Annotated in this window: 52 protein-coding genes (1 of these 52 running past the window's edge); 15 read left to right on the forward strand and 37 right to left on the reverse strand. The window is 67.3% G+C overall.

The features are described from left to right. Positions 1-83: 83 nt before the first annotated feature. Positions 84-608, forward strand: a complete 525-nt coding sequence (locus tag ABL838_RS23335; protein WP_418122136.1) for an NAD(P)-dependent oxidoreductase — start codon at positions 84-86, stop codon at positions 606-608. 64 nt (positions 609-672) lie between these two features. Here ABL838_RS23335 and ABL838_RS23340 read toward each other — a convergent pair whose 3' ends face one another. From ABL838_RS23340 to ABL838_RS23465, 26 genes are all read right to left on the reverse strand, one after another. Further along, positions 673-1461: a phytanoyl-CoA dioxygenase family protein gene (locus tag ABL838_RS23340; protein ID WP_418122138.1), complete on the reverse strand. Its 789-nt coding sequence runs from the start codon at positions 1459-1461 to the stop codon at positions 673-675. A gap of 122 nt (positions 1462-1583) precedes the next feature. Next, on the reverse strand, positions 1584-2171 hold the full coding sequence (locus tag ABL838_RS23345) for a Swt1 family HEPN domain-containing protein (RefSeq protein WP_418122139.1): 588 nt from the start codon (positions 2169-2171) through the stop codon (positions 1584-1586). Then, positions 2164-2796 carry a DUF5343 domain-containing protein gene (locus tag ABL838_RS23350; RefSeq protein WP_418122141.1) on the reverse strand — a complete coding sequence of 211 codons (633 nt, stop codon included), beginning with the start codon at positions 2794-2796 and terminating at the stop codon, positions 2164-2166. The genes ABL838_RS23345 and ABL838_RS23350 overlap by 8 nt, the downstream gene beginning before the upstream one ends. 508 nt (positions 2797-3304) lie before the next feature. Next, the gene (locus ABL838_RS23355; RefSeq protein ID WP_418122142.1) at positions 3305-3928 is read right to left on the reverse strand and encodes a hypothetical protein; all 624 of its coding nucleotides are present in this window, start codon (positions 3926-3928) and stop codon (positions 3305-3307) included. Positions 3929-3973: 45 nt separating this feature from the next. Then, complete coding sequence (locus ABL838_RS23360) at positions 3974-4225, reverse strand: hypothetical protein (RefSeq protein ID WP_369661155.1); 252 nt, start codon at positions 4223-4225, stop codon at positions 3974-3976. A gap of 369 nt (positions 4226-4594) precedes the next feature. Next, the gene (locus ABL838_RS23365) at positions 4595-5272 is read right to left on the reverse strand and encodes a response regulator (RefSeq protein ID WP_418122143.1); all 678 of its coding nucleotides are present in this window, start codon (positions 5270-5272) and stop codon (positions 4595-4597) included. Next, positions 5269-6651 carry a cache domain-containing protein gene (locus ABL838_RS23370; protein ID WP_418122144.1) on the reverse strand — a complete coding sequence of 461 codons (1383 nt, stop codon included), beginning with the start codon at positions 6649-6651 and terminating at the stop codon, positions 5269-5271. Before ABL838_RS23370 ends, ABL838_RS23365 begins: the two co-directional genes overlap by 4 nt. Positions 6652-6688: 37 nt before the next feature. Beyond that, positions 6689-7936, reverse strand: coding sequence for an MFS transporter (locus ABL838_RS23375; RefSeq protein ID WP_418122145.1), 1248 nt, complete (start codon positions 7934-7936; stop codon positions 6689-6691). 225 nt (positions 7937-8161) lie between these two features. After that, entirely contained in the window at positions 8162-9535 is a 1374-nt protein-coding gene (locus ABL838_RS23380; protein WP_418122146.1) for a HipA domain-containing protein, read from the reverse strand. Positions 9536-9926: 391 nt separating this feature from the next. Further along, positions 9927-10865: a DedA family protein/thiosulfate sulfurtransferase GlpE gene (locus ABL838_RS23385; RefSeq protein ID WP_418122147.1), complete on the reverse strand. Its 939-nt coding sequence runs from the start codon at positions 10863-10865 to the stop codon at positions 9927-9929. Positions 10866-11065: 200 nt separating this feature from the next. Next, the gene (locus ABL838_RS23390) at positions 11066-12442 is read right to left on the reverse strand and encodes a heavy metal sensor histidine kinase (protein WP_418122148.1); all 1377 of its coding nucleotides are present in this window, start codon (positions 12440-12442) and stop codon (positions 11066-11068) included. Continuing rightward, the gene (locus ABL838_RS23395) at positions 12439-13134 is read right to left on the reverse strand and encodes a heavy metal response regulator transcription factor (RefSeq protein ID WP_418122149.1); all 696 of its coding nucleotides are present in this window, start codon (positions 13132-13134) and stop codon (positions 12439-12441) included. The genes ABL838_RS23390 and ABL838_RS23395 overlap by 4 nt, the downstream gene beginning before the upstream one ends. 33 nt (positions 13135-13167) lie before the next feature. Then, the gene (locus ABL838_RS23400) at positions 13168-16335 is read right to left on the reverse strand and encodes an efflux RND transporter permease subunit (RefSeq protein WP_418122150.1); all 3168 of its coding nucleotides are present in this window, start codon (positions 16333-16335) and stop codon (positions 13168-13170) included. Beyond that, entirely contained in the window at positions 16332-17570 is a 1239-nt protein-coding gene (locus ABL838_RS23405; RefSeq protein WP_418122151.1) for an efflux RND transporter periplasmic adaptor subunit, read from the reverse strand. Before ABL838_RS23405 ends, ABL838_RS23400 begins: the two co-directional genes overlap by 4 nt. Positions 17571-17574: 4 nt before the next feature. Next, positions 17575-19050, reverse strand: a complete 1476-nt coding sequence (locus ABL838_RS23410) for an efflux transporter outer membrane subunit (protein ID WP_418122152.1) — start codon at positions 19048-19050, stop codon at positions 17575-17577. A 197-nt stretch (positions 19051-19247) separates the two neighbouring features. Continuing rightward, a complete protein-coding gene (locus tag ABL838_RS23415; RefSeq protein ID WP_418122154.1) occupies positions 19248-20258 on the reverse strand; it encodes an aldo/keto reductase in 1011 nt (336 codons plus the stop codon). 101 nt (positions 20259-20359) lie between these two features. Next, complete coding sequence (locus ABL838_RS23420; protein WP_418122155.1) at positions 20360-21934, reverse strand: alkaline phosphatase D family protein; 1575 nt, start codon at positions 21932-21934, stop codon at positions 20360-20362. Between the two features lie 102 nt (positions 21935-22036). Further along, positions 22037-23287: an MFS transporter gene (locus ABL838_RS23425; RefSeq protein ID WP_418122157.1), complete on the reverse strand. Its 1251-nt coding sequence runs from the start codon at positions 23285-23287 to the stop codon at positions 22037-22039. 132 nt (positions 23288-23419) lie between these two features. Next, entirely contained in the window at positions 23420-24112 is a 693-nt protein-coding gene (urtE, locus tag ABL838_RS23430; RefSeq protein ID WP_093197661.1) for an urea ABC transporter ATP-binding subunit UrtE, read from the reverse strand. Between the two features lie 13 nt (positions 24113-24125). Next, positions 24126-25004: an urea ABC transporter ATP-binding protein UrtD gene (gene urtD / locus ABL838_RS23435; RefSeq protein WP_184641126.1), complete on the reverse strand. Its 879-nt coding sequence runs from the start codon at positions 25002-25004 to the stop codon at positions 24126-24128. Next, complete coding sequence (urtC, locus tag ABL838_RS23440) at positions 25001-26221, reverse strand: urea ABC transporter permease subunit UrtC (protein ID WP_418122158.1); 1221 nt, start codon at positions 26219-26221, stop codon at positions 25001-25003. Before urtC ends, urtD begins: the two co-directional genes overlap by 4 nt. After that, positions 26218-27765: an urea ABC transporter permease subunit UrtB gene (gene urtB / locus ABL838_RS23445; protein WP_418122159.1), complete on the reverse strand. Its 1548-nt coding sequence runs from the start codon at positions 27763-27765 to the stop codon at positions 26218-26220. Before urtB ends, urtC begins: the two co-directional genes overlap by 4 nt. Before the next feature lie 193 nt (positions 27766-27958). Then, a complete protein-coding gene (urtA, locus tag ABL838_RS23450; RefSeq protein WP_019657838.1) occupies positions 27959-29227 on the reverse strand; it encodes an urea ABC transporter substrate-binding protein in 1269 nt (422 codons plus the stop codon). Positions 29228-29343: 116 nt separating this feature from the next. Then, a complete protein-coding gene (locus ABL838_RS23455; RefSeq protein ID WP_418122161.1) occupies positions 29344-29664 on the reverse strand; it encodes a nucleotide pyrophosphohydrolase in 321 nt (106 codons plus the stop codon). 88 nt (positions 29665-29752) lie between these two features. Next, positions 29753-31225 carry an MFS transporter gene (locus tag ABL838_RS23460; protein WP_418122162.1) on the reverse strand — a complete coding sequence of 491 codons (1473 nt, stop codon included), beginning with the start codon at positions 31223-31225 and terminating at the stop codon, positions 29753-29755. Positions 31226-31289: 64 nt separating this feature from the next. Continuing rightward, on the reverse strand, positions 31290-31685 hold the full coding sequence (locus tag ABL838_RS23465; RefSeq protein WP_184641119.1) for a nuclear transport factor 2 family protein: 396 nt from the start codon (positions 31683-31685) through the stop codon (positions 31290-31292). Positions 31686-31805: 120 nt separating this feature from the next. On the opposite strand from ABL838_RS23465, the gene ABL838_RS23470 reads away from it, so the two are divergent. Continuing rightward, complete coding sequence (locus ABL838_RS23470) at positions 31806-32735, forward strand: AraC family transcriptional regulator (RefSeq protein WP_126023367.1); 930 nt, start codon at positions 31806-31808, stop codon at positions 32733-32735. A 12-nt stretch (positions 32736-32747) separates the two neighbouring features. On the opposite strand, the gene ABL838_RS23475 is transcribed toward ABL838_RS23470, so the two are convergent. Further along, a complete protein-coding gene (locus ABL838_RS23475) occupies positions 32748-33800 on the reverse strand; it encodes an alpha/beta hydrolase family esterase (protein WP_418122163.1) in 1053 nt (350 codons plus the stop codon). A 67-nt stretch (positions 33801-33867) separates the two neighbouring features. Beyond that, on the reverse strand, positions 33868-34797 hold the full coding sequence (ppk2, locus tag ABL838_RS23480) for a polyphosphate kinase 2 (RefSeq protein WP_418122164.1): 930 nt from the start codon (positions 34795-34797) through the stop codon (positions 33868-33870). Between the two features lie 152 nt (positions 34798-34949). Here ppk2 and ABL838_RS23485 point away from each other — a divergent pair, with 152 nt between their 5' ends. The 8 genes from ABL838_RS23485 to ABL838_RS23520 all read left to right on the forward strand — a co-directional run bounded on the left by ABL838_RS23485 (position 34950) and on the right by ABL838_RS23520 (position 43018). Then, a complete protein-coding gene (locus tag ABL838_RS23485; RefSeq protein WP_418122165.1) occupies positions 34950-36581 on the forward strand; it encodes an inorganic phosphate transporter in 1632 nt (543 codons plus the stop codon). 18 nt (positions 36582-36599) lie between these two features. After that, entirely contained in the window at positions 36600-37676 is a 1077-nt protein-coding gene (locus tag ABL838_RS23490; protein ID WP_418122166.1) for a transporter, read from the forward strand. 97 nt (positions 37677-37773) lie between these two features. Beyond that, complete coding sequence (locus ABL838_RS23495) at positions 37774-38631, forward strand: 3',5'-nucleoside bisphosphate phosphatase (protein WP_019657848.1); 858 nt, start codon at positions 37774-37776, stop codon at positions 38629-38631. Then, positions 38628-39605 (forward strand): DMT family transporter, encoded by a 978-nt coding sequence (locus ABL838_RS23500; protein WP_126023362.1) that lies wholly within the window; start codon positions 38628-38630, stop codon positions 39603-39605. Before ABL838_RS23495 ends, ABL838_RS23500 begins: the two co-directional genes overlap by 4 nt. Before the next feature lie 19 nt (positions 39606-39624). Further along, positions 39625-40260 carry an L-threonylcarbamoyladenylate synthase gene (locus tag ABL838_RS23505; protein WP_126023361.1) on the forward strand — a complete coding sequence of 212 codons (636 nt, stop codon included), beginning with the start codon at positions 39625-39627 and terminating at the stop codon, positions 40258-40260. A gap of 41 nt (positions 40261-40301) precedes the next feature. Next, on the forward strand, positions 40302-40973 hold the full coding sequence (locus tag ABL838_RS23510) for a site-2 protease family protein (protein ID WP_418122168.1): 672 nt from the start codon (positions 40302-40304) through the stop codon (positions 40971-40973). 33 nt (positions 40974-41006) lie between these two features. Next, positions 41007-42341: a tryptophan--tRNA ligase gene (locus tag ABL838_RS23515; RefSeq protein ID WP_184641112.1), complete on the forward strand. Its 1335-nt coding sequence runs from the start codon at positions 41007-41009 to the stop codon at positions 42339-42341. Between the two features lie 74 nt (positions 42342-42415). Continuing rightward, positions 42416-43018, forward strand: coding sequence for a LuxR C-terminal-related transcriptional regulator (locus tag ABL838_RS23520; protein ID WP_007837193.1), 603 nt, complete (start codon positions 42416-42418; stop codon positions 43016-43018). Positions 43019-43173: 155 nt separating this feature from the next. On the opposite strand, the gene shkS is transcribed toward ABL838_RS23520, so the two are convergent. Continuing rightward, positions 43174-44589 carry a surface-behavior sensor histidine kinase ShkS gene (shkS, locus tag ABL838_RS23525; RefSeq protein WP_126023358.1) on the reverse strand — a complete coding sequence of 472 codons (1416 nt, stop codon included), beginning with the start codon at positions 44587-44589 and terminating at the stop codon, positions 43174-43176. A gap of 96 nt (positions 44590-44685) precedes the next feature. Here shkS and ABL838_RS23530 point away from each other — a divergent pair, with 96 nt between their 5' ends. After that, entirely contained in the window at positions 44686-45087 is a 402-nt protein-coding gene (locus ABL838_RS23530) for a phage holin family protein (protein WP_184641111.1), read from the forward strand. Positions 45088-45091: 4 nt separating this feature from the next. Here the strand turns inward: ABL838_RS23530 and ABL838_RS23535 are convergent, their stop codons facing one another. Then, complete coding sequence (locus ABL838_RS23535) at positions 45092-46408, reverse strand: FAD-dependent oxidoreductase (protein WP_418122170.1); 1317 nt, start codon at positions 46406-46408, stop codon at positions 45092-45094. Between the two features lies 1 nt (position 46409). Continuing rightward, entirely contained in the window at positions 46410-47420 is a 1011-nt protein-coding gene (locus ABL838_RS23540) for a Bug family tripartite tricarboxylate transporter substrate binding protein (protein WP_418122171.1), read from the reverse strand. A 138-nt stretch (positions 47421-47558) separates the two neighbouring features. On the opposite strand from ABL838_RS23540, the gene ABL838_RS23545 reads away from it, so the two are divergent. Together ABL838_RS23545 and ABL838_RS23550 are read left to right on the forward strand one after the other, a co-directional pair. Continuing rightward, positions 47559-48458 carry a LysR family transcriptional regulator gene (locus ABL838_RS23545; protein WP_418122172.1) on the forward strand — a complete coding sequence of 300 codons (900 nt, stop codon included), beginning with the start codon at positions 47559-47561 and terminating at the stop codon, positions 48456-48458. 99 nt (positions 48459-48557) lie between these two features. After that, positions 48558-49502, forward strand: coding sequence for an alkaline phosphatase D family protein (locus ABL838_RS23550; RefSeq protein ID WP_369661127.1), 945 nt, complete (start codon positions 48558-48560; stop codon positions 49500-49502). Positions 49503-49524: 22 nt separating this feature from the next. Here the strand turns inward: ABL838_RS23550 and ABL838_RS23555 are convergent, their stop codons facing one another. The 4 genes from ABL838_RS23555 to ABL838_RS23570 are packed head-to-tail and all read right to left on the reverse strand — an operon-like array spanning position 49525 to position 54188. Further along, positions 49525-50640, reverse strand: coding sequence for a substrate-binding domain-containing protein (locus tag ABL838_RS23555; RefSeq protein ID WP_418122173.1), 1116 nt, complete (start codon positions 50638-50640; stop codon positions 49525-49527). Between the two features lie 28 nt (positions 50641-50668). After that, positions 50669-51757, reverse strand: coding sequence for an ABC transporter permease (locus ABL838_RS23560; protein WP_126023351.1), 1089 nt, complete (start codon positions 51755-51757; stop codon positions 50669-50671). Next, positions 51754-53268 carry a sugar ABC transporter ATP-binding protein gene (locus ABL838_RS23565; protein ID WP_418122176.1) on the reverse strand — a complete coding sequence of 505 codons (1515 nt, stop codon included), beginning with the start codon at positions 53266-53268 and terminating at the stop codon, positions 51754-51756. The genes ABL838_RS23560 and ABL838_RS23565 overlap by 4 nt, the downstream gene beginning before the upstream one ends. Beyond that, entirely contained in the window at positions 53265-54188 is a 924-nt protein-coding gene (locus ABL838_RS23570; protein ID WP_418122177.1) for an SMP-30/gluconolactonase/LRE family protein, read from the reverse strand. The genes ABL838_RS23565 and ABL838_RS23570 overlap by 4 nt, the downstream gene beginning before the upstream one ends. Positions 54189-54480: 292 nt before the next feature. Between ABL838_RS23570 and ABL838_RS23575 the strand changes: the two genes are divergently transcribed. Both ABL838_RS23575 and ABL838_RS23580 read left to right on the forward strand, forming a co-directional pair. Further along, positions 54481-55491: a LacI family DNA-binding transcriptional regulator gene (locus tag ABL838_RS23575; RefSeq protein ID WP_126023530.1), complete on the forward strand. Its 1011-nt coding sequence runs from the start codon at positions 54481-54483 to the stop codon at positions 55489-55491. A 159-nt stretch (positions 55492-55650) separates the two neighbouring features. Then, positions 55651-56241 carry a winged helix-turn-helix transcriptional regulator gene (locus tag ABL838_RS23580; protein WP_418122178.1) on the forward strand — a complete coding sequence of 197 codons (591 nt, stop codon included), beginning with the start codon at positions 55651-55653 and terminating at the stop codon, positions 56239-56241. 39 nt (positions 56242-56280) lie between these two features. On the opposite strand, the gene ABL838_RS23585 is transcribed toward ABL838_RS23580, so the two are convergent. Next, positions 56281-56739 carry a thioesterase family protein gene (locus ABL838_RS23585; protein ID WP_418122179.1) on the reverse strand — a complete coding sequence of 153 codons (459 nt, stop codon included), beginning with the start codon at positions 56737-56739 and terminating at the stop codon, positions 56281-56283. Positions 56740-57086: 347 nt separating this feature from the next. Beyond that, positions 57087-57148 carry the 3' end of an IclR family transcriptional regulator gene (locus tag ABL838_RS23590; protein WP_418125900.1) on the reverse strand. 691 nt of this gene lie beyond the right edge of the window, so 62 of the gene's 753 nt are visible here — the last part of the coding sequence; the start codon falls outside the window, past its right edge — the gene reads right to left on this strand; its stop codon occupies positions 57087-57089.

Genomic DNA, 57148 nt, shown 5'->3' on the forward strand with positions numbered 1-57148 from the left:
GCGATGGTGGCCCTCTCTGAAGGCCTCGTCAACGGCGCGGCAAATGGGCCTACCGCCACCCGCGCTCGCCCGAAGAGACCACGGTGGCCGTGCTCGGCCTGGGCCACCTCGGCGCCATGGCCGCGACCGAAGTGCAGCGCCAGGGCTTCAGAACGCTGGGCTGGTCGCGCAGCCATCGGCTGATCGAAGGCGTGGAATGCTTCTCGGGCATGGAGACGCTGGACACCGTGCTCTGCCAGGCCGACATCGTCGTGCTGATGCTGCCGCTCACGCCGCACACCAAAAGCCTTTTCGACCGAGCACGGCTGGAGCGCCTGCGGCCCGGCGCCGCCTTCGTGAACGTGGCCCGCGGGGCGCTGGTCGATCAGGCGGCGCTCACTGCGCTGCTACAGAGCGGGCATATCGGCAGTGCGACGCTCGATGTGTTCGAGCGGGAGCCGCTGCCTTCCGATGATCCGCTGTGGGGCATGCCGCAGGTGCTGATCACGCCGCATCTGGCTTCGGTTGCGATTCCCTCCTCTTCTGCGCGGCAGGTTGCGGCGAACATCTTGCGTGTGGCGGAGGGGGAAGAGTCAATGGATGTGGTTGATCCGGGGCGGGGGTATTGAGGGTTTGCGTCGAGAGGGCCAGCAGAGTGGGCGTGCCCTGTTCAACGTCGCGATGCGGAAGGGCTTAGCGCGAAGGCCCGTCGAAGAAGAAGCGCGTCGTGGCCATCATCCGCACGTTCTTCGTCGAGTTGACCGATGGCGTGTGCAGCACGCGCAAGTCCATCAGGAACACGTCGCCTGCGCGGCCGGACATTTCGATGATCTCGATACCTAGCCGATGCAGGTTGCCCCTCAGGTCGCCGGGGGTCTTCAGCACTTCGCGCAGTCGTGAGGACGTGGGCATGCCCTGTGTGTCGACGCGATGCGAGCCGGCCAGTGCCAGCGTTGCGCCGCCTCCTGGGGCTACGTCGTCGATGAGGAAGAAGGCCTGGATTCCGGGTAACGGGCCTTTGGGGTTTGCGGCGATGTCGACGTGCCAGTTCAGGTTTTCGAGGGTCGAAGCGCCTTGGTTGGGTGGGGACAGGAGCAGTTGGGTTTCTTGAATCGCTGACGGAGGGCGCCCGCCTAGACGAGTGATGCAGTCGATCAGCTCGGGCGTGGACAGCGCTTCGTGCAAGCCTGGAACTTTGACGAGCGCCGACAGCTTTCCGATCTGTTGGAAGACAGGGAGCTTTTGCAAAGAGCTCGCCGAACCTTGTCCTCCTCGCCGCGAACTCAGTCGATTCACCTCATCGTGCAACTGCCCCCTGATAGCCGTAATCTGCTTCTTTAGATGGAAGCCTTCCAACGGCAGATACCCGTTCCCGAAGAGGAAGTTGGCTTGAACTAGGTTCATTGCTTTTCCACTGGAGAAGCCATCAGTGAACTCGATCCGGAGAAGACCAAGATCCGGCGCGGCTGGGGTCTTTGCCAAGGTGAATGATGTTCTCGATTGCAGTCAGATAGCAGTAGCAACTCCTCGCTAGCTAATGGATAGATCCCATAGAGAGCAGCCTTTTCTGCCGGAAGGCAAATGCCCAACATCGAAGCCAGAACTCACAGGCCCACGACCCTATTCCAGTCCGCTATGTACATGTAAATGCGATGAAACTCACTCGGAAGGAGCATCCGATTATGAGCAATGAAGTGCCGACACTTTTCTAACTCATCCATTCGCTGCTTCAACCAATGCTGACTCGGGAAAATGCCTTCGAAACAAGTCCACTTCTCCACGATGATTGTGGAAAGATGACCAAAGTCCATGTATCCAAGGATGTCGCCCTTTTCCCCTTCCAACCAAGAATCTCCTTGAGAGTCCCTTTGCCGGTCTTCGGAGTACTTCTTGGCTCGCTGAGGGAGCTTACTGGCCCACTCGGGCCCTTCCTTTTCTTCTAACGTTTCACGAATTAAGGCTCGAACCGAGTTCTCAAAGCAGTGCAGGACCACATAAAGTCGCCCCATCTCAATAGCTCGGTTTCGGATCGCCAACCCAAAAGGTGCGATCGCTTCCGAGAGTAGGCGCTCCTCCGCCTGCCCGATCTCTGCTCCGATCTGAATACCCGCTGCCTGAAACTGTGTGGCTTCAGACTCAAGCATTAGCCCGCGAAACAAGAAATCCCTGAGGTCTTTCAGATCCTTACTCAAGGAGATGCTCCTTCAAAGATCGAAAGATAGCGTTGTACACCTCTATGTCTTTGGTAGCTGGAAGGTGAATCTGAATGTTGTAGTGCAGGCTCGTGCCTGTGCGACGTGCTGACTCCTTCCTAGCCTCGGTCTGAACCTCGAGCTTTTCCTCCTCAAGCGGGGACGATCGCTCATTTCTTGGGGGAGGAGCTGGGGTCGCAACGTCATCGAGGTCAGCCAGCGGCAAGAGCGAGAAGAATGTGCTCGCCATCAGTTTGGCCATTCTGTCCGTCGTGTTGTGCGCACTCTTGAATTTGCCCTCAAACAGTACCTTATCGTTCTCTGTTGGCTTCGCCCGAAGCACAAAGAGATCGCGATACGCTTCTTTCATTCCTTGGCCTAGAACGCGCCGAGCGGTCTGATCGTCACTCCTGTAATCGTGATACCTTGGAGTAGGCTTCCCATCCGCCGTTAAAAATCCCAGTGCTTTCAACAATGGCAGGAACAGCCGGTGATTAGAAGAAGTAAACCCTAGGTCTTTCAGGTGTTGAGTCGTAAATTGACTTGGTGCCTGACCCTGTTTGATTTCTCTGAACAGATCCTTAATCTGCCCTAGGGTTTGTACATATACGTCCGTCAGTGCCATGAATCCTCACCTCCGAGAAGTTTTTTAGCTAATAGGCCGATTGTTCAAACGGGAAGCGTACAGGTATAGCAGATCTGTAAACCTTGACCAAGCTCGAAACCCGCTATTGGAGATAGCTCGCAGACCGGCAAACAGCTTATCAGTCCTATCCCAGCACACGCCTTTGAGACGGAAGACGGCCATCCGAGCGACGACGGACCAGAAACGCTGCAAAGCGAAGACTCGCAGGGGGCACCAAGGACCGCAGTGAGGGCCAAGCGAGCTTGAGGAACGTGACGGCCTCAACCCTCAACTAACCAGACTTTTCCCGAAAGGTCTTGTAGCCTCCTGCATCAATCAGGAGCACTCCAACGCAGTTCCTCCCGACCCGTCTCCCACTACTTCCTGGAACCATCCGTCCCCAGCTCCGTAGAAGCACCAGAGCAGCGAGTTCAACTTCTCCAGCTTGTTCTCTAGAAGGCCGAACGGGACCAAGTCATGGTCCCGTCCGCAACTGCTTTGAGGCCCCTCAGAGCCGTTGATCGCTCGCAATAGTCAGAAGACAAGTCCTCGCCCAGTCTGCGTGATCGGGGTCTGGTGTCATCTCGGGATTGAAGTACCACTCATAGAAGTCAGCGGCTATGGCCGGAAATCGGTCGTAGTCCCATGCCGAGTCGTCCGAATAGATGATTCCGTCAGTCAATTCAGCCAGCGAGGCGGCGATGATTCCGTAGGCGAGATTGATGATTGCAGGCTGGCCAACGCTGCGTCGAAAGGACCAGTAGTGCCCTTTGGCCAAGCAAGATTCGATGCGAGATCGTTCGGTCCTTGCTCGCTCATTCGTTTCGAGCAATTCGCGCCACATCGTCCAGTCAATCTCTTCGACTTTCCTGTAGCTGACGTCGGTCCCACCCAGCACCCCTGGAACATGAAACCAGCCGTACTGGCCTCTTTGCCAGATCATCTCGTCGTCGGGCGTGATTGGTACCTCCTCGTGGCTTCTGTGATGTCTCACCTCGACTCTCAGTTCAGGACGTACATCAATGCCATGACGGCGGAGTCGCTCCGCAAGTCGCGTCGAAGCCAGTTCGATCAGCTCGCCAAATTTCGGAGTTTCCGCAGTTCCGGAATAGACATCAAACGTGGTCGACATAGATGCCCTCGCGCAGTTGTCTTCCTATCTTCCCCAAGTCCAATTTCATCTCGCTCCTCCGTTCTCCTGAAACAACTCCACAGCCTCCCGCGCCAAATCCGAAGCAATCCAAAGCAGATTCTCCCGATGCGCCTCCCCCGCATCCTGGAACCATCCGTCCCCGGCGCCGTAGAAGCACCAGAGCAGCGAGTTCAGCTGCTCCAGCTTGTTCTCCAGTAGACCGGCCGGGTCCCGTGTCGTGGTGGTCGCGTCCGCAGATGCCGGCTTTCCTGCGCCGGCCATAATTCGTTTAGCCATTTGGTGTGCTCGCTTTCCAAAGTTTGTGCACGTCATGTGGTTAGACGGTCAAGGTGTTCGCGCACCTTGGCCGTCGCCTTTTGCGCCTCACGTTCGCGTCGATGCAAGTCGCACCGACAGCCCGCCGCAAGGCAATGCGGTTTCACTCAAGAGAGGTCTTCGTGTGCTCTGCCCTCCATGCCCACTTGGTGGGTCGTTCAACCACAGGGGCATTCACTGTATAGAAGACCAGGCTGCGCAGAAGTGACTTTCTGCCCAGAACCTGTCGATTCCTTCGCTTGATCGCGAGGCGGCGGCGCCAGTCCACAAAGCGCTGACAGTCGCGGCGTCGATCAGCGAAAAAGAGGCTGCAGAAGCGGCTGCGTCAGCTCAGGAATCGCGCCCGAATTCGCGCGCATGTTCCACCGCGTACTTGATGAGCTCGGCCTGCCCCTCGATGCCCAGGCGGCGCTTGATGCTCTGCCGGTGCGCCTCCACGGTGCGCACGCTCAGGCCCAGATCGCGGGCGATCTGCTTGCTCGATTCGCCTCGGCCCAGCGCCGAAAGAATCTCGCTCTCGCGCGGGGTGAGCAAGGGCCTGGGCTCCTGCGTGCGGAAGAGTTTTTTCGACACGGCCGGGCTCAGGAATGTGCCGCCGGCCGACACGGCCTCGATGGCCGCGACGATCTCGGCCGCGGGCGCGTCTTTCAGCACGTAGCCGCGTGCGCCCACCTGCAGGGCCTTCTGCACGTACTCGGGGTTGTCGTACATGCTGAGCATCACGATGTGCGGCGCGCCCTGGCGTTGCAGCAGCAGCGCCGCGAGCTCGATGCCGTTCATGTCCTTCATGCCGACGTCCATCAGCATGAGGTCGGGCCGCACGCTTTCCACCAGCTCCAGCGCTTCGGCGGCGCTGCCGGCTTCGCCGACGATCTCCAGGTTGGGCATGGAGCCGAGCCTTGCGCGCAGGCCGTCGCGCACCAGCGGGTGGTCGTCCACCAGGAAGAGGCGGACCGTTGTCGTTGCGGGTGTCGAAGGGGGCGTCGTGGGCTTGGGTGCGGTCGTCATGCTGCTGCTGTCTGCGCCTTCGCGCTGCGGGCCGGCACTTCGGCTTCGATGGATGTGCGCCCGGCGTTGCTGCACATGGTGAGCCGCCCGCCGATAGCCTCCATGCGCTCGCGCATGTTGCGCAGGCCGATGCCGCGCCGGGGGTCGAGCTGCACGGCCTGAATGTCGAAGCCGGTGCCGTCGTCGCTCACTTCGAGGCGCACGCCTTCCTCTTCGTCGAAGCTCAGCGCAATGTGCACGTGCTGTGCCCTGGCGTGCTTGCGCACGTTGGTCAGCGCCTCTTGCGTGAGGCGGAAGAGCGCGGTCTTCACCTCGGGCTGCAGCTCGAAGGATTCGCCGCCCACCATCATCGATGCATCGACGCCGCCGCCCTCTTCCCTGAACTCGTCGACCAGCCGTTCCAGCGCGGCGGGCAGGCCCAGGGTGTCGAGCAGTGCGGGGCGCAGGCGGTGCGATATGCGGCGCACTTCTATCAGCGAATCGTTGAGCCGCTGCAGCGCCTTCACCAGCGCGGGCGGCGTGGGCTGCTGCTTGCGTTCGAGCGACTCGACGGCCGATTCGATCAGCAGTTTGGCCGACACCAGCGTCTGGCTGGTGCCGTCGTGCAGCTCGCGCGCGAGATGGCCGCGCTCTTCTTCCTGCGACTGCACCACGCGGCGCGCGAGCAGCCGCAGCTTGGCCTCTGCCGTGCGGTGCTCGCTCAGGTTCAGCAGCAGGCCGGCAGCACTGACCACGCCGAGGCACAGCGCGGCAATACCGGCAATCCACAGCAGCGTGGCCGTGACGTTGGCGTTCATCTGCCGGTCGAGGGTGTCCATGGTCGACTGGATGTCGTCGAGGTACAGGCCGGTGCCGACCATCCAGTTCCATCGCGGCAGCGCGGTCACGTAGCCGAGCTTGGGCGCCATCTGCGCGCTCGAAGGCTTGCGCCATTCGTATTCGACGTAGCCGCCGCCTTTTTCTTTCGCGCCCTTGATCAGCTCCTGGATGGTGTAGCGCCCGTGCGAATCGCGCAGCTCCCAGAGGTTCTGCCCCACCAGCTCGGGCTGGCGCGAATGCATGAGGGAGTTGCCCTCCAGGTCGTAGACGAAGAAGTAGCCGTCGTCGCCGTAGTTGAGCGCGGCCAGCCGGCGCAGCGCCTCGTTGCGGGTGGCCTCGTCGTCCTGGCCTGACTCGTACAGCGGCAGCAGGTTGCTCACCGCCAGGTCGACGTAGCTGCGCAGCTCGCTGCGGCGCTGGGCCATGTAGCTGCGCTCGATGAGAGCACGCTCGCGCGCGGCCAAGTCGTGCTCCTGGTGGCGCACCGCCAGCGCCACCAGCACCAGTGCGATGAGCAAGGGTGCGACGGCCAGGGCGACGATCTTGGTGCGGAGGTTCATCGGGTGGCAAGGCTACCACCGCGCCTCCGGGGTCGGATCAGCTGCCTACGGCTGCCGGAGCGGCTACCCGCTTGAACCCCGTTGCGTAGTAAAGCAGCGCCAGCACCACATACCCGCCACCCAGCAGGCACAGCCCGCTCCACCCGTGAAAGGCATACACCGCCGCCGCGATGCCCGATGCCACCGCCGCGCAGATGAAGATGAAGGTCATGAACAGGCCGTTGAGCCGGCCGCGCAGTTCGGGCGCGAGCATGAAGAGGCTGCGGAAGTTGAGCACCTGGCACAGCTGCACCGCGCCATCGAGCAGGATGCCGGCCGCGACCAGGCCGGCCAGCGAGCGGTAGTGCATGGAGACGGCGCCCAGCACGAAGGAGAAGAGCGCGACCGCGATGGCTCCGCCGGTGGCGGGGCGCGTCCATCCCCGGTCGGCCAGCCGGCCTGCCACCGGTGCCAGCAGCGCGCCCGCCGCGCCGGCCAGCGCGAAGAGCGCGATGCCGCGCTGGCCCATACCGAACTCGTGCACCAGCGCGAGCGGCACGGCCGTCCAGAAGGCCTGGAAGGCGGAGAACATCATTCCCTGGTAGAAGCCGCGGCGGCGCAGCAGCGGCGTGTTCATCACGATGCCGGGCAGCGAGGCCATGGTGCGCGCATAGCCCACCGAAGCATGCGGGTGGCGCTGCGGCAGCGCGCGCCACAGCACGGCGATAAGGGTGGCCATCAGCACTGCCGACACCCAGAACACCGCGCGCCAGCCCAGCGCGGAAGCCACCACGCTGGCGAAAGGCCGCGCCAGCATGATCCCGCCCAGCAGGCCGGCCATGATGTTGCCGACCACCTTGCCGCGCGTGGCCTCGGGCGCGAGGTGCGAGGCGAAGGGCAGCAGCACCTGGGCCGCGACCGCGCAGGTGCCCACCACGAAGGAAGCCGCCAGGAAGGTGACGGCCGAGTTCGACAGCGCAATGCCCACCAGCCCGATCACCGCGCCGAAGAGCGCACCCACGATGAGCCGGCGGTTCTCGACCACGTCGGCCAGCGGCACCAGCAGCAGCAGGCCGGCGCCGTAGCCGAGCTGGGTGAGCGTCATGATGAGCCCGGCCAGGCCGGCGTGAAGCTGCAGCGTGTCGGAGATGGGGCCGATGAGCGGCTGGGCGTAGTAGATGTTGGCCACGCACAGGCCGCAGGCGACGGCGAAGACCAGCGTGAGGGCCGGGCTGAGGCCGGGTGCGGCGGGGTGGGCGGAATGAGCGGAGTCAGCGGCTTGCGCCGTCGAGGATGGAGAAGACACGGAGGGATCCCGGTTTGCGAGAGGGCTTGCTTCAGGGTTAACCCGAAGGCCGGGCACCATAGCACGCGGGGCGGGTTTCTGCAGGCGCGGGCCTTGTGCGGTAGGCGCGCGGTGATCCCGTCTTGAGCCGGCCCCAGAGTCCATGACGGTGGTGTCCGCCAAGAGTCAGGATTGCATGGAACTCAACGACCCGCGGCCACTGTGCAGCCGCAGTCCCTTGTGCGTTCAGCGCGGGTGGTCCATGGAGCCCGATGAATCCTCGTGGGTGGAGGGCTCGAGCGCAGGCAGCAGGGGCGTCACTATCTCAGCAACCCGCCGGGCGTTGCCGATGCCGATCTCGCGCATCGGGCCGGACAGCCGCGTGTCTGCGGCGGCTGACAACCAGAAGGCGTGCGAGGCACGGAACGCCTGCTCCCACACGTCGGACCTGGCTCCCAGGGATTGGAACGACGGGGTGACCAGCCTCAACTCCGGCTCGATGCCGCCGCCTACGGGCGCATACATCATCGGGAGCATGTCATAGGCCGGAGACACGTCACGGGGCTGGCCGTGCGCATCGGTCATGAGGGAGAGATTTTCGAAATGGCGATCGCCGTTGCCAATCAACTCCGAGAAGGCTGTCAGGACGAGGACCTTGCGTACGGAATCCGCCCCGAGAATCGCCGCCTCTTCGCATCGCTGAGCGAATGCCGGCCAGTTGTCCCTCATGCCGAACAGTTCGTCGTCGATCGCGCCGGCGGAAATCATGCCCCGTCGTCCAAAGCGGCCCACTCGATCAAAACGCTCGACTTCGAGAAACCCATACCCGTCGCTTTCAAAATAGTGCGCTGACGCGGCCTCGATGCCGGCCTCTTGCAGCGCACGCAACGCCAGCTCCTCCAGGACAAGCATCTCCGATGATCTGGTCCCGACGCGGGCGAACTTCACAATGAGATGGCCGCGCGTTTCGGTTTCGCATGTGAACTTGGGTTGCTCGCCGCCTGCGCTGCTGCCAGCGCCTGTTTGGGTCGTGGAAGTCGCAAGTTGTGGATAGACCCGGGCAATGTCTGCGCTCGCGATCGGCGCGACCTGTCGGGATGCCATGTGCGTGGCGAACGAATTGGCTCCCCACATGAGAGATCCCGGTACGTCCGAGCCCATGGAGCAAAGAAACTTCACGCGGTGATCGTCGGACCAGTCCCGCAAGGATGCAGGCACCCCCAGCTCCGCGGCAACCACCTTTGCGATCCGCGCGCCCAGGTAGCCCGATGGCGCCGCGAACGCCATGGCAGGCGGCAGCCCTTCGTGGAGGCGACTGTCCGGACCATCCAGGTCAACCCAGGCACCGCCTCCACAAAGAAAATTGACCTTTCCCAATTCCGTCACCCGGCCCTCTTCGTCCACCCGAAATACCGGTTGGGGCGAAGGAACCGGGTCACTGCGGACAAGCGCGTAGCGTGGGGTTCGCACACCCGGTTCTCTGAAACGGATGACTTCGCGTCCCAGTTCCTGAATAGTTCGAGACAGGGTCGGCTGGCTTGTACCGAGAAGCGCCAAAAGATCGTTAGTTGGCCTCGCCCCCTGAGCCAACGCCTGTCGAACAATGGAGGTACGGTTCATCTCATTGCCTGCTTCCAGGTTGGTATGGCGTTGAATGAATTATTGGCTGAATAGTTCAAAGAATTGATGAAATTATGCCTGGATGCGCGTCTTTTAGCTAGGAAACGATGTGTCGTGCGCGTCATCGTCGGCGGGCGCCGAGGAGGAAGGCGCGCGGTGATCCCGTCTTGAAGACGGTCCTTCGATCAGCGCACTGCGGTTGGCTGGCAGCGATGCGGCAGTAACTCTCCGACGCGACCGGCCGACCGCAGGGCCTGGCGCCAACGTGAGCGAGACGAACTCGGCTTGCGGGTGGCCGGCCTTCGAGGTGATGCCTCTCGCGTCGACCATGCGGCGCCACCTGAGAACGACGTCGGCGTTGAGGCCATGGGCCAGCGCCACTTGGAGACGTTCAGTCGACCGTGGTCGGCCGGCCCGAGGCCACCCAGGCGTCGAGCCCGCCCGTCAGCGGCAGCGCCCGCCGCGCACCGCGCGCCAGCAGCACGCGCGCGGCCTGCGCGGCCGACACCTCGTTGGGGCAGTTGCAGTACAGAACCACGTCGCGCCCCGCCGCGTGCGACAGGTCGAGGCTGCGCTGCTGCAGCGCCTTGAGGGTGTACGACTGCGCGCCCGGAATGCGGCGCGGATCGACCTGCACGCCGGCCTTGCCGCGCACGTCGATCACCAGCGGAGGCTCCTCGCCGCTGAGCAGTTCGTGCAGCTCTTCCACCGAGATGCGCGGCATGCCCGTGAGCCGCATGAAGGCGCGGCGGCGCCAGTAGCGCACCGCGAGAATCACCGCCAGCAGCACGGCCACCGCCGCCGTGGCGATGCCGCCGGCCTGCGCGAGGATGGCCAGCACTTCCTGGATCTGGTTGCGGAACACCCAGCCCAGCCCGAGGAAGAGCCCTGTCCAGACCAGTGCGGCCCCGACGTCGAAGCCGATGAAGCGCCGCACCGACATGCCCAGCGCCCCGGCCATCGGCGGCGCCACCACCGACACGCCCGGCACGAACTTGGCGGCGACCAGCGAAAGGCCGCCCCAGTCGGAGATGAGGGATTCGCCGCGCCGCACGCACGAATCCGGCGACAGCGAGATGCGACACAGCATGCGCATGAAGCGGTAGCCGAAGCGTCGCCCCGCATAGAACCACGCCCCGTCGCCCAGCAGGTTGGCGATGACTGCAGCCACCACCACGCCGGCCACCGAGACGTCGCCCGCGGCCAGCAGCGCGCCCGTGAGCACCAGCACCGCCGCAGCCGGCACGGGCAGCCCGAGGCGCGCGGCAAAACTGGCGGCGAACACCACCAGGATCGCGTTCTGCACGAGCAGGGACATCAGCTGCGCCATGGCTGCCCTTGTCCGGATGCCGGAAGAATTTGCGGAGGTTGCGTGCTGTTCATGCCGGCAGCGATTCTCCGGCATGGCCCAAGAACGTACTGCCCTGCGGACATTCGCGGGATGCCGCGGAACCGGCTTTGCCGGGCCGCAGGCATCGCCCCCGGTGAGGGGGTTGGCGGCCACACGAAGTGGGCAAGCCTGGGGGAGAGCTAATTCCCTACGCTGAAGCCGAAGGTATTCCAGCCTTCGTCGCTTGATGCAGAGACCTGCCCGCCATGCATGCTCGCCACCGCTTTCACGATGGCCAGGCCCAGCCCATGGCCGTGGTGCTCGCCGCCGTCGTTGCGGGCCTCGTCGACGCGGTAGAACCGGTCGAACAGGTGCTGCAGGTGCTGCGCGTCGATGGGCTCGCCGGGGTTCGACACGGTGATCCAGGTGGCTGCAGCCTCTTCGCGCAGCCTCACGGCGATCTGTGCGCCGGGCTTCGAATGCTCGATGGCGTTCTGCAGCAGGTTCGACATCGCGCGGCGGAAAAGCGCGCTCTCCAGCCGCGCCTCGGCCTGCACATCGCCCTCGATGACGACCTGCGCACGCGTCTCGTCGAGCACGAACTCGAAGAACTCGATGGTCTTGCGCACCTCCTGCGCCACGGGGGTGAGCACCAGCCCGGTGGCCACCTCGCCGCGGTCGGCGCGCGCGAGAAAAAGCATGTCGTTGACGATGGAGCGCACCCGTTCCAGGTCTTCGAGGTTGGCCTGCAGCACCTCCTGGAACTCGCTGGCGCTGCGCTGGCGCGAGAGAGCCACCTGCGTGCTGCCGATGAGGTTGGCAAGCGGCGTGCGCAGCTCGTGCGCCACGTCGGCATTGAAGGCTTCGAGCTGGCCGTAGGCTTCTTCGAGCCGGCTCAGCGCGCCGTTGAATGCTTCGGCCAGCGCCGAGAGTTCCACGGGCAGCGGCTCCGCGCGCAGCCGCTGCGACAGCGTCTTGGGCCGCAGCGCCTGCGCCTCCTTCGACAGCCGCTCCAGCGGCCGCAACCCCACGCGGGCGATCCAGTAGCCCGAGAAGGCCACCACCAGCACCGCGCCCAGCCCGAGCGCGACCAGCGCACTCAGGAAAGCCTGGCGCGTGCGCGCATAGGGCTCGGTGTTGCGCCCGACGATCAGCCGCACCGCCGGCCGCTGCTCGAAGGGATCGATGTGCACCGACAGGGTACGGAACGGCCGCTCCTGCCCCGGCAGCTCGATCACGCTGGTGTGGCCGTTGGCCTCGCGAGTGAGCCCGTCGATCTCGGCCAGGCCCTTGCCGTACTGGAAGCGCGGGTCGTCGCTGAGCACCCAGAAGCGCACGCTGCCATCTTCGGGGGTAAGCGCGTCCATGCGCGCCTGCACGCGCGACCAGCGCTCGGGGCTGCCGATGGCCTTGATCCAGAACTGCAGGCTCTTGAGTGTGGTGTCGAGCTCCTCGTACTGGTGCCGCTCCAGCTCTCGCGCCAGCACGTTGTGCAGCGCGAAGCCGGCCAGCGCGAAGGTGGCGAGCGCCACGGCCGCGAACATCAGCACCAGCCGCGCGGTGATGGAGCGCTTCACGGGGCGGCGCCCTCTCCTCCAGCATCACGCAGCTCCATCACGTAGCCCATGCCGCGGATGGTGTGCAGCAGCTTCGGGCTGAAGGGCACGTCGATCTTGTCGCGCAGCCGCTTGATGGCCACTTCCACCACGTTGGTGTTGCTGTCGAAGTTCATGTCCCACACCAGCTCGGCGATGGCGGTCTTCGAAAGGATCTCGCCCTGGCGGCGCGCCAGCACGGCCAGCAGCGCGAACTCCTTGGCGGTGAGGTCGATGCGGGTGCTGCCACGGAATGCCTTGCGCGCCAGCAGATCGATCTGCAGGTCGGCAATGCGCAGCTGCATCGGCTCCTGCTTGCGGCCGCGGCGGTTCAGCGCCTGCAGCCGCGCCAGCAGTTCGAGAAAGGAGAAGGGCTTGACAAGGTAATCGTCGGCCCCTTCGTGCAGGCCCTTGATGCGGTCTTCCACGCGGTCGCGCGCGGTGAGCATGATGACCGGCGTCTGCTTCACGGCGCGCAGGGCGCGCAACACCGAGAAGCCGTCCTGGCCCGGCAGCATCACGTCGAGCACGATCACGTCGTACTCGTGGGTGAGCGCGAGGTGCTGGCCGTCGATGCCGTTGTGCGCCATGTCGACCGCGCAGCCCTGCTCGGTCAGCCCCTTGGAGAGGTAGTCCGCGGTTCTCAGTTCGTCTTCGACAATCAGGATCTTCATGGCATGGGCTTGCGCTGCGTCAACCGGTGGCGCTCATCCGTGCTGCACCTCGGCGGCTACCTCGGCCCTGCCGGCCTTCCTGGCCTTGCGCGCTTCCTTGCGGCGCATGTACCAGTAGTGGGCGCGGTCGAGGTACAGGTAGACCACCGGCGTCGTGAACAGCGTGAGCGCCTGCGAGAGTATCAGCCCGCCGACCATCGCGTAGCCCAGCGGCCGCCGCAGCTCCGAACCCGAGCCGTGGCCCAGCATCAGCGGCAGGCCCGAGAGCAGCGCGCACATGGTGGTCATCATGATCGGGCGGAAGCGCAGCAGGCAGGCCTGGTAGATGGCTTCTTGCGGCGTCATGCCCTGCTCGCGCTCGGCCTTGAGTGCGAAGTCGATCATCATGATGCCGTTCTTCTTCACGATGCCGATGAGCAGGATGATGCCGATCAGCGCGATCACGCTCAGGTCGTAGCCGCCCGCCATCAATATCAGCAGCGCGCCCACGCCGGCCGAGGGCAGCGTCGAGAGAATGGTCAGCGGGTGGATGTAGCTCTCGTACAGCAGGCCCAGCACGATGTACACCGCCACCAGCGCCGCGGCGATCAGGTAGGGCTGCGAGGCCAGCGAGTCCTGGAAGGCTTGCGCCGTGCCCTGGAACGAGCCGGTGAGCGACTGCGGCAGCCCCATGTCGGCCTGCGCCTTGTTGATGGCGTTCACCGCGTCGCCCAGCGCATGGCCCGGCGCGAGGTTGAACGAGATGGTCACGGCCGGGAACTGGCCCTGGTGGCTGATCGAGAGGTAGGCCGTCTTGCTGGTGTCCACCTTCACGAAGGTCGACAGCGGCACCTGCTGGCCGGTAATGGGCGAGTTGAGGTACAGCTTGCTGAAGAGCGCCGGGTCCTGCTGCAGCGCAGGCGTCACCTCCAGCACCACGTGGTAGCTGTTGAGCTGGGTGAAGTACTGCGCCACCTGCCGCTGGCCGATGGCGTCGTACAGCGTGGCGTCGATGGTGGCCGGAGAGATGCCGAAGCTCGACGCGCGGTCGCGGTCGATGGTGAGCACGGCCGAGGCGGCGGCGTTCTGCTGGTCGGTGGCCAGGTCGGTGATCTCGGGCAGCTGCTTGAAGCGCTCCAGCAGCTTGGGCGCCCAGGTGTTGAGCTCGTCGAGGTTGGCGTCGGTCACCGTGTACTGGTACTGCGTGCGCGAGGCCCGGCCGCCCACGCGGATGTCCTGGCCGGCCTGCAGGAACAGGTTCACGCCCTGCACCTTGGCAAGCTGCGGACGCAGCCGCGCGATGACCTCGTCGGCGCTGGCGGTGCGGCCCTCGTCCTTGGGCTTCAGGCTGATGTAGAAGTTGCCGGTGTTGTAGGTGGACGAACTGCCGTTCATGCCGAAGCCGGTCACGTCCGGGTCCTTGCGCACCACGTCGGCCAGCTCGACCATGCGGGCGTTCATCGACGCGAAGGAAGCGTCCTGCGCCGACTCTGCAAAGCCCGAGATGAAGCCCGTGTCCTGCTGCGGGAAGAAGCCCTTGGGAATGAACACGAACAGCACGCCCGTGGCCGCCACCGTGGCGATGAAGGTCATGAGCGTGATGAACTGGTGGTCGAGCACCACGTGCAGCCCGCGCTTGTAGGCGCCGAGCATGGCGTCGAAGCCGCGCTCGAAGAGCTGGTAGAGCCGCCCGTGCTGGCTGCCGTGCTCGTTCTTCAGGAAGCGCGAGCACAGCATGGGCGTGAGCGTGAGCGAGATCACCACGCTGACCACGATGGTGAGCGTGACCGTCACCGCGAACTCGCGGAACAGCCGCCCCACGATGCCGCCCATGAGCAGCAGCGGAATGAACACCGCCACCAGCGACACCGAGATCGAGATGATGGTGAAGCCGATCTCGCCCGCGCCCTTGTACGCGGCCTCCACGGCCGACATGCCTTCTTCGACGTAGCGGTAGATGTTTTCCAGCATGACGATGGCGTCGTCCACCACGAAGCCGACCGCGATGGTCAGCGCCATGAGCGAGAGGTTGTCGAGGCTGTAGCCCAGCAGGTACATCACCGCCACCGTGCCCAGCAGTGCCAGCGGCACCGTCACGCTGGGAATGAGCGTGGCCGGCACGTTGCGCAGGAACACGAAGATCACGGCCACCACCAGCGCGATGGTCAGCAGCAGCGTGAACTCCACGTCCTTCACCGAGGCGCGGATGGTCTGCGTGCGGTCGATGATGGCGTTGACTTCCACCGTCGGCGGAATCGACGCCTTCAGCCTCGGCAGCGCGGCGTTGATGCGGTCCACCGTCTCGATGACGTTGGCGCCCGGCTGCTTGGTGATGGCCAGCACGATGGAGCGGCCGTTCTGCACGTTGCTGCCCTCGGGCGCGGCGGCGCCCGCGTAGGCCCAGCCGGCGATCTTGGCGTTCTCGGGCCCGTCCACCGCCACGCCGAGGTCGCTCACGCGGATGGGCGCGCCGTTGCGGTAGGCCAGCACCACGTCGTTCCAAGGCTTGGCCTTCAGCAGCTGGTCGTTCGTGTAGACGGTGAAGCTCTGGTTGGGTCCGTCGATGGTGCCCTTGGGCGCGTTGACGGTGGCCGAGGCGAGCACGGTGCGCACGTCCTCCAGGCTCAGGCCCAGCGCGGCGAGCTTGGCCGGGTCGACCTGCACCCGCACCGCCGGCTTCTGCACGCCGCCGATGTTGACCAGGCCCACGCCGGAGATCTGCGAGATCTGCTGCGCGAGGATGTTGTCGGCGTAGTCGTTCACCTCGGTCAGCGGCAGCGTCTTCGACTGCACAGAGAGGATGAGGATGGGCGCGTCGGCCGGGTTCACCTTGCGGAAGGTGGGCGGGCTCGGCAGGTTGGCGGGCAGCTGGCCGGTGGATGCGTTGATGGCGGCCTGCACGTCGAGCGCGGCGGCGTCGATGCTGCGGTCGAGGTCGAACTGCAGCGTGATCTGGGTGGAGCCCAGGCCGCTGGTCGAGGTCATCTGCGAGAGCCCCGCGATCAGCGAGAACTGCCGCTCCAGCGGCTGCGCCACGTTCGACGCCATGGTCTCGGGGCTGGCGCCCGGCAGGTTGGCCGAGACCTGGATGGTCGGAAAGTCGACCTGCGGCAGCGGCGCCACCGGCAGCAGCGGAAACACCGCCGCGCCGACCAGCAGGATGGCCAGCGCCAGCAGCGTGGTGCCGATGGGGCGCTTGATGAATGCGGCGGAGATGCTCAATTGCTGCTCCCGCTGCTGCTGGCGACCTTGGCCGCGTCCTTCACGGCGTCCTTCACTGCATTCTTTGCGGCGGGCGGCGGCTCGACGATGGTGGCGCCGGGCTTGAGCTTGTACTGGCCGTCGACCACCACGCGCTGGCCGGCCTCCAGGCCCTTGTCGATCACGGCCGTGCCGTCGGCGATCTGCACCACGTGCACCGGTACGTTGGCGACCTTGTTCTCTGCATCGACGGCCCAGACGTAGGTGCTGTCCTGGCCGCGCTGCACCGCGGCGGCGGGCAGCGTGAGCGAGTCGGCCCGGCGGTCGAGCTGCAGCCGCACGTTGACGAACTGGCCCGGCCACAGCGTGTGCTGCGGGTTGGCGAAGCTGCCCTTGAGCTGCACCGTGCCGCTGGTGGTGTCGATCTGGTTGTTCAGCAATATCAGCTTGCCGGTGCCCAGCATCTGCGTGCCGCTGCGGTCATAGGCCACCACCGAGAGAGGCTGGCTGCTCTGCTGCTGCACGCGGTTGATGTCCTGCACGGCCTCTTCCGGCAGCGTGAACTGCACGGCGATCGGGTCGATCTGGTTGATGACGACCAGGCCGTTGGCATCGGCCGCATGGACGATGTTGCCCGGGTCCACCAGCCGCGCGCCCACCCGACCGTTCATGGGCGAGGAAATGCGCGTGAAGCTCAGTTGCACCTCGGCGTACTGCACCTGGGCGGCGTCGTTCTGCACCGCCGCTTCGAGCTGGTTGACGAGGGCCTTCTGCGTGTCGACCTGCTGCTGCGTGGCGGCGTCCTGCGACAGCAGCGTGGTGTAGCGCTTGAGGTCGGCACGGGCATTCGCCAGCGTGGTCTGGTCCTTGGCCTTGGTGGCCTGCGCCTGCGCGAGCTGGGCCTGCAGCGTGCGCGGGTCGAGCTGGGCCAGCAGCTGGCCGGCCTTCACGTCCTGCCCCTCGACGAAGCCGACCTTGTCGAGCTGGCCGTCGATGCGCGCCTTGACCGTCACGGTGGCCATCGAGGCGACGGTGCCGATGCCCGAGCGGTAGACCTGCACGGTCTGGGTCGCGACGCGCGCGGTGGTCACCTGCACGGGCGGGCTCTTCGGCGCATCGGGCTTGGCGGCGTTGGCCGCGTGATGGGTGAGCGCCCAAGCGCCGCCGCCGAGCACGAGCACCAGGGTGGCGGTCGCGAGCCAGGTGGAGCGGCGCTGGAACAGGGGGAGCGTGGTGATTTCTGCGGTCGTCGTCATGGCATCAATTCCCGGAAGTCGTTTCTGCGGCGTTCCAGCCGCCGCCCGTGGCTGCAATCAGCGAGACGCTGGCGGCCAGCTGGCGGCCGAGCACCTGCGCGGCCGTGCGCTGGTTGGTGAGCGAAAGCGTCTGCGCCGTCACCACGCTGAGGTAGGTGGCGGTGCCCGCGCGGTACTGGCTCAGCGCCATGCGCTCGGCGAGCTGGGCGGCGCGCACCGCGTCGGCCTGCAGTGCCGATTCGTTGTCGAGCACGCGCAGGGTGGCGAGGTTGTCTTCCACCTGCTGGAAGCCGGCGAGCACGGTCTGCTTGTATTGCGCGACGGAGGCGTCGTAGGCGGCCACGGCCTGGTCGGTGTGAGCCTTGCGCAGGCCGCCGTCGAACACGGTCTGCGCCAGCGCCGCACCCAGCGACCACACGCGGCTGGGCGTGTTGAACAGCGTGCCCAGCGTGGCGGCGCTGAAGCCGCCGCCGGCGCTGAGCACGATCTGCGGGTAGTAGGCGGCCTTGGCGACGCCAATGTTGGCGTTGGCGGCCTGCACGCGGCGCTCTGCGCCCGCGATGTCGGGGCGGCGCTCCAGCAGTTCCGAGGGCAGGCCGGCAGGCGTCACAGGAAGTTGCAGGCGCAGCGCGGCGGCTGACGAAAGCGATTCGGCGGTCGGCGGGTTCGAAGAGGTCTCGAGCGGCGGCAGCGTGAACGACGCAGGCGCCTGCCCGGTCAGCACCGCGATGGCGTGTTCGAGCTGGCTGCGCTGGGCTTCGAGATCGACCGCCTGCGCCTGCGCGGTCTTCAGCTGGCTTTCGGCCAGCGCCACGTCGGAGCGCAGCACGGTGCCGGCCGCGTACTGGTGCTGCGTGAGCTCGAGCGCCTTGGCATAGGCGGCGGTGGTGCTCGCGTAGAGGTTGCGCTGCAGGTCGATCACGCGCACCTGCAGGTAGTCCTGAGCCAGCGTGGTCTGGATGCTGAGCCGCGCGCCGGCCAGGTCGTCGGCGCTGGCCTGCGCGCCGGCATTGCCGGCCTCGACCGAGCGGCGCACGGCGCCCCAGATGTCGGGCTCCCAGCTCGCGCCGAGGCCCAGGGTGTCGGTGGTGCCGAGCTTGACGGTGCCGGTGCTGTTGGTCTGGGCGCGCGTGGCGCCGGCGTTGAGGCCCACTGTGGGGAAGAAGCCCGCACGCGCCGCGGCGGCCAGCGCCTGCGCCTGGCGGTACTGCGCCTCGGCCACGCGGATGTTCTGGTTGGCCGCGTTGGCCTGCACGATCAGCGCGCTGAGCGTGCTGTCGCCGAAGGCGTCCCACCAGGGATGGTCGGCGTCGATGGTCTGCGGGGCGGCGGTCTTCCAGGGGCCGCCGGTTTCCTTGAAGGCGGCGGGCACGTCCAGCTGCGGGCGGACGTAGTCGGGGCCGACGGCGCAGCCCGCGAGGAGCAAGGCGGCCAGCGCGAGGGCTGCGCGCGGGAGGGATGGGGCGTCGGAGAGAACCATGATGCGGGCACTCTAGGAGCCGGCATCAAACCCCTCGCTGTCGACTAACTGACAGTTTTGACAGTTTTCGGTCTTCCTCCCTCCCCCGCTCGGGGAGGGTCGGGGTGGGGGCACGGCAGCGCTCAAGAAAGCGCGGCGACTGTTCGGAGGCCTGCCCCATCCCGGCCTTCCCCCAGCGGGGGAAGGAGAAAAACCGCTCAGCGCGGGGCGTCGCCCTTGCGGTACTCGGCGGTCAACTCGTCCAGCTTTTGCTTGAGGGCCGGGTCGAGCTTGTATTCCGCCGCCGCGATGGTCGCGTCGAGCTGGTCGGGGCGGCTCGCACCGAGCAGCGGCGCGGTGATGAGCGGGTTGGCCATCACCCAGGCCACGGCCAGGGTGGCCAGCGGCACGCCGGCTTCATCGGCGAGCTTGTGCAGCTGCGTCACGGTGTTGAAGCTGCGTTCGTTCCAGTAGCGGTCCTGGTACATGCCGCCGGCGGTGCCGAGGGTGAAGCGGGTGTTCTCCTCGGGCTTGCTGCGGGGCTTGTACTTGCCGGTGAGAAGGCCGCCGGCCAGCGGGTTGTAGGGGATCACGCCAAGGCCCTCTTCGCTCGCCAGCGGCAGCAGCTCGCGCTCGATCTCGCGGAACAGCAGGCTGTAGCGCGGCTGCACCGACACATAGCGCGTGAGCCGGAGCAGTTCGGCCTTGCCCAGCGCGCGGGCCAGGCGGTAGGCCAGGAAGTTGGACACGCCGATGTAGCGCGCGCGGCCCGACTTCACGATGGTGTCGAGCGCCTCCAGGCTCTCTTCAAGCGGCGTCTCGCGGTCGTCCATGTGCAGCTGGTAGAGGTCGACGTGGTCGGTCTTCAGCCGCTTGAGCGAGGCATCGATGGCGTCGAGCAGGTGCTTGCGCGATGCGCCCTGGTCCCAGCTGTTGGGGCCGACCTTGTTGACCGCCTTGGTCGCCAGCACGAAGCGGCGGCGGCCCGCGGGGCCCTGCTTCTCGAGCCAGTTGCCGATGATTTCCTCGGTGCGGCCGGCCGTCTCGATGGTGCCGCCGAGCGGGTAGACGTCGGCGGTGTCGAGGAAGTTGATGCCGCCTTCGGCCGCCTTGTCGAGGATCTGGTGCGACACGGCCTCGTCGGTCTGCAGGCCGAAGGTCATGGTGCCGAGGGCGAGGCGGGAGACGGTGAGGCCGGTGCGGCCGAGACGGGTGGAGGGAATGCTCATGGTGTTCGGTTCTCGCTCTGGAGGGAAGGAGATGAGATGGAAGGAAGGGAGCGGCGGCCATCATAGGCACGGCCGCGCGACCCTGCAGGCGGGCGGGCGTTTCAGCTGGCCTCGGCGTGCACGCCGGGCGCGCCGGGCTCGACCGAGAAGCGCGCCATGGTGCCGACCGGCGAATCGGCCGTCTTCTCGTCTTCCACCGCGCGGAACTCGACCGTGCAGCCGCGCGTGTCGAGCGTGGCGAGCGCATAGCCGCGCCTGTCGGCCCGGCCGTAGCGCAGTTGCGGGTTCTTCGCGAGCATGTTCGCCACGCTGGCGGCGCTCGGCCCTTCGGAGGTGATGGCGCCGCCGACGAACTCGGTCGCGACCAGCGGGCCCTGCTGCGCATCGCCGCGCCGCAGGTCGGCGGCCCAGAAGGCGTGCACGTCGCCGCTGGCGACCAGCGCATTGCCGCCGCGCGACCTGTGCTCGGCCAGCGCGTCGAGCAGGCGTGCGCGGGCGGCGGCATAGCCGTCCCAGCCGTCCATCCAATAGCCGTGTTCTGCGCCGCGCTTGCGGTCGGCCTCGGCCAGCAGCGTGGGCTGGGCGAGCACGGTCCAGCGCGCGGACGGCGCGGCGAGTTCGCGGGCCAGCCAGGCCTCCTGCTGCGCGCCGAAGAAGCTGCGCCCGGGCGCGAGCCGGTCGGCGCAATCGGCCAGCGGCGAGGCGCTGCGACCCGAAAGGCAGGCGTGGTGCGAGCGGTACTGGCGCCCGTCGGTCAGCAGCAGGTCGAGCATGCGGCCGAAACGGTGGCGGCCGTAGATGAGCGCATCGGGGCCGCGCGGGCGCATGCTGGCGGGCACGGGCATGTGCTCGTACCAGGCCTGGTAGGCGGCCGCGCGGATCTCAAGGAACTGCGCGGGGTCGGCCGTGCGCGGCGATTCGTCGTTCGTGTAGTCGTTGGCCACCTCGTGGTCGTCCCAGGTCACGAGCCACGGGAAGGCGGCGTGTGCGGCCTGCAACTGCGCATCGGCCTTGTAGAGCGCGTAGCGGTCGCGGAACTCGGCGAGCTGCGTGGGGATGCCGCCCTCGTGCCGTCGCACCTGGTGCGACTTGCGGGAGCTCTCGTAGATGTAGTCGCCCAGGTGCACCACGAAGTCGAGCGGCTGCGCGGCCATGTCGCGGTAGGCGGCGTAGTAGCCCTGCTCGTAGTGCTGGCAGGAGGCGAAGGCGAAGCGCAGCTGTTGCAGGGCTTCGTCGTTGTCGGCCGGCGTGGTGCGCGTGCGGCCGGCAGGGCTGCGCGCACCGCCAGCGGTGAAGCGATACCAGTACCAGCGCGCCGGCGGCAGGCCTTGCACCTCGACGTGCACCGAGTGCGCCAGCTCCGCTGTCGCGACGGCCCTGCCCTTGGCGACGATGCGCCTGAAGCCTTCGTCGCCCGCGACCTCCCAGTTCACTTCGACAGGCGCATCGCCCATGCCGCCGCCGGGCAGCGGCTCCGGCGCGAGCCGCGTCCAGAGCACGAAGCCATCGGCGCGCGGCGCGCCAGAGGCGACGCCTAGCGTGAACGGATAGCCTGGTGCAGCGGTTGCCGGCTGTGCATGCAGCCTCGGCAAGGGATGGCCGACGAATGCGGCCGCAAGGCCGGCGCCCAGCAGACGCCGGCGCGAGAACGAGGGCAGGAAAGGCCGCGAGCTCATTCTTCGCATGCCAGGGTGATCGGCGAGGTCATCCACGGCAATGTCGTCCGCTTCGCTCGCCCCTGTCAACCGCGGTCCTGCGAAACGGCCGCGGCCCGAAGATCAGCAGGCGACGGCTGCAGGCCGGCGCGCCGCGGCACGCGCGCTCGCCACCGCCCAGCCGAAGATGCCGAGCCCCGCCAGCGCCAGAAGCGCGCCGACCCAGCCGGTGGAGGTCCAGCCCAGGCCTGCCGCGATCGCGACGCCGCCGAGCCATGCGCCCAGCGCGTTGGCCATGTTGAAGGCCGAGTGGTTGAGCGCTGCGGCGAGCGTCTGGGCGTCGCCCGACACGTCCATCAGGCGGATCTGCAACGCCGGGCCGATGGCCACGGTCGAGCCGATGAGGAACACGTTGACGGCGGCCGCGACGACGTTGTGCGCCGCGAAGGTGAACACCGCGAGCACCAGCGCCGCGTAGACCATCACGCCGCCGATGGTGCGCATCACCGACTTGTCGGCCAGCCGCGAGCCCACGAGGTTGCCCACCACCATGCCGAGGCCGAAGAGCGCGAGCACGATGGGCACGCCGCCCACCGGCATGCCGGCCACCTCGATCAGCGTGGGCTTGATGTAGCTGAACACCGAGAACATGCCGCCGAAGCCGATGGCGGCGATGCCGAGCGTGAACCACACCTGCTTGCGCTTGAGTGCGCCGAGTTCGCGCCAGGGGCTGGCGCCGGCGGCGGGCGCCATGTCGGGGATGTCGCGGCGAAGCAGCGCGATGGCCACCAGCGCGATGACGCCCACGAACACAAAGGCCGCGCGCCAGCCGAAGAACTGGCCCAGCCACGCCGCGATGGGCACGCCCACCAGCGTGGCGCCGGTGAGCCCCAGCATCACGAGCCCCACGGCCCGCGCGCGGCGCCCCGGCGGCGCCAGCGTGGCGGCCACCAGCGCAGCCACGCCGAAGTAGGTGCCGTGCGGCAGCCCCGCCGCGAAGCGCAGCAGGTTCAGCAGCAGGTAGTTGGGAGCGGCGGCGCTGGCGAAGTTGCCCGCCGCGAACACGGCCATGAGCGCGATCAGCAGCGCCCGGCGTCGCCAGCCGGCGGCCAGCACCGCGAGCACCGGCGCGCCGATGACCACGCCGAGCGCATAGGCGCTGATGACGTGGCCGGCCTGCGGGATGCTCACGCCGATGTCGCGTGCGACCTCGGGCAGCAGGCCCATGATGACGAACTCGCCGGTGCCGATGGCGAAGCCGCCGACCCCGAGCGCGAGCACCGCGCGCAGGAAGTTGGCGGGTGCGCCCGAAGGCAGTGTGAATGAAGAAATGTCGGTGGCCGCGCTGTCCTGCGCGGGTGGGGAGGCGTTCAAGGCCAGGCTCCTGGGAGGTGTGCCCGGCGGCAGCGGGCAAGGCGCGATTTTAGGGTAAACCCTGAAACCGCACCGATACGCAGATGCCGAAGACCTTGTACTGGCAGGGCCGCGAGGGCCTCGCTTGTGGACTCAGATGGCCACCAGCTGCCGCACGCCCTGCGCTTCCATGTCCTTGCCGAGGCCGCGCGCAATGACTTCGCCGCGTTCCATCACGAGGTAGTCGTCGGCCAGTTCCTGGGCGAAGTCGTAGTACTGCTCGCACAGCACGATGGCCATGTCGCCCCGGTCGGCCAGCATGCGGATGACGCGGCCGATGTCCTTGATGATGCTGGGCTGGATGCCCTCGGTGGGCTCGTCGAGGATCAGCAGGCGCGGCTTGGGCGCCAGCGCCCGGGCGATGGCCAGCTGCTGCTGCTGGCCGCCGGAGAGGTCGCCGCCCCTTCTGTTCATCATCTGCCTGAGCACGGGGAAAAGCTCGTACAGCTCCGCCGGGATGGGCGTGCCGCCGCTCTTGTAGGCCAGGCCCATGCGCAGGTTCTCCTCGACCGTGAGCCGCGCGAAGATCTCGCGGCCCTGCGGCACGAAGCCGATGCCGGCCCTGGCCCGCTCATAAGGCGTGGCCTTGTGGATCGGCTTGCCTTCGAGCTCGATGCTGCCGCTCTTGATGGGCACCAGGCCCATGAGCGACTTCAGCAGCGTGGTCTTGCCCACGCCATTGCGGCCCAGCAGCACGGTGACCTTGCCGAGCTTCGCCTCGAAGCTTACGTCGCGCAGGATGTGGGAGCCGCCGTAGTACTGGTGGATGTTCTTGACTGTCAGCATGGTTCGTTCCCCCTCAGCGGCCCAGGTAGACCTCGATCACCCGCTCGTCGGCCTGCACTTCGTCCAGCGTGCCCTGCGCGAGCACGGAGCCGTCGCACAGCACGGTGACGATCTCGGAGATGGTGCGGATGAAGCTCATGTCGTGCTCCACCACCATCAGCGAGTGCTTGCCCTTGAGCGAAAGGAAGAGCTCGGCAGTGCGGGCCGTTTCCTCGTCGGTCATGCCGGCCACGGGCTCGTCGAGCAGCAGCAGCTTCGGGTCCTGCATCAGCAGCATGCCGATTTCCAGCCACTGCTTCTGCCCATGGCTCAGGTTGCCGGCCAGGCGCGAGACGCTGTCGGCGAGGTGGATGGTCTCCAGCACCTCGGCGAGCCGGTCGCTCTGCGCAGAGTCGAGCCTGAAGAGCATCGACGAGCGCACGCCCTTGTCGGTCTTCAGCGCCAGTTCCAGGTTCTCGAACACGGTCAGGTGCTCGAACACCGTCGGCTTCTGGAACTTGCGGCCGATGCCCAGCTGAGCGATCTCGGCCTCGCGGTGGCGCAGCAGGTCGATGGTGCTGCCGAAGAACACCGTACCTTCGTCGGGCCGGGTCTTGCCGGTGATGATGTCCATCATCGTCGTCTTGCCGGCGCCGTTCGGTCCGATGATGCAGCGCAGCTCGCCCGGCGCGATGTCCAGCGAGAGCTTGTTGATGGCCTTGAAGCCATCGAAGCTCACGCTCACGTCTTCGAGGTAGAGGATGCGGCCGTGCGTGACGTCGACCTCGCCCGGCGTGACGTGGCGGCCGAAGTCGGCGGCGCGGCCACCCGACTCGGTGCTGCCGCTCACGTAGTGGATGCCGCTGGCGCGCGCGACGCGCTCGGCGCCGGCTTCCATCAGGTCGGGCGTCATGCGCGTGCTCCCTTCGCATCCACCGGCAGCGAGGCCAGCGCATCGGGCTCGACGCCCTGCTCCGCCGCGACTGCGCGACGCGCATCCTGCGCAGGCTCGGGCGGCGGGGTCTTCTTTTTCTCCCTCGACAACCACTTGCGCACCAGCCCTACGATGCCGTTCGGCAGGAACAGCGTGACAGCAATGAACAAGGCGCCCAGGAAGTACAGCCAGTACTCCGGATAGGCCACCGTGAGCCAGCTCTTCGCACCGTTGACGATGAAGGCACCGATGATCGGCCCGATCAGCGTCGCGCGCCCGCCCACCGCTGCCCAGATGGCGATCTCGATGGAGTTGGCGGCGCTCATCTCACCCGGATTGATGATGCCGACCTGCGGCACGTACAGCGCGCCGGCCACGCCGCACATGACGGCCGAGATCACCCAGATCGTGAGCTTGTAGGGCAGCGGGTTGTAGCCCGAGAACATCACGCGCGTCTCGGCGTCGCGGATGGCCTGCAGCACGCGGCCGAACTTGCTGCCGATGAGCCACTTGGCGAACAGGAAGAAGCCCAGCAGCGTGGCGCCGGTGAGCGCGAAGAGCGTCATGCGCATTTCCTGCGTGGCGATCGGGATGCCCAGGATGCGCTTGAAGTCGGTGAAACCGTTGTTGCCGCCGAAGCCCGTCTCGTTGCGGAAGAAGAGCAGCATGGCAGCAAAGGTCATGGCCTGCGTGATGATCGAGAAGTACACGCCCTTGATGCGCGAGCGGAACGCGAAGAAGCCGAACACGAAGGCGATGAGGCCCGGCACCGCGACGATCAGCACCAGCGTGGCGATGAAGCTGTCGCTGAAGGTCCAGTGCCAGGGCAGCGTCTTCCAGTCGAGGAACACCATGAAGTCCGGCAGGTCGCTCTTGTAGTTGCCGTCGCGGCCGATCTGGCGCATGAGGTACATGCCCATCATGTAGCCGCCCAGCGCGAAGAAGAGGCCGTGGCCGAGCGAGAGGATGCCGGTGTAGCCCCAGATCAGGTCCATGGCCAGCGCGCAGATCGCATAGCACATGATCTTGCCGACCAGCGCCACCGCGTAGTCGCTCATGTGCAGCGGACTGTCGACGGGCACCCACATGTTCAGCACGGGCGCCAGCGCGCACACCACGATGAGCGCGACGAAGAAGGCCGTCCAGCCCTTGCCGCTCAAGAGCGGCCCCTTGGTTGGAAGTACGACCTTGCTCATGCCTCTGCGCTCCGGCCCTTCATGGCGAAGATTCCCTGGGGACGTTTCTGAATGAAGATGATGATGAAGACAAGCACCGCGATCTTCGCGAGCACCGCGCCCGCCCAGCCCTCGATGAACTTGTTGAGAATGCCCAGCCCCAGTGCCGCGTACACGGTGCCCGCGAGCTGGCCCACGCCGCCCATCACGACCACCATGAAGCTGTCGACGATGTAGCTCTGGCCCAGGTCGGGGCCGACGTTGCCGATCTGGCTCAAGGCGCAGCCGGCAAGCCCGGCGATGCCGGAGCCGAGCGCGAAGGCGTAGGTGTCGATGCGCGCGGTGTTCACGCCCATGCACGAGGCGATCGGCCGGTTCTGCGTGACGCCGCGCACGAACAGGCCCAGCCGCGTGCGGCCGATGAGCCAGCCCATGGCCAGCAGCACCAACGCGGCGAAGACGATGATGCAGATGCGGTTCCACGGCAGCGTGACGTTGCTCAGCATGGTGAAGCCGCCGCTCATCCAGCCGGGGTTTTCCACGCCGACGTTCTGCGCGCCGAAGATGGAGCGCACCAGCTGCTGCAGCATCAGGCTGATGCCCCAGGTGGCCAGCAGCGTCTCGAGCGGGCGGCCGTAGAGGAAGCGGATCACGCCGCGCTCGAGCACCGCGCCCACCAGCGCCGATGCCATGAAGGAAACGGGAATGGCGGCCACCAGGTACCAGCCGAACGCGGCCTCGGGCATGTACTTCTGGAAGATGCCCTGCATCACGTAGGTGGCGTAGGCGCCGATCATCATCAGCTCGCCATGAGCCATGTTGATGACGCCCATCAGCCCGTAGGTGATGGCCAGGCCCAGCGCGGCCAGCAGCAGCACCGAGCCCAGGCTGACGCCGCTGAACACGGCGTTGATGCGGTCGCCCCAGACCAGCGCGCCGTCGATGCTCGAAATGGATGCGACGATGGCGGCCTTGACGTCGGCCTCGGTCTCGTCCGCCAGGCGCTGGTTGAGCAGCAGCTTGGTGTCTGGGTTGCGGTTGTTGCCAAGCTCCTTCGCCGCGGCAAGGCGCTTGGCCTTGTCGGCGCTGCCGAGCATGCTGGCTGCGCGCACCAGCTCCAGCTGGGACTTGATCTTGGGGTTGGTCTCGGCGGCCAGCGCCTTCTCGACCATCGGCAGGCGCGACTCGTCGGGCTCCTTGAAGAGCGCCTGCGCGGCCTCGGCGCGCACCGCGTCGTCCTTGCTCGTGAGCTTGAGCGCGGCCTGCGCGGCATCGAGCGCGCCGCGCATGAGGTTGTTGTTGACGACGTCCTCGGCGGTGTCGGGCACCTTCAGCTCGGTGCCGGTGACCGGATCGTAGCCTTTGTCGTCCTTCATCACGAAGACCTTGTCTTCGGTGTACTTGACCGCGTCGTCGGACATGGCCTGGATGAAGGCTGCCGTCTTGTCGTCTGCCGTGAGCACGGCCTTGTTGAGCGCGGCGATGCGGGCTTCGGAATCGCCGGAGGCGATGGCCCGGGCTTCGTCGGCGGTCAGCGCGTGGGCGGCCGATGCCATGAGGAGCATGGCGGCGAAGGCGCAGTGAAGGGATCGTCGAAGCATCATGAAATTCGTGTTGCTCCCTCTCCCCTGGGGGAGAGGGTTGGGGTGAGGGCCGGAGGCCTTCAAACAAACGCGGCGGCCCAATCGACCGCCGTTGCCCCCACCCCCGCCCTCTCCCCGAGGGGAGAGGGAGCAAGGCAAGGGGCTTGTCGATCACTTACATCGACTTGCCAGCGGGGTAATCCGGCTTCTTGTCGTTGCCTTCGATGTACGGGCTCCACGGCTTGGCCTTGACCGGGCCCGGCGTCTTCCACACCACGTTGAACTGTCCGTCGGCCTTGATCTCGCCGATGAACACGCTCTTGTGCAGGTGGTGGTTCTTCTCGTCCATCTTCGAGACGATGCCCGAGGGTGCGGTGAAGGTCTGGCCGGCCATGGCTGCGATCACCTTGTCGGTGTCCGTCGACTTGGCCTTCTCGACCGCCTGCTTCCACATGTGGATGCCGATCCAGGTGGCTTCCATCGGGTCGTTGGTGAGCGGCTTGTCCTTGTGGCCGGCGATGTTCTTGGCCTTGGCGTACTCGCTCCACTGCTTGATGAAGGCGGTGTTGGTCGGGTTCTTGATCGACATGAAGTAGTTCCATGCGGCCAGGTGGCCCACCAGCGGCTTGGTGTCGACGCCGCGCAGTTCTTCCTCGCCCACCGAGAAGGCGACCACCGGCACGTCCTTGGCCTTCAGGCCGGCGTTGCCCAGTTCCTTGTAGAAGGGCACGTTGGAGTCGCCGTTGATGGTCGAGACCACCGCCGTCTTGCCGCCGGCCGAGAACTTCTTGATGTCGGCCACGATGGTCTGGTAGTCGCTGTGGCCGAAGGGGGTGTACTTCTCGTCGATGTCGGATTCCTTCACGCCCTTGCTCTTCAGGTAGGCGCGCAGGATCTTGTTGGTGGTGCGGGGGTACACGTAGTCGGTGCCCAGCAGCACCCAGCGCTTGGCGCCGCCGCCTTCCTTGCTCATCAGGTAGTCGACGGCCGGAATGGCCTGCTGGTTGGGCGCGGCGCCCGTGTAGAACACGTTCTTGGAGAGCTCTTCACCCTCGTACTGCACGGGGTAGAACAGCAGGCCGTTCATTTCCTCGACCACCGGCAGCACCGACTTGCGCGACACCGAGGTCCAGCAGCCGAAGATGACCGACACCTTGTCCTGGCCGAGCAGCTGCTTGGTCTTCTCGGCGAACAGCGGCCAGTTGGAGGCCGGGTCGACCACCACGGGCTCGAGCTGCTTGCCCAGCACGCCGCCCTTCTTGTTGATGTCGTCGATCGCCATCAGCACCGTGTCCTTCAACACGGTTTCCGAGATGGCCATCGTGCCCGACAGCGAGTGCAGCACGCCGACCTTGATGGTGTCGGCGGCGAATGCGGGCGCAGCAGAAATGCTGGCCAGCGCGACGGCGGCGGTGAGCGCCTTGAGGGTGAAACGACGTTGCATGTGGACTCCTGCTCCGGGGTTGGTTGAACCTTTTCGACAGCCTTGGCTGGCGTGGGAGGGAGTCTGCGGAATGCACCACAAAGGGGAAATACGCCGGGTGGCGTACACGGACGTACTCAGGCCGGCGGCGCGGGGTACTTGCGGGCGTTGAGGAGCATCTTGCTGCGCGCGGCCTCGATCACGTCGATGCCGAGCTTGTCGGCGAGCTGCAGCAGGTAGAGGAAGACGTCGGCGATCTCGGTGCCGATCTCTGCGCGCTTGTCGGCCGGCAGGTCGCGGCTCTGGGCCTCGGTGAGCCACTGGAAGTGTTCGAGCAACTCGGCGGCCTCCACCGAAAGTGCGCAGGCAAGGTTCTTGGGGGAATGGAACTGCTCCCAGTCGCGGGCCTGGGCGAAGTCGCGAAGGGCTTGGATGAGCGATTGCAGATCGGATTCCATGGCACACCTGTCGTTGTGCGGCGAGTGTGGCATGGGCTTCGGGAACAAACCCAATCTGGGCATGCGAATGCCCGGATTGGGCAGGCACTCACGATCGGGCCGGCATTGCCCGGCTTCCGCGCCGATGCAGCACAGCCACCAGCAGCGCCGACACCGTCAGATACAGCAACGCCACCCCAAACCCACTCGCATACGCCCCCGCATCCGGCGCATGGCCGAGCCGCCCGTAGAAAAGAATGCCGATCAGCGCCACGCCCAGCGCGTTGCTCGCCTGCTGCACCATCGAGATCACGCCCGAGGCCACGCCCGCATGCTGCGGCGGCAGGCCGGCCAGCACGGTGGACACCAGCGGCGCCATCACCATGCCGAGCCCCGCGCCCTGCACCAGAAGCAACGGCACCATGCACGCCACGAGGTGCGAGTGCCCGGGCCAGACGGCCACGTTGACGAACTGCAGCGCGTGCCCCGCGGCGAGCACAAGGGCACCGAGCGCGATGGGCGGCTTGCCGCCGAAGCGGCGCGCGAGGCGCGCCCCCATCATCGACGTCGCGAAGAAGCCGGCCGCCAGCGCCGTGAAGACGATGCCCGAGCTGAGCGGGTCGAGGCCCAGGCCCTGCTGCAGGTAGAGCGCGAGCACGAAGTAGAGCGAGGCGTTGCCCACGTAGAAGGCCAGCGTCGTGAGCAGGCCCATGCCGAAGCGGCCGTTGGCGAGCAGCACCGGAGCTACGAGCGGCGCACCGCCACGCACTGCGAGCCGGCGCTGCTGGTGCGCAAAGGCTGCGAGCAGCGGCAGCGCCGCAGCAAGGCACAGCCAGCTCCACAGCGGCCAGCCCTGTTCGCGGCCTTCCACCAGCGGCAGCACCACTGCCGCCGAGCCCGCGGCCACGAGCAGCATGCCGGCGAGGTCGAGGCGGCTGTTGCCGCTGTTCGCCAGCGGCGCAATGACGCGCGGTGCAAGCGTCAGCGCCAGCAGGCCGATCGGCACGTTGATGAGAAAGCAACTGCGCCAGCCGAGACCCGCCAGGTCGGCATGGATCAACAGGCCGCCGACCAGTTGCCCGAGCGTGGCGCCCAGCCCCAGCGTGAGTCCATAGGCCGCGAAGGCGCGCGCCCGGTCTTCCCCGGTGTAGACCAGGCCGATCATCGCCAGCACCTGCGGCTGCAGCAGCGCGCCGGCCAGTCCCTGCAGCACGCGTGCCGCCACCAGCAGTTCGGCGTTCGGCGCCAGGCCGCAGGCGGCCGAAGCGAGCGTGAACAGCAGCAGGCCCAGCATGAACATGCGACGGCGCCCGAACAGGTCGCCGAGCCGGCCGCCGGTGATCAGGCCCGCGGCGGTAGCGAGGCCGTAGCCGGCCACCACCAGCTGCAGGGTGCCCGCGCTCGCCTGCAGTTCGCGCTGCATCGAGGGCAGCGCGACGTTGACGATGAAGAAGTCCAGCACCACGAGGAAGGTGCCGCTGAGCATGACCCACAGGCCCAGCCGGCCGGGCTGTGTCGCGTCCGGACTCTGGCTGCCGGTGGAAGAAAGCGATGCTGCCGAAGCGATGTTTGACTGCGTCATGATGGATTCGAGTGTTGGAAGGAAGCGGCGCGAAGGCAATGACCTCGGAGGTCATCGGCCGGGCTCAGGCGGCGGGCGTGGGCAGGATGAACTGGTAGTCCGTGGCGATGCGGCCGTCTGCGGCGAGCACCAGGAACTCCAGCCCGAGCGCGGCCACCGGGCCGCCCGCGGCCGGGACCATGTGCCAATGGAACATCACCGCGTCGTGCAGGAACTGGGCGTCGCCCGCGCGGACGAAGCGAAAGCCGGCGTCGCGCACGTTCTTCTCATGCGAGCCGGTGACGCGCTGCTGCAGCGCCTCGTGGCCCCTGGCCTGCAGCGTGCGCACGTAGTGCTCGCCGTCGGGCACCCAGAGGCCGGCGATGGCGGCGCGCCTCGCCTCGGCGTCGGGTTCGTTCCAGACGGCGACGTAGCGGTCGGCGAGTCGGGTGAAGTCGGTGGGATCGGTCCTGGTGTTCATGGCCCTGCTCCTGCTGGTTCCTGAATGAGTGAGGCCGCAGTTTCCGCCGCTGCCGATGGACAGTGAATGCCCGGAAGTCCGAAAATCTTGTCCATTCGTCCACCACTGGAGGAGCCTTCGATGGACCCGCTCGACGACATCTTTGCGGCCATGAGAGTGCGCAGCGCGCTGTACGCCCGCCTCGAGGCCGGGGCGCCCTGGGGCGTAAGCCTGGCCGGGGGCGAGAGCGCACGCTTCGGGCTCGTGGTGCGCGGCGGCTGCCTGCTGGAGGTCGAGGGCATGGCGCAGCCGGTGGCACTGGCGGCGGGCGACTGCTATGTGCTGGCGCACGGCACGCCTTACATCCTGCGCGACCATCCGAACACGCCGACCGTGAGCTGCGCTTCCGTCGTGCGCGACCGCATCGGCGGGCTGGTGGAGCTCGGCGGCACGGGCACGGCGGCGTCGGTGATCTGCGGCTGGTTCCACTTCGACCAGCGCGCCGCGCGGCCGCTGCTCGATCTGCTGCCGGTGCTGCTCCACGTGAAGATGGAACAGGCCCGCGCCCTTGCGCTGCAAGGCACGCTGCAGCTGCTGGCCATGGAAACCGGCGAGCCGGGCCTGGGGTCGAGCCTGCTCGTGAGCCGGCTGGCCGACATCGTGTTCGTCCAGGCGGTGCGCGCGCACGTCGCGGCCAACGCCGAATCGCAGACGGGCTGGCTGGCCGCGCTGGCCGATGCACGCATCGGCCCCGCGCTGCGCGCGATGCACAAGGAGATCGCGCACGACTGGACGGTGGAGGCGCTCGCCGCCGTCGCGAACCTCTCGCGCTCGGCCTTCGCACAGCGTTTTCGCGAGCGGGTGGGACAGGCGCCTCTGGAGTACCTCACGCAATGGCGCATGTTCAAGGCCGGCAACATGCTGGGACAAGGCAACGCCGCCCTGGGGGCGATCGCCGCGGCGGTGGGCTACGAGTCGGAGGCGGCGTTCAGCAAGGCCTTCAAGCGCAGCAAGGGGATGGCGCCCAGTGCGTGGCGGGCTGCTGCGCGCGAAGGAGCGGTCGCCGCATAGCCGCCCCTTCCGCTAGACCTTCTTCGGGCCTCCAGCGGCCTTGAACTGCGCGGCGGCAAACGCCCAGGCCATGCGCGTGGCATCGGGCCCCTCGGGGTCGCTGAACAGCAGCTTCGGCGCTCCGCCGCTCCACGAATGGCCGAGCCCCGCGATCTCGCACAGCGTGACGAGCGTGCGCCCCTTGCGCCTGAAGTCGGTCACCCGCATCGCACGGCGCCTGCCGCGCTGCACCTCGCGCGTCAACCCTGGCCGCGCGCCCACGGCGGTCGCCCATACAGCAGCGCTGCTGGCGGCATTGCTCGGCGCGACCACCGCGTCGGCATCGCCGTGCAACACGAGCATCGGCGGCAGGGTGGTGAAGACCGCCGCCGCGCCCATCGCCTTGCCGACGGCCGTGGTGGGCATGGGCGGCACGTGCTCGCCGCGCATCGCGCCCAGGGCGGTGGCAGGCGACTTCGCCGCACCGGGCGCCACGCCCGAGTGCATGACGACGGCGCGGAAGCGGTTCGGGTAGCGCGTCGCGAGCAGCGCCGCCATGCTCGCGCCGGCGGAAAGGCCGGCCAGCGCCACGCGGTCGCGGTCGACGGAATAGAGCAGGCAGGCCTGGTCGATGGCGGCCATCAGCGTGGCGGCCTCGGCATCGGCCTTGCCGGAGCGACGCTCGTACCAGTTCCAGCAGCCCTGCGGATGGGCGATCCGGTCCTGTTCGGGGTAGAGCACCAGGAAGCGCTGGCGCACGGCCAGTGCGTTCATGCGGGTACTCGCGGCGAAGTCACGGCCGGTCTGGCCACAGCCGTGCAGCATGACCATGAGCGGCAGGCGCTCGCCCGGCTTCAGTTCGAGACCAGCCGGCCGGAACAGGTGATAGCCGCGCGCGCCGCCCGGCCCGACAGCCACCCCGCTGAGCCAGTCGCCCCTGCCGGGCGGCGGCTTGAGCCGTTTGGCGGTCGCGCGCTGGACCTGTCCCGCAATGCGCTTGCTGTTGCTCAGGGTGGCCTTGGTGAGCGCACGCAGGTTGCGCTCGTAGGCGCGGGCAAAGACTGAAGCTGTGGAACGACGAGCCATGGCGCGCAGTGTGACCGCAAAGCGCCGGCCGGCCTACCCTTGGCCGGCCGCAAGGACCGCGCGTGCCTCAGTAGATTTCAGGAACGATCATGTTCGCCGGCACGGGCTGGCGCAGGTAGTCGGCATGGCGCACGCGCTCGGGCAGCTCGACCGGGGGATGCGGCACTTCCTGGTAAGGCAGCTGGCCCAGCAGATGGGTGATGCAGTTCAGGCGCGCCTTCTTCTTGTCGACCGCCTGCACCACCCACCACGGCGCCTCCGGAATATGCGTGCGCTCCAGCATGATTTCCTTCGCCTTGGTGTATTCCTCCCAGCGGCGGCGGCTCTCGAGGTCCATGGGGCTCAGCTTCCATTGCTTGAGCGGGTCGTGGATGCGGCCGAGGAAGCGCATGTGCTGCTCGTCGTCGGTGATGGAGAACCAGTACTTGATGAGCTTGATGCCCGAGCGCACGAGCATCTTCTCGAACTCGGGCACGGTGCGGAAGAACTCCTCGTACTCGTCGTCGGAGCAGAAGCCCATCACGCGCTCGACGCCGGCGCGGTTGTACCAGCTGCGGTCGAAAAGCACCATCTCGCCGGCCGCCGGCAGGTGCGCCACGTAGCGCTGGAAATACCACTGGGTGCGTTCGCGGTCGTTGGGCGCCGGCAGCGCGGCCACGCGGGCCACGCGCGGGTTCAGCCGCTGGGTGATGCGCTTGATGACGCCGCCCTTGCCCGCCGCGTCGCGGCCTTCGAACAGGATGACGACCTTCTGCTTGCTGTGCTGCACCCAGTCCTGCAGCTTGACCAGCTCGCCCTGCAGGCGAAACAGCTCCTTGAAGTAGGCCTGGCGGGCGGCCTTGTCGGCGGAGGATGCCGCGGTGACCGAAGCGGGGTCGAGGCCGTCGATGTTGCGGTCCTCGATCTCCAGCTCGAGCTCTTCGTCGTAGCTGTCGATCAGGTCGCGGGCGATGCGTTGCATCAGGTCTTCATGGTCGGGAAGTGCGCTCGTCAGCATGGTGGGGCGGCAGGAGAAAGGATTGAAGAGGGAGACGAAAAAGCATGCTGCTCGCCCCAAATGACGACTACGTGACAGTTTTGACGCCGTTGACATGTAGTTGTCATACGCGGCGAACACCATCTGGAGCCATTCCAACACCCCAGAATCCCATGAACACGCTCGCAGCCCCGCATGCCGAGTTGCCGTCGGCGTCCGCCGCGCAACGGCCCAAGCTCGACGCCAAGCCCGGTCCGCTCACGCTGATCACCTTCGTGGGCCTGCTGGCCGCCGGCCTGCTCTTCACGGCCTGGAGCCTGGTCGGCGACGTCACCGCCTCCGGCGCGCCCGTCACCACCTGGGTGCCCTACATACTTCTTGGCGTGGCACTGCTGATCGCACTGGGCTTCGAGTTCGTCAACGGCTTCCACGACACCGCCAACGCGGTCGCGACCGTCATCTACACCCACTCGCTGCCGCCGAACTTCGCGGTGGTCTGGTCGGGCTTCTTCAACTTCCTGGGCGTGATGGTGTCCAGCGGCGCGGTGGCCTTCGGCATCATCGCGCTGCTGCCGGTGGAACTGATCCTGCAGGTGGGCTCGGGCGCCGGCTTCGCGATGGTGTTCGCGCTGCTGATCGCCGCCATCATCTGGAACCTGGGCACCTGGTGGCTGGGCCTGCCGGCATCGTCGTCGCACACGCTGATCGGCTCGATCATCGGCGTGGGCGTGGCCAACGCGCTGATGCACGGGCGCGACGGCACCAGCGGGGTCGACTGGGCGCAGGCCACCAAGGTGGGCTATTCGCTGCTGCTGTCGCCGATGGTCGGCTTCGGCTGCGCCGCCCTGCTGCTGCTGGCGCTGCGCGCCTTCGTGAAGAACCGCGCCCTGTATGAAGAGCCCAAGGGAACCGAGCCGCCGCCGTGGTGGATCCGCGGCCTGCTGATCCTCACCTGCACGGGTGTGTCCTTCGCGCACGGCTCGAACGATGGACAGAAGGGCATGGGCCTGATCATGCTGATCCTGGTGGGCACGGTGCCGATGGCCTATGCGCTGAACCGCGCAATGCCCGCCGACGAGAACGTCAAATTCGTGGCCGTGGCCGAGATGGCGCAGAACGCGCTGAACCGCAGCGTGCCGACTTCGCTGCCGGCCATGGCACCCGCTGCCGCGCGCGACACGCTCTCCACCTACGTGCGCACCCGCGAGTTCACGCCGGCCGTGGTGCCGGCCCTGGCCGCGACGGCCGGCAGCATCGGCACCCAGGTGCGCCAGCACGGCTCGCTGGCCGGTGTTCCGGCGGAGGCCGTTGCCAACGTGCGCAACGACATGTACCTGGCCTCCGAGGCCATCCGCCACCTCGACAAGAGCGGCGCGGCCAGGTTCGACGAGGAGACGAAGCTGCGCGTGAACACCTTCCGCCAGGAGCTCGACAGCGCCACGCGCTTCATTCCGCTGTGGGTCAAGGTGGCGGTGGCCATCGCGCTGGGCCTGGGCACGATGATCGGCTGGAAGCGCATCGTGGTCACGGTGGGCGAGAAGATCGGCAAGACGCACCTGAGCTACGCGCAGGGCGCCTCGGCCGAGGTGGTGGCCATGGTCACCATCGGCGCGGCCGACATGTACGGGCTGCCGGTGTCGACCACGCACGTGCTGTCTTCCGGCGTGGCCGGCACCATGACGGCCAGCGGCTCGGGCCTGCAGTTGTCGACGCTGCGCAACCTCGCGCTGGCCTGGGTGCTGACGCTGCCGGTGGCGATGCTGCTGTCGGGCTCGCTCTACTGGCTGTTCACCCGCATCTTCTGAACTCGCGTACTTACCATCTTGTCGGCATTCCACGATCTCGCGGCCCAGTCGTACGGGGGCGACGAAGCCGGGCTGATCTGCGGCTACCTCTTCGACACCCGCGCGCCCGAGCCCGCGCGGGCCATCGACTCCGCGCAGGCCGCCGCGTGGCTGGCCGGGCAGCGCAATATCGAAGCCAGCGAAGCCCGAGCCGGCTGCGAAGGCGAAGACGGGCAGGAAAACCCCGCCTATGTCTGGCTGCATTTCAACTTGAGCCATGCGCACGCCGAACGCTGGCTGGTGCGGCACGCGAACCTCTCCGACACCTTCTACGAGACGCTGCACGAGGGCCTGCCCTCCACGCGCATCGAGCGAGACGACGATTCGCTGATCGCCGTCATCAACGACGTGCACTTCGAGTTCAGCTTCGAGCCATCGGACATCTCCACGCTGTGGATCAGCGTCGGCCCGCGCCTGGTCGTCACGGCCCGCACCAAGCCGCTGCGCTCGGTCGATGCGCTGCGCACCGCGGTGAAGGCGGGCGACGCGCCGCGCTCGAGCACCGAGCTGCTCGAACACCTGCTGCGCGCGCAGGCCGATGTGCTGGTGAAGATCGTGCGCGGCGTCACCTCGCGCATCGACCGCATCGAGGACGAACTGCTCGCCGGCCGCCTCGACCACAAGCGCGCGCGCCTGGGCGTGCTGCGCCGGCTGCTGGTGCGGTTGCAGCGGCTGCTGGCGCCCGAGCCGGCGGCGCTGTTCCGGCTGCTGCAGGGACCGCCGGGCTGGATGTCCGAGCCTGACGCGCAGGCGCTGCGCGGCTCAACCGAGGAGTTCTCGGTGGTGCTGCGCGACATGCAGGCGCTGCAGGAGCGCATCAAGCTGCTGCAGGAAGAGATCGCCGCCAACGTCAACGAGGACAACAACCGCAGCCTGTTCGTTCTGACGGTGGTCACGGTGCTTGCGCTGCCGATCAACATCCTGGCCGGCCTGTTCGGCATGAACGTGGGCGGCATCCCGCTGGCGGACCACAAGCACGGCTTCTGGATCGTGGTGGCGATCGTGGCCACCTTCACCGCGGTGGCGGCCTGGGCGGCTTTCCGCAAGCAGCGCTGAGGCGCATGCAGCGGCGCATTAATGCTATTTATTTAATAGCATCTTTTGCAGTATCCACGCGCCCGCAACAGGGTTCCAGACCCCATAGAATGCGGGGGTGTCCTCCATTCTCAATGCCGATCTTCATTGCCACTCCGTGGTCTCCGACGGCACGCTGACGCCCGAAGAACTGGCGGCGCGCGCCGCAGCCAACGGGGTGGAACTCTGGGCCCTCACCGACCATGACGAGATCGGCGGGCAGCACCGCGCAGCGGCCGCGGCACGTGCCAACGGCATGCGCTACCTCACCGGCACCGAGATTTCCGTGACCTTCGCGGGCGAGACGGTGCACATCGTCGGCCTGGGCTTCGACCCCGACGACGCGGCCATCTCGCAGGGCCTGTACGACACGCGCGGCGGCCGCGGCAAGCGGGCGCAGGAAATGTCCGAGGGGCTGGCCAAGGTCGGCATCCACGGCGCCTATGAAGGCGCGCTCAAGTTCGTCGGTAATCCCGAACTCATCTCGCGCACGCACTTCGCGCGCTTTCTCGTCGAACAGGGCCACTGCCGCGACACGCCCGAGGTATTCCGCAAGTTCCTCACCGAAGGCAAGCCGGGCTACGTGCCGCACCGCTGGGCCACGCTGAAAGATGCCGTGCACTGGATCACTGCCGCCAAGGGCCTGGCCGTGATCGCCCACCCGGGCCGCTACAAGTTCACGGCCAACGAGGAATACGCGCTGTTCCTCGAATTCAAGGCGCACGGCGGCAAGGCGATCGAGGTCGTCACCGGCAGCCACACGCCGGCCGAGTTCGTCGAGTACGCCGACAAGGCGCTCGAGTTCGATTTCGCCGCCTCGCGCGGCAGCGATTTCCACAGCCCCGACGAGAGCCACTGCGATCTCGGCAAGCTGCCGCCCCTGCCCGGCGCGCTCACTCCCGTGTGGGAACTGCTCGGCGACCGTATCCAGCAGTGAGCCCAAGCCCCGGGACCAGCAACGACAACGCGGCGACCGTTGCGCTGGCGGCCGCTCGCGTGGCGCAGCAGCGAAGCCTCGGCAAGGAATCGGAACGCATCCTCGCCGGCATCGGCCTCGTGATACTGGCCGTGGCCTGCTTCGCCACGCTCGACACCGCCACCAAGTACTCCACGCTGGGCGTGCCCATCCTGATGGGCGTGTGGTTCCGCTATGCCTTCCAGGCGGTGGCGACCACGCTGGTGCTGCTGCCGCTGCGCGGCACGGCGCTGTTGCACACGAAGCATCCCCGCTACCAGGCGCTGCGCGGTGCGCTGCTGCTGGCATCGAGCATCTTCGCCTTCCTGAGCCTGCGCTACATGCCGCTGGCGGAGTTCACCTCGATCGTGCTGATCGCGCCGCTGGTCATCACGCTGTTGGCGGCCACCACGCTCAAGGAGCACGTCTCGCCGCTGCGCTGGACGCTGGTGGCGGGCGGTTTCATCGGCACGCTGGTCATCCTGCGGCCAGGCGGCGGCGCGTTCAGCTGGGCCGTTCTGCTGCCGCTGGGGCTGGTGCTGAGCAACGCCTGGTTCCAGGTGCTCACGAGCAAGCTGGCGCAGACCGAGAACCCGCTGACCATGCACTTCTACACCGGCTGGGTGGGCACGCTGATCGTCTCGCTCGTCGTGCCCTTCGTGTGGACCTCTCTGCCCTCCTGGGAATGGTGGGCGCTGCTGTGCCTCATGGGCTTCATGGGCACGGTGGGGCACTTCATGCTGATCCTGGCCTACCAGCGCGCGCCGGCGTCCACGCTCACGCCTTATCTCTATGCGCAGATCGCGTTCGCCATGCTTGGCGGCTGGATCGTCTTTTCCCACGTGCCGGACCGCTTCTCGCTCATCGGCATGGGGATGATCGCGGTCTGCGGCGCGGCCGGCGCGTGGCTCACGGTGCGTGAGCGCCGCGTGCCCATCGAACCCGCCGAATCCTGACCAGGAACCTTTCTTCATCATGGCCCAGTACTTCGAAGTCCACCCAGAGAACCCGCAGCAGCGGCTGCTGAAGCAGGCCGTCACGCTGCTGGAGCGCGGCGATATCGTGGCCGTGCCCACCGACTCCAGCTACGCGCTGGCCTGCCACCTCGACGACAAGGACGCGGTCGACCAGCTTCGCCGCATCCGCCAGGTCGACGAGAAGCACCACCTCACGCTGCTGTGCCGCGACCTGAGCGAGCTCGCCAACTACGCGCGCGTCGACAACAAGCAGTACCGCCTGCTGAAGGCGGCCACGCCCGGCCCCTACACCTTCCTGCTCGAAGCCACCAAGGAAGTGCCGCGCCGCGTAAGCCATCCGCAGCGCAAGACCATCGGCCTGCGCGTGCCCGACCACAAGGTCTTGCTGGAGCTCCTGTCGCTGCACGGAGCCCCTCTGCTCGCCACCACGCTGATCGCCCCGGGCGAGACCGAGGCGCTGAACGACGCGCAGACCATCCGCGAGCGCTTCGAGAAGCAGATCGCCGCCGTCATCGATGCGGGAGCCTGCCCTTCGCAGCCGACCACGGTGGTCGACCTGACGCCCATGGGCAGCGGCGACGACCCTGTCGTGGTGCGGCAAGGGCGCGGCCAGCTGGCCGTTCTGGGCCTTTGAAATCGGGCAGAGAAACACGCCCCGTCTGACACAATCGCCCAGTGGATATTTCCAACCTCATACAGACAGTACTGATCTATGCGCTGCCCGTGATCTTCGCGATCACAGTGCACGAGGCGGCGCACGGCTACGTCGCTCGCCACTTCGGCGACAACACGGCCGAGGTCATGGGGCGCGTCACGCTCAACCCGGTGAAGCACATCGATCCCATCGGGACCATCCTGATGCCGCTGATGCTGTACTTCGCGACCTCCGGTGCCTTCCTGTTCGGCTATGCCAAGCCGGTGCCGGTCAACTTCGGGCGGCTGCGCCATCCGAAGCGCGACATGGTCTGGGTGGCTCTGGCAGGGCCTCTTTCCAATTTCGTCCAGGCGATCCTGTGGGCTCTGCTGCTGGTGACGCTGGTCGCGGCGGGCGTCACTGAAACCTTTTTCATCAAGATGGCGCAAGGCGGCATCCTGGTCAACCTCGTGATGTGGGCCTTCAACCTGTTCCCGCTGCCGCCGCTCGACGGCGGGCGCGTGCTGGCCGGCCTTCTTCCCAGCGGCCAGGCCCAGATGTTCCTGGCACGCATCGAGCCATACGGCTTTTTCATCGTGATGGGCCTCGTCCTCGCGGGCATCGTCAGCACATACTGGCTGCGGCCGCTGATGGACGTGGGCTACTTCGTCATCAACCTGCTGATCACTCCGCTCAAGGCACTCCTGCTCTAGATTGCTTTAAGTAATTCTTCGTCTCTCCGTCCCATGGCTCCGTCTTCCAAAGCTCCCCTGCGCGTCCTGACCGGCATCACGCCTTCGGGCACGCCGCACCTCGGCAACTATGTCGGCTCGATCCGCCACTCGGTGCGGCAAAGCGTCGCGCCCGGCGTGCAGAGCTTCTTCTTCCTGGCCGACTACCACGCGCTCATCAAGGTGCAGGAGCCGGCGCTCATCCAGCGCTCCACCCTCGAGATCGCCGCCAGCTGGCTGGCCTGCGGGCTCGACCCCGAGCGCGTCACCTTCTACCGCCAGTCGGACATCGTCGAGATTCCCGAGCTGACCTGGTTCCTCACCTGCGTGACCGGCAAGGGCGTGCTCAACCGCGCGCATGCCTACAAGGCGCAGCTCGACAAGAACGTGGCCAAGGGCGAGGACCCCGACGCCGACGTGACGGCCGGCCTCTTCATGTACCCGGTGCTCATGGGCGCCGACATCCTGATGTTCAACGCCCACAAGGTGCCCGTGGGCCGCGACCAGGTGCAGCACATCGAGATGGCGCGCGACATGGCGCAGCGCTTCAACCACCTCTACGGCGAGCATTTCACGCTGCCCGAGGCCGAGATCGACGACGCGGTCGCCACCCTGCCCGGCCTCGACGGCCGCAAGATGAGCAAGAGCTACGGCAACACGATCCCGCTGTTCGCGCCGCGCGCGCAGCTGCAAAAGCAGATCTCCAGCATCGTGACCGACTCGCGCGCCCCCGGCGAGCCCAAGGAAACCGAAGGCTCGGCGCTCTTCCAGATCTACCAGGCCTTCGCCAGCGCCGAGGAAACCGAGACGCTGCGCAAGGCGTACGCCGATGGCATCGGCTGGGGCGACGCCAAGCAGATGCTGTTCGAGCGCATCGACCTAGAGGTGGCGCCGCTGCGCGAGCGCTACGAGGCGCTGATGAACGACCCGGCCCAGATCGAGCGCACCCTGCTGCTGGGCGCCGAGAAGGCGCAGGCGCTGTCGAAGCCTTTCATGGCCAGCCTGCGCCACGCGGTCGGCCTGCGCAACCTGGCGGCCGGCAAGGACAAGGGCGTCGCCAAGGCGGCCAAGGTCGCCAAACCCAGTTTCAAGCAGTACCGCGAGAAGGCGGACGGACTTTTCTATTTCAAGCTGTTGGATGCGCGCGGCGAAACCCTGCTGCAAAGCCGTGGATTCGCCTCGCCGCAGGAAGCGGGCCGTACCATCGCAATCCTGCAGGCGCAGCGCGGCGAAGCATTGCCCGCGCTGGCCAGCCAGATGGAGCCCATCGGTACAGAAGGAATACGCGCCGTCGAAGAGGCGCTGGAGGCACTGACGGAAGCGACACCCGGCACAACCAGCGGGAGTTGATCCGGCAACGCCCATCGGCTTATCGGCCGGTGAGCACGACGAGAGAAGACGGTGCGATCACAAAGGAAGAAAACATGAGCATTTATGTCATCGACGACCACCCCCTGATGCGCGACGCGATCGTGATGGTCCTGCGGCGCTTGCGCCCGGCCGAGAACATCGTCGAGCTCGAACGCCTCGACAAGCTCGCAGGCTCCGTGCAGCAGCGTGGTGCGCCTACGCTTTTCTGCCTGGACCTGAAGCTGCCGGACACCAACGGCGTGTCGGGCGTGATCGCGGTCAAGCAGGTCTATCCGAACGTGCCGATCGCCGTGTACTCGGCCGCGCCGTCCGCCGACATGGAAGACGCCTGCATCGAGGCCGGCGCCGACACCTACATCGAGAAGTCGGCCAGCTCCAACGAGCTGGCGGCCGCCCTTCGCGGCCTCCTGATGGCCGGCTCGGAAGACGAAGCCGACGAGATGCCGGCCGCCAACAGCGGCAAGCTCTCCAAGCGCCAGACGCAGCTGATCGCCATGCTCGACAAGGGCATGAGCAACCGCGACATCGCGACCGACCTGGAGATCAGCGAACACACGGTGAAGGTTCACCTGTGGCGCCTGTTCCGCAGGCTGGGCGTGAAGAGCCGCACCCAGGCGCTGCACTACGCGCGCACCAACGGCTTGTTGTCCGGCTAACCCCCAGGCTTCGCGCACTTCGTGTCGCTGCGCCAACCCCCTTGCAGGGGGCAACACCTGAGGACCGGCAAAGCCGGCTCCTCGGTGTTCCCGAATTGAAAAAACCGCGCTTGGCGCGGTTTTTTCATTGGGATGGACGCAGCGGCAGTTCGTCCTTAACCGCCGGAAGCCGTCACCCGCGCCTGCGCCACCGCCTCGTCTGCGTCGTGCAGCGCCACGCGGAACACGCTGCCGCTGCCCAGGCGCGAACGCACGCTCACGGGGTGCCCCAGCACGTGCGACAGGCGCGCGACGATGGCGAGGCCCAGGCCGAAGCCGTCCGAGGTGCCGGCGTGGTCGGCGACCTTGTAGAACTCCAGGAACACGTCGCGCAGGTGCTCGGGCGCGATGCCGATGCCGGTGTCCCACACCTCCACGCGCAGGCCGTCGCGGGTCTGGCGGGCGGCCAGCAGCACGCCGCCTTCGGTCGTGTACTTGATCGCGTTGGCCAGCAGGTTGCCGATCATGCGGCGCACGCGGATCGGGTCGGTGAGGAAGGAGCCCTCGCACATGTGCACGCGGAAGTCGAGGCCGCGGCTCTCGGCCACGGGGCGGTATTGCAGCTCCAGGTCGTGCAGCAGCTCGGGCACGTCGACCCGCTCGACGTGCAGGCGCACCTGGCCCGAATCGATGCGCGCCAGGTCGAACATCGAATCGAATAGCGCATTCACCGCGTGCGTGGCGCGCACGATCTTCGGCGCGAGTTCCAGAACCAGTTCGGGCTCATTGCGCAACCAGTCGGCGTACAACGAAAGTGCCAGCACGGGTTGACGCATGTCGTGCGCGGCGCTGGCGAGGAAGCGGTTCTTCATGGCCACGGCCGACACCGCCGCCTGCCGTTGCTGGGTCAGCGACTTGATGAGGATGTGGTTGTGGAACAGCAGCTCCAGGCTGTTGCGCGCCGTCTCGTGGATGTGCCGCCCGGCCCGCAGCAGCAGGAACCAGTGGAGGATCGGCAAGATCGGCATCAGGTAGCCGTACTGGAACTGCGGATGCTGCAGCGTGATGGACACCAGCCGTATCAGCACCGCGCCCAGCATCGTGATGAACAGCGTATTGACGTAGCGCTTGAGCAGCGGCGGATGCAGCGCCAGCCCGTTGAGCGGAAAGGTGCCCACGCCGGCCACGATGAGCCAGCTCATGAACTGGTTGACCTGCGGCGTGCGCTCGAAGAAGAGCAGCACCGACAGGCCCCACACCACAGCGCTGGTGCTCCAGACGAAGCCGTAGCGCTCGGTGAACTGCTGCTGGGCGGCCGCGCTGCGCCCGGCATAGCGCAGCGCATAGACACGCGCCCCCCAGGCGCGGCAGGCGGTGGCGATGACGCCGGCCAGGAGCCAGATCAGCAGTTCCCAGCGCGGCACATAGGCCCAGTTCAGGCCGACCATCGCCGGCATCAGCGCGGCAGAGACAAAGTACGAGCCCTTCGCCGAGCGCATCAGGCTGCGGATGAGCTCGCCGCGTACCCACGATTCGGCTTCATCGGCCGAAGCCGGGGCGGGGGTCATGCTGGCGATCGACGCATTGGCCATAAGCCGGCGATCTTAACGGCCCATCCGGCAATGTTTCACCGGGTAACAATCGATCGCCGCCCCAAAATGCGGGCGATAACCCGGAAGAATTAACCGATGCTCGACAACCTGACTCCCTTCCTCGTCCACTGGGCCATCACCGGCATCTCGCTGTGGGTGGCCAGCCATCTTTTCCGCGGGCTCAAGTTCGACAGCACCGGCGCGCTGGTGGTCTCGGCGCTGCTGCTGGGCCTGGCCAATGCCATCGTCAAGCCGCTGCTGATCGTGCTCACGCTGCCGCTGACGCTGGTGACCTTCGGGCTCTTCCTGCTGGTGATCAACGCGCTGATGATCCTGCTGGTGGCCGCGCTGGTGAAGGGCTTCAGGGTGTCCGGCTTCTGGACCGCACTCTTCGCGAGCATCTTCATCTCGCTGCTGAGCGTGGTCATCGGATCGTTCGTGACCGGCAGCGACCCCGCCGAGAAGGTGCAGATGCCGCAGAGCGGCAACTGGCTCTGAACGGCTAGGCGAGCACGGCGCCCTCGCGCAGCAGCGCCTCGCGCAGCGCCGGCACGGCAACCGCCCGCACCTGCGCACCCATGCCCTCGCCGGCCGACCGCGCCGCCATGGCCGCGGCGATGCCGGCCGCATGCCCCACGGCCATCGAGATCGTCATGACCCGGATGGCAGCCAGCGCCTCGTGGCTGGCCGAGATGCCCCGGCCCACGCCCAGCGCGTTGTCGAGCGTGGACGGGATCAGGCTGCGGTACGGGATCTGGTAGGCGTGGTCGTCGCCCATGGGCACGTAGTGCAGCGAGCCGCCCTTCGCGGGGTGGATGTCGATCGGGTACGCGCCCGCTGCGATCGCGTCGGCGAACTGCACCGGCTCCAGCAGCTCGGCGGCTGTGAGCACATGGTCGCCTTCCACCCGGCGCGTCTCGCGCACGCCCACCTGCGTGGCGAAAGCCCTCAGCCGCCCGTCGCCGCAGCCGGGCACGTGGGCCGCAATGAACTCCGCCGCCTTCCATGCCTGGCGCCGGCCTTCGATCTCGGCGCCGCCGAGCGCCATCGGATCGGTGGCATCGATGCCCAGGCGGCTGATGTTGAACCAGGCATCGTCCGAATGCGGCACGCGGCTCGAATGCAGTGCCGCCCGCGCGAGCCCGCCCTGCGCATAGCCCCTGGCGGCCAGTTCGGCAAGCTCGGCTTTCGAAAGCGCGCCGAAGCGCCCGAAATCGATCGGACCGAAGCGGAACATCATCGTGGCCGGCTGCAGCGCCTCGCCGCCGCCCAGTTCGAGGAAGCGCGCGCCCGCCTGCTTCAGCGCATCCATGTCGCCCGAGGCATCGACCAGCACGCCGGGGCGCAACGACAGCACGCCGCCCTTGGTCAGCACGCGCAGGCCCGTGACGCGACGCGCTTCGCACTGCACGTCGAGCAGGCTCGCGTGCAGCAGCGGCCGCACGCCGGCCTCGGCCACCATGTCGTCGAGCACCAGCTTGAGCACCTCGGGCTCGTACTCGACACGGTCCATGTGATGGCCGGTGGACATCACGAAGCGGTCGTGCTCGCGTGCGCCACCGTAGGCGCGCAGCCGCCGGACCACCTCGTCGGCCAGCCCCGCAACCACCGTTCGGCCGTTGCCGGTCTGCCAGCTGTTGAACTGCGCCACCGCCCCGGCCGTGGCGTTGCCGCCCAGGAAGCCATAGCGCTCGACCAGCACGACCGAAGCGCCCTGCCGCGCCGCCGCCACCGCGGCCATGGTGCCCGCGACGCCGCCGCCGCAAACCACCACGTCGGCCTCGACCGCATGGCTCGTTCCGATGTTCTCGTTGCTCATCCTAGTTCTCGACCTGGATGCCGCGGCTCTTCACCACCTGGCCCCAGCGGCTGCCTTCGGCCTTGAGGTACTGCGCGGTGGCCTCGCGGCCACGGATGAAGGTCTCGAGGCTCAGCGCGTCGAAGCGCTTCTTCACCGCATCGGACTGCAGCGCCGAGGCCAGCAGCTTCTCGAGCCGTGCCAGCCCATCGGCCGGAATGCTGCCCTTGGGCGCCACCAGCGTGGCCCAGCCCTCGACCTCCAGGCTCTGCAGCTTCAGGCTGCGCAGCGTGGGCACGTCGGCCAGTTCCGCCACCGGCTGCGCCGACGACACGGCCAGCGCGCGCAGCCGGCCCGAGCGGATGTGCACGATCACGCTCGGCAGGTTCAGGAAGCCCATCGACACCAGCCCCGAGATCAGGTCGGGCATCAGCGCGCTCTCTCCCTTGTAGGGCACGCTGACCAGCGAGGTGCCGGTCTCCTGCGCGAACAGCTCGGCCGTCAGGTGCGCCAGCGTGCCGGTGCCGCTGTTGCCGGCGCTGAGCTTGCCCGGCTGCGCCTTGGCCTGCGCCACCAGCTCGGCCAGCGTCTTCGCCTTCGAGTCGGCCGGCACCACCAGCACCAGCGGCTGCCGCGAGACCATGCCGACGGCGTCGAAGTCGCGCGCCACGTCGTAGCTCAGCTTCGGGTTGAGCGAGGGGTTGATCACCATGCTGTTGCTGCCCATCAGCAGCGTATGGCCGTCGCGGCTCTGCAATGCCGCCATCACACCGATGGCGCTGCCCGCGCCGGGCTTGTTCTCCACGATCACCGGCTGGCCCAGTTGCGGCGCCAGCACCTCGGCCAGCACCCGGGCCGATCCGTCGGCGCCCCCGCCGGGCGCGAAGGGCACGATGATGCGCACCGGCTTCGTGGGCCAGGCGTCGGCGGCATGGGCGCGGCGACCGAGGGCCGGCACGAGCGTCGCCGCCGAGATTGCGGAGATCGCATGCCTGCGCGTGATGCCGCGTGCGGCGGCTGTGGCTGTAGCCATGTCCTGTTTGCCTCTTGATCTGGTTGTTCTTGAAAAGAAGCCCGATGCTAGGAAGCGGCCGTCGGCCCGGCAAATACCAACATGTGGCAACGCCATAACATCGCGTTATCGAATCACGCCGATGGAACGGGCGATGTCATGAACCTCCGACAGATCGAAGTCTTCCGCGCCGTCATGTTGGCAGGCTCCGTCACCGATGCCGCGCGCTCGCTGCACGTCTCGCAGCCGGGCATCAGCCGCATGCTCTCGCACATCGAGCTGCAGCTGGGGCTGCGCCTCTTCGAGCGGCGCAAGGGCAGGCTGCTGGCCACGCCCGAGGCGCAGGCGCTCTTCGCCGAAGTCGAGCAGGTGTACCGGGGCGTGGCCCGCATCGACGACTGCGCTCAGGCGCTGAAGGACGGCAAGATGCTCACGCTGCGCGTGCTGTGCAGCCCCAGCACCGGGCTGGACATGGTGCCGCGTGCGCTCACCGCGCTGGGCGAGGAGTTTCCCTCCGCGCGCATCTACTTCGAGGTGCTGCTCGCGAGGGAGATGGTCAAGCGCCTCGCGGCGCACGAAGCCGACGTGGCGATCTCCACGCTGGCCATCGACGACCCGCTGCTCAGCTCCCGCCCCATCGGCCAGTGGACGCTGGCCGGCGTGTTCCCGCGCGGCCATGCGCTGGAGGCGCGGCGCACGCTGGCGCCTGCCGACATCCTGAAGGAACGCATGATCTCCTTCAGCCCCGACACGCCGCAGGGCCGCATCATTGCCGACTGGTGCGTGCAGCACCGGCTGCCGCCCGACGCCCGCGTCGAGGTGCGCGCCGGCCAGAGCGCCTGCGCCATGGCGGCGGCGGGCGCGGGCGTGGCCATCGTCGACGACCTCACCGCGCGCGGCTGCATGACCGACAGGCTCAGCTTCCGGCCGATCCGCAACGCGCCTTCCTTCGACATCTTCGCCGTGACCAACGAGAACTTCGCGGCCTCGCTGCTGGCGAACCGCTTCGTCGCCCACGCCCAGACCGCGCTGCGCCAGCTGAAGAAAGAGCGGGCCTGAGCCCGGGCGCCATCCCATATTCTGCGGAGGGACAGCGCGCGGCCGCTGCCTATGATCCGCCTCACCCCGGCGCCCAGACCGGCGGAACGAGGAGCCCCCATGAAGATCGCCTTCACGTCGTGCATGAACTTCAAGCCCGGCCCCGACGGCTACCAGCGCGTGTGGAACCGCATCGCGCAGGAGCAGCCCGACTACCTGTTCCTCCTGGGCGACCAGATCTACATGGACTTCTTTCCCAAGCTGGGCGAGCCGTCCGGATGGGACGCGGCGAAGTTCGCCGACGTGATGCAGGGCAAGTACGAAGCGCAGTGGAACGTGCCGAACTTCAAGGCCCTGCGCGACGCGCTGCGCCAGAAGCAGGGCAACGGCGGCGGCGTGTACGGAACCTGGGACGACCACGACTTCGCCTGGAACAACGCGCAGGGCTCGGACGTCAGCGCGCCGGTGAAGCAGCAGACCCGCAGGCTCTTCACCCAGTACATGCAGATCGAGCAACTGAAGAACCCGGCGCATCTCGACCCGGCCGTCGACGGCATCTACTACTCGATTCCGCTGATGCACCAGCAGCAGCGCATCGGCAAGGCCATCTTTCTCGACACCCGCTGGTACAGCACCGCCCCCGGCGACTCCAAGCCCCTGCTCGGCCAGAAGCAGCTCGACTACCTGAAGCAGGAACTGGCCGACGAGCAGGGCTACGTGCTGATCTGCGCAGGCATGCCCATTCGCGCGACCGGCAACGGATGGATGCGCTACCGCGACGACTACGCCAGGTTCCGCGCGATCATCCAGGGGCGCAAGTCGATCTTCCTGACCGGCGACATCCACGAGAACGCATTCCTGCCACCGGCCGGAGAGACGAAGATGTTCGAGGTGGTCTCCTCCGGCGCCTTCGTCACCAAGTACTACCTCACGGGCGAGCGCGAGAACTTCGGCATCCTCGAATACACGCCCGGGAGCACCGACATCAAGCTGTTCGACAAGCGGGGGCTGGAGATGCACAACGTCATCGACAACGCCACCTTCATGCACCAGGAGATCCGCTGAAGGCCTTCCCGCGGGCTGCGGCCTACTTGCCCCAGATCGCCTTGTACTGGTTGCGGTAGCCGTTGTCCGGGTCGAACACGTTCCTCGGCCCGCCGTCCTTGCCCACGTTGCCCACCGTCACCAGGTGCACCTTGGGCACGTAGCCCGACCACTTCTCCTTGGCGAAGGCGCGATTGAGTTCGTCGACGATCTGCCAGCCCTGCATGTTCAATGGCTCCGGTACCGTGCCGGCCTGGAAGCGCTGCGTGCGGATGCGCTGGTACGCGGCCTCCGAGCCGTCACCGGCCGACACCGCCTTGGGCGCGCCGTCACCCTTCTTGCCCGCTGCGGTGAGCGAAGGGCCCATGAAGTCGAAGTACAGGTCGTTGATGGCCAGCGAGTGCGTCCACTTGTCGCCGAAGCGCTGCAGCAGCGCGGTGGTGAGCTGCGGCATGCGGGTGGAGCTCTCGGCGATGGGGCTGTCCTCGAAGCTCAGCACGGTGCAGCCGCCGCATTTCTTGACGACGGCCTCCATCGCGCGCGCCTTGTAGAGCGCGATGGCGTACTGCGAGTCGGTGAAGATCACCACGCCGGCCTTGCCGTTGGAATCGGCCACCACCCACGAGGCGGCGACGTCGGCCACGTCGTCGGTCACCGTGGTCACGTTGGCGAAGAGGCCCGCCTTCTCGTTCGGGCCGGGCTGCTCGCCCGAGTGCCAGCCGACCAGCGGAATGCCCGATTTGGCCGCGCCCGCGAACGCGGCCTTCTGCTCGGTGGTGTCGAAGCCGCCGACCACGATGCCCGCCGGCTTCACCGCCAGCGCCTGGTTGAGCGCGGCCGTGCGCCCGCTCACCGTGCCCTGCCCGTCGATGACGCGCACCGTCCAGCCGATGGCGCGGGCGGCCTCTTCCACGCCCTTGCTGACGCCGACGATGCCGCCGTTCTTCATGTCGCCCGCGACGAAGACGATGGTCTTGCCGGCCGCGGCCTTCGGGCCGGCGGTGGGGCCGTCCCACTTCTCCTTGGTCATGGTCGCGACCTCGACCTTCTTCTTCGCGGCATCCAGAAAGTCGTCGGCCATGGCCTTCGGCGCCAGCGCGGCGGCGCACAGCGCCAGCACCGCGGCGGCGACGCTGCGCGCGGGAACACTCTTCTTCATGCTTGTCTCCAGTCGTCGTAGTGGGCCGTCATTCCGACGGCGTTGAGGGAACCGGTTGCGCGTGATCGAGCTGCCGCTCGGCGATGCGCCGCTTGATCGAGCGGTTGCGCCGCTGCTGCGCCCAGCCCGCGATGCCGATCGATACCAGCAGCGTCAGGCCGTTGAAGAGCGGCTCCACGTAGAAGGCGCCGCCGAACTGCTGGATGCCCGAGATGCCGATGGCGAGGATCGCCACACCCACCAGCGTGCCCCACACGTTCACGCGGCCGGGCCGGATGGTGGTGGAGCCGAGAAACGCTCCCACCAGCGCCGGCAGCAGGAACTCGAGCCCCACGCTCGCCTGCCCGATCTGCAGCCGCGAGGCCAGCAGCACGCCCGCGAAGCCCGACAGCAGCCCCGAGGCGACGAAAGCGCCCATCACATGCCTGCGCACCGAAATGCCGTTGAGCTGCGCCGCCTTCGGGTTCGCGCCGATCACGTAGAGCGCCCGGCCCAGCGGGGTGAACTCGGTCACCACCCACAGCGTGAGGCTCACCGCGAGCACGTAGAACGCGCCCACCGGCAGCCCCAGCAGGCTGCCGCCCGCGATGCCCACGAAGCCATCGGGCAACTCGCCCACCACCTGCCGCCCGCCGCTGTGCCACATGGCCACCGCGTAGATCACGGTGCCCGTGCCCAGCGTGGCGATGAACGAGTCGATCTGCGCGAGCTCGACCAGCAACCCGTTGAGCACGCCGAAGAGCGCCGCGCACAGCAGCACCACCAGCACCGCCGCCGGCCACGGCAGGCCCAGCTGCGTCTGCAGGCTGATCGCGAGGATGTGCCACAGCACGATGCCGTAGCCCACGGTGAGGTCGATCTTGCCGGTGATCATCGGGATGGTTGCGGCCAGCGCCAGCAGCGCGATCACCGACTTGTCGGCCAGGATCGCGCGCAGGTTGAACAGCGTCGGAAAGGTCTCGGGCAGCAGCACCGAGAACAGCAGCGCGAGCGCCACCGTGAGCACGACGAGGCCGTACACCGGCATCGCGCGCCCGAGGCTCTGCGCCAGGGAAACGGCCTCGCCGTCCAGGGACTTGTCGGGCTCCAGCGCCGTGGACTTGATAGAGCTGCTCATGCTGAAACTTCCTCGCGCGTCGCCGCGCCTGCTGCCAATGCCAGGAGTCTTTCGACGGTGATCGCCTCGCCCGTGAGCTCGGCCGCGATCAGCCCGTCGCGGAAGACGAGCACGCGGGTGCACACGGTCGCGATCTCCTCGAAGTCGGTGGAGACGACGACCAGCGCGGTGCCGGCCTCGGCGCGCTCGCGCAGCACGCCGTAAATCTGCCGCTTGGCGCCCACGTCGACGCCCGCGGTGGGCTCCTCGAGCACCACCAGCGGCTTGTCGAGGTGGAACCAGCGCGCCAGCACCACCTTCTGCTGGTTGCCGCCCGAGAGCTGCTGCACTTCGGCCGACGGCGCGGGCGGGTTGATGTCGAAGCGGCGGATGAGCGCGAGCGCGCTCTCGTTCTCGCGGCGTGGCCGGTCGAAGGCCAGGCCGCGGTCGCCGTGCAGCGTCGAATTGGGAAACAGGTTCTCCAGCACGCTCATCGAGCCGGCCAGGTTCTCCTCGAGCCGCTCGCCAGCCACGTAGGCCACGCCGGCGCGGATGGCATCGGCCGGGCAGGTGAAGCCGCAGGCCTTGCCCAGCAGCTGCATGCGCCCGGCCGACAGCGGCTCGCGGCCGAAGATCGCGCGGCTGATGGCCTCGTGCCCCGCGCCGCGCAGGCCTACGAGGCCCAGCACCTCGCCGCGATGCACGGCCAGGTCCAGCGGGCCGGCGTTGCCGCTGGCCGCGCCTTCGAGCTTCAGAACGGGCTCGCTTCGCGCGGGCTCCTTTGCCTTCTGCACAGAGGCCGAGAGCGCCTTGCCCACGATCAGCCCCACCAGTTCGCTCTCGCTGGTCTGCGCCGTGGTCTTCACCGCCACCAGCCGGCCGTCGCGCATCACGGCTGCACGGTCGGAAATGGCCATCACCTCGTCGAGCCGGTGCGACACGTACATCATCGCCATGCCCTGGCGGCGCAGTTCGCGCAGCACGCCGAACATGCGCTCCACGTCGCTCATCGGCAGGCTGGCCGAGGGCTCGTCGAGCACCAGCAGCCGCGCCTTCACCTCGAGCGCGCGGCCGATGGCGAGCAGCGACTTCTCGGCGCGCGTGAGCGAGAAGACACGGCGGCCGGGGTCGATGTCGCAGCCCACGCGCGCCATCACGCGGCGCGCCGTGTCGTTCGCCGCCTTCCAGTCGATGAGGCCGAAGCGGCGCGGGTAGCCGGTGCCCAGGCCCACGTTCTCGGCGACGGTCATCCATTCGACGAGGCCAAGGTCCTGGTGGATGAATGCCACCGGCTGCTCGCGCCGGTCGGCGCGCCGCCACTCGGACTGCGGCCGGCCGTCGAAAAGAATCTCGCCGTCGTCCACCGCGTGGATGCCCGCGAGCAGCTTGATGAGCGTGGACTTGCCCGCGCCGTTCTCGCCCAGCAGCGCGAGGATTTCTCCGGCGCGCACGTCCAGCGTGACCTTGTCGACCGCCTGCGTGCCGCCGAAGCGCTTGCTGACCGACTGGAACTGCAGCAGCGGCGTGCTCATGCGCGGACCGCCCCGCTGGTGTTGAGGCGGATGCGGTAGAGCGAGGTCGATGCGCACACGAAGAGCTCGTTGCCGTCGGTGCCGCCGAAGGTCAGGTTGCCCACCTTCTCCGGTACCGCGATGCGCGCCAGGCGAGTGCCATCGGGGTGGTAGACCTGCACGCTGTCGGCGCTGCTGGTGTAGACAAAGCCGTGCACGTCGACGCGGAAGCCGTCGGCCAGCCCAGGGTTCACCACCGCGAACACGCGCGGGCTCGCGAGGTCCTGCCCGCCGATCACGTCGAAGGCGACGATGTGGTGGTTCCCCGAGCCGTCGGTGCGCAGCGCGGCCGAGGTGTCGCTCACATACAGGATGCGCTCGTCGGGCGAGAAGGCCAGTCCGTTGGGCTCCTCCACGAAGTCGCTCACCGAGCGCAGCGCGCCAGTAGCCGGGTCGAAGCGGAACACGTGGTTGCGGCCCAGCTCGCTCTCGGCCTTGTGTCCCTCATGGTCTGAGGCGATGCCGTAGGGCGGGTCGGTGAACCAGATGCTGCCGTCGCGCTTCACGATGATGTCGTTGGGCGAGTTGAGCCGGCGGGCCTGGTAGCGGTCGACCACCACTTCATCGGGCAGCGGCAGCAGTCCTGGCCCGAAGCGCGTGCGCACGATGGCGCGCTGCCCGTGCGAGCAATGCAGCAAGGCGCCGTCGGCCTCGCGCGTGTGGCCGTTGGTGAACTCCACGCCTTCGCGCCACACGCTCATGCCACCTTCGGCGTGCCAGCGCAGCATGCGGTTGTTCGGAATGTCGCTCCACAGCACCGAGCCGTCCTCGCGCATCCACACCGGCCCTTCGCTCCAGATGGCGCCGGTGCACAGGCGTTCGAGCGGGCCGGCCCCTTGGGGGACGGGAGCGAAACGGGAGTCGAAGACTTCGATGGTCATGGCCACGGCGCTGGTTTCCCTGAATTAGGGCTCGCAGTGTGGCACCAAAAAGATACCGGTAACTTAGGCTTTTCCCGTACACACCAAGGCTGTCATTTCATTCTGATTTCATGGGCATTGGCTGTATTCTTTGTGCATCGATTCATGCACCAATACAGTTATCGGTATCTATCGCCGCGCGGCCCTCGTCGCATATCCTCGAACCCGCCTTCCGAGAGAGAAAGAAAGAAGCTCCTTGCCTCCGACCAAAGCCTCCGCCGCCCCTGCTCCCGCCCTCACCCGCCCCGCGACGATGGCCGACGTGGCCGCGCGCGTCGGCGTGTCGAAGATGACGGTGTCGCGCGCTCTCAACCGCGGCGCGAGCAGCGACCGCGTGACCTCCGAGGCGCTGCGCCAGCGCATCCTTCAGGCCTGCGAGGAAATGGGCTACGTCATCGACCAGACGGCACGCACCTTCTCCAGCAAGCGATCGGGCTTCGTCGCGGTGCTAATCCCCTCGCTCAACAACTCCAACTTCTCGGAAACCGCACAGGGCATCACCGCCGCCGTGGAAGCGCGCGGACTGCAGGTGCTGCTGGGCTACACCGACTACCGCGTGGAGACCGAGGAGCGCCTGCTGCGCGCCATGCTCGCGCGCCGGCCCGAGGGCGTGATCCTCACCGGCGGCTCGCACACGCCGGCCGCGCGCGCGATGCTGCAGGCAGCGGGCGTGCCGGTGGTCGAGACCTGGGACCTGCCGGCCACGCCCATCGAGCACACCGTGGGCTTCTCGAACGCCGAGGCCGCCGCCGCGATGGTGCGCCACCTGCACGGCAAGGGCTACCGGCGCATCGCCTTCATCGGTGGCACCTCGAACCGCGACACGCGCGGCGCCGACCGCCAGCGCGGCTATGCAAACGCGATCCGCGAACTGGGCCTGCCCGACGGCCGCGTGATCAGCTTCGGCCAGCCGCCGATCTCGATGGCGCAAGGCGGCGAGGCCGTGGCGCAGCTGATCCGCCAGTGGCCCGACGTCGACGCCGTGATCTGCGTGTCCGACCTCTCTGCCTTCGGCGCACTGATGGAATGCCAGCGCCGCGGCTGGGAAGTGCCCGGCCGCATCGCGATCGCGGGCTTCGGCGACTTCGAGGTCGCACGCGCCTGCCATCCGCGCATCACCACCGTGGCGGTTGATTGCGTGGGCATCGGCAAGGCGGCTGGGGAACTGCTGCTGCGCGTGATCGACGGCACGCGAGAAGGACATCGGCCGCCCGCGGAGACGGTGCTGATTCCGTTCCATATCGAGCAGCGCGAGAGCTCCTAGCCGGGACGCGGAGCTAAGCTGAAACGAAAGGGTCGCGGGAGCGAAGGCAACCGAAGCAGCCTGCACGAGCGCGGCCTTGACGCGGGGTGCCGGGTGCTATTCTGCTGACGTCATTCAGCATCCCCTGTCCTGGCTGCGGACCATCCCCAACACCGCCATATGCCCCGACCGTCGCTCCCCAAGCCCGCGTGCTCCGTCGCGCGCGCCCTCGAGATCCTCGGCGACCGCTGGACGCTCCTGCTGGTGCGCGAGATCCTCTTCGGCACGCGTCGCTTCGACGATTTCGCCGCCCACCTGGGCATTGCCCGCACCGTGCTGACCGAGCGGCTGAACCGCCTGGTGGAGGCGGACATCCTGCTGCAGACACCGCTCAAGCCCGGAGGCCGCCGCTTCGGCTACGACCTGGCGCCCAAGGGGCAGGACCTGGTGCCCGCTTTGCTCGCCGTCATGCAATGGGGCGACCGCTGGCTGCAGTCGCCCGAGACCGTGCCGATCCGGGTGATCGAGCGCACGTCCGGCGAGGAGCTGCCCGCCATCCAGCTGCGCGGACGCAGCGGCCAACTGCTGGCCGTCGACGCGCTGGACTGGGCACCCGGTCCAGGCGCAGGCGCCTCGGAGATCGCGCCGCTGATCGCCGCATACGAGGCGCAGCGGCCCGTGCGTGCGCGCCCGGTGCCATCCCCCCGCCGCGCCGCGGCCAAAACGGGCGCGGTGCGGCAGCGTCGGGTCAAGCCCGCGGCTGCGGCCTGAAGGCCGGCTCGCCGCTGCCGCAGGCGTGGTGCTCGCGGATCAGCGCTCCTGCCGCAGGCGCGCAAGTACGGCGTCCGGCGCCACCACGCCTTCTCGCCCGAGGATCACGCCCTTGGACGTGCCTTCGGCGACGATGCGCTCACCCACGAGGAACTGGTGCGACATGTGGAAGTGGCGCTCGTCCCAGTGGGTCAGCTGCATCACGGCCTCGTAGCGCTGGAAGAGCTTGAGCGACTTCTTGTAGACCATGGTGTGCTCGGTGACGATCGGCGCCCAGCGCTCCTTGCGCATCACGCCGACCAGTCCAGTCCGGATGAACAGGTCCAGGCGCGAGAGGTCCGCGATCGTCAGATAGCGGCCGTTGTTCATGTGCAGGTTGATGTCCAGGTCGGTAGGCAGCGTCATCAGCCGCAGCCGGCTCTCGGCGACACCGACCGGCAGGCGCTCGCGGCGTCGCGAGAGCCACCACACCCACAGCATGCGGAAGATCAGGTTCATGGCGGGCGGTCCTGTTCAGGCGATGGGCCGACCGATGCACTGAATCTCGGCCGAGTCCGCAGCGGCCATCGGCATGATCGCCAACTGCAGGCCAAGTGCCCGCGCTCGCCCATGTGGCCGCGACCTCACGGCCGCGCCCTGCTCTCCTCTCTGATCCATCCTTCATCCCCCCTTTATTGAGTCAACGCTTCGACATGAAGCGCGGCGGGCCCGGACTCATCGATCCGTTGCCGCAGGCGGGGATTCTGCACGAGTAACGATTGAAAGTATTGAATTCGTACTTTTAAAGCACCTTTTCAAAACCAATCCGCTGTCATCCGATTCTCGGCTCCGGCCCGGATCCGGGCTTACGGATGCCAGGTCGACACCACCGCAGGTGTCTGCGCCGTAGGCCTTCCCGCGAGCGCAT

The sequence above is a fragment of the Variovorax sp. 160MFSha2.1 genome (assembly GCF_048305075.1).
GTDB classification, from domain to species: domain Bacteria; phylum Pseudomonadota; class Gammaproteobacteria; order Burkholderiales; family Burkholderiaceae_C; genus Variovorax; species Variovorax guangxiensis.

Bases quoted from the DNA above. Each gene is read 5' to 3' on its own strand.
- ABL838_RS23350 (WP_418122141.1), bottom strand. From the start codon at position 2,796: ATGGCACTGACGGACGTATATGTACAAACCCTAGGGCAGATTAAGGAT.
- ABL838_RS23355 (WP_418122142.1), bottom strand. From the start codon at position 3,928: ATGTCGACCACGTTTGATGTCTATTCCGGAACTGCGGAAACTCCGAAA.
- ABL838_RS23360 (WP_369661155.1), bottom strand. From the start codon at position 4,225: ATGGCTAAACGAATTATGGCCGGCGCAGGAAAGCCGGCATCTGCGGAC.
- ABL838_RS23365 (WP_418122143.1), bottom strand. From the start codon at position 5,272: ATGACGACCGCACCCAAGCCCACGACGCCCCCTTCGACACCCGCAACG.
- ABL838_RS23370 (WP_418122144.1), bottom strand. From the start codon at position 6,651: ATGAACCTCCGCACCAAGATCGTCGCCCTGGCCGTCGCACCCTTGCTC.
- ABL838_RS23380 (WP_418122146.1), bottom strand. From the start codon at position 9,535: ATGAACCGTACCTCCATTGTTCGACAGGCGTTGGCTCAGGGGGCGAGG.
- ABL838_RS23385 (WP_418122147.1), bottom strand. From the start codon at position 10,865: ATGGCGCAGCTGATGTCCCTGCTCGTGCAGAACGCGATCCTGGTGGTG.
- ABL838_RS23395 (WP_418122149.1), bottom strand. From the start codon at position 13,134: ATGAAGATCCTGATTGTCGAAGACGAACTGAGAACCGCGGACTACCTC.
- ABL838_RS23405 (WP_418122151.1), bottom strand. From the start codon at position 17,570: ATGACGACGACCGCAGAAATCACCACGCTCCCCCTGTTCCAGCGCCGC.
- ABL838_RS23410 (WP_418122152.1), bottom strand. From the start codon at position 19,050: ATGGTTCTCTCCGACGCCCCATCCCTCCCGCGCGCAGCCCTCGCGCTG.
- ABL838_RS23415 (WP_418122154.1), bottom strand. From the start codon at position 20,258: ATGAGCATTCCCTCCACCCGTCTCGGCCGCACCGGCCTCACCGTCTCC.
- ABL838_RS23420 (WP_418122155.1), bottom strand. From the start codon at position 21,934: ATGAGCTCGCGGCCTTTCCTGCCCTCGTTCTCGCGCCGGCGTCTGCTG.
- urtE (WP_093197661.1), bottom strand. From the start codon at position 24,112: ATGCTGACAGTCAAGAACATCCACCAGTACTACGGCGGCTCCCACATC.
- urtD (WP_184641126.1), bottom strand. From the start codon at position 25,004: ATGACGCCCGACCTGATGGAAGCCGGCGCCGAGCGCGTCGCGCGCGCC.
- urtC (WP_418122158.1), bottom strand. From the start codon at position 26,221: ATGAGCAAGGTCGTACTTCCAACCAAGGGGCCGCTCTTGAGCGGCAAG.
- urtB (WP_418122159.1), bottom strand. From the start codon at position 27,765: ATGCTCCTCATGGCATCGGCCGCCCACGCGCTGACCGCCGACGAAGCC.
- urtA (WP_019657838.1), bottom strand. From the start codon at position 29,227: ATGCAACGTCGTTTCACCCTCAAGGCGCTCACCGCCGCCGTCGCGCTG.
- ABL838_RS23455 (WP_418122161.1), bottom strand. From the start codon at position 29,664: ATGGAATCCGATCTGCAATCGCTCATCCAAGCCCTTCGCGACTTCGCC.
- ABL838_RS23460 (WP_418122162.1), bottom strand. From the start codon at position 31,225: ATGACGCAGTCAAACATCGCTTCGGCAGCATCGCTTTCTTCCACCGGC.
- ABL838_RS23465 (WP_184641119.1), bottom strand. From the start codon at position 31,685: ATGAACACCAGGACCGATCCCACCGACTTCACCCGACTCGCCGACCGC.
- ABL838_RS23470 (WP_126023367.1), top strand. From the start codon at position 31,806: ATGGACCCGCTCGACGACATCTTTGCGGCCATGAGAGTGCGCAGCGCG.
- ABL838_RS23475 (WP_418122163.1), bottom strand. From the start codon at position 33,800: ATGGCTCGTCGTTCCACAGCTTCAGTCTTTGCCCGCGCCTACGAGCGC.
- ppk2 (WP_418122164.1), bottom strand. From the start codon at position 34,797: ATGCTGACGAGCGCACTTCCCGACCATGAAGACCTGATGCAACGCATC.
- ABL838_RS23485 (WP_418122165.1), top strand. From the start codon at position 34,950: ATGAACACGCTCGCAGCCCCGCATGCCGAGTTGCCGTCGGCGTCCGCC.
- ABL838_RS23505 (WP_126023361.1), top strand. From the start codon at position 39,625: ATGGCCCAGTACTTCGAAGTCCACCCAGAGAACCCGCAGCAGCGGCTG.
- ABL838_RS23515 (WP_184641112.1), top strand. From the start codon at position 41,007: ATGGCTCCGTCTTCCAAAGCTCCCCTGCGCGTCCTGACCGGCATCACG.
- ABL838_RS23520 (WP_007837193.1), top strand. From the start codon at position 42,416: ATGAGCATTTATGTCATCGACGACCACCCCCTGATGCGCGACGCGATC.
- shkS (WP_126023358.1), bottom strand. From the start codon at position 44,589: ATGGCCAATGCGTCGATCGCCAGCATGACCCCCGCCCCGGCTTCGGCC.
- ABL838_RS23530 (WP_184641111.1), top strand. From the start codon at position 44,686: ATGCTCGACAACCTGACTCCCTTCCTCGTCCACTGGGCCATCACCGGC.
- ABL838_RS23535 (WP_418122170.1), bottom strand. From the start codon at position 46,408: ATGAGCAACGAGAACATCGGAACGAGCCATGCGGTCGAGGCCGACGTG.
- ABL838_RS23540 (WP_418122171.1), bottom strand. From the start codon at position 47,420: ATGGCTACAGCCACAGCCGCCGCACGCGGCATCACGCGCAGGCATGCG.
- ABL838_RS23545 (WP_418122172.1), top strand. From the start codon at position 47,559: ATGAACCTCCGACAGATCGAAGTCTTCCGCGCCGTCATGTTGGCAGGC.
- ABL838_RS23550 (WP_369661127.1), top strand. From the start codon at position 48,558: ATGAAGATCGCCTTCACGTCGTGCATGAACTTCAAGCCCGGCCCCGAC.
- ABL838_RS23555 (WP_418122173.1), bottom strand. From the start codon at position 50,640: ATGAAGAAGAGTGTTCCCGCGCGCAGCGTCGCCGCCGCGGTGCTGGCG.
- ABL838_RS23560 (WP_126023351.1), bottom strand. From the start codon at position 51,757: ATGAGCAGCTCTATCAAGTCCACGGCGCTGGAGCCCGACAAGTCCCTG.
- ABL838_RS23565 (WP_418122176.1), bottom strand. From the start codon at position 53,268: ATGAGCACGCCGCTGCTGCAGTTCCAGTCGGTCAGCAAGCGCTTCGGC.
- ABL838_RS23570 (WP_418122177.1), bottom strand. From the start codon at position 54,188: ATGACCATCGAAGTCTTCGACTCCCGTTTCGCTCCCGTCCCCCAAGGG.
- ABL838_RS23575 (WP_126023530.1), top strand. From the start codon at position 54,481: ATGGCCGACGTGGCCGCGCGCGTCGGCGTGTCGAAGATGACGGTGTCG.
- ABL838_RS23580 (WP_418122178.1), top strand. From the start codon at position 55,651: ATGCCCCGACCGTCGCTCCCCAAGCCCGCGTGCTCCGTCGCGCGCGCC.
- ABL838_RS23585 (WP_418122179.1), bottom strand. From the start codon at position 56,739: ATGAACCTGATCTTCCGCATGCTGTGGGTGTGGTGGCTCTCGCGACGC.